General features: G+C 70.8%; 46 protein-coding genes, 1 tRNA gene and 1 riboswitch (1 of these 48 only partly in view). Of the genes, 33 read left to right on the top strand and 14 right to left on the bottom strand.

Annotation, left to right across the window (positions count from 1 at the left end; genetic code table 11):
- Both mfd and EOT10_RS31795 read left to right on the top strand, forming a co-directional pair.
- A protein-coding gene (mfd, locus tag EOT10_RS31800) for a transcription-repair coupling factor (RefSeq protein WP_127831840.1) crosses the window boundary here: on the top strand, window positions 1-3,486 show its 3' portion. Its footprint begins 45 nt before the window's first position; the window shows 3,486 of its 3,531 coding nt (coding positions 46-3,531); the start codon falls outside the window, past its left edge; the stop codon is at window positions 3,484-3,486.
- A gap of 95 nt (window positions 3,487-3,581) precedes the next feature.
- Window positions 3,582-4,295, top strand: coding sequence for an HNH endonuclease family protein (locus EOT10_RS31795; protein ID WP_127831839.1), 714 nt, complete (start codon window positions 3,582-3,584; stop codon window positions 4,293-4,295).
- An 18-nt stretch (window positions 4,296-4,313) separates the two neighbouring features.
- On the opposite strand, the gene EOT10_RS31790 is transcribed toward EOT10_RS31795, so the two are convergent.
- On the bottom strand, window positions 4,314-5,072 hold the full coding sequence (locus EOT10_RS31790; protein ID WP_127831838.1) for a hypothetical protein: 759 nt from the start codon (window positions 5,070-5,072) through the stop codon (window positions 4,314-4,316).
- A gap of 59 nt (window positions 5,073-5,131) precedes the next feature.
- Window positions 5,132-5,629: a hypothetical protein gene (locus tag EOT10_RS31785; protein ID WP_127831837.1), complete on the bottom strand. Its 498-nt coding sequence runs from the start codon at window positions 5,627-5,629 to the stop codon at window positions 5,132-5,134.
- A 221-nt stretch (window positions 5,630-5,850) separates the two neighbouring features.
- Between EOT10_RS31785 and EOT10_RS31780 the strand changes: the two genes are divergently transcribed.
- The 5 genes from EOT10_RS31780 to EOT10_RS31760 all read left to right on the top strand — a co-directional run bounded on the left by EOT10_RS31780 (window position 5,851) and on the right by EOT10_RS31760 (window position 12,220).
- Window positions 5,851-7,935 (top strand): N-6 DNA methylase, encoded by a 2,085-nt coding sequence (locus EOT10_RS31780; protein WP_127831836.1) that lies wholly within the window; start codon window positions 5,851-5,853, stop codon window positions 7,933-7,935.
- 170 nt (window positions 7,936-8,105) lie between these two features.
- Window positions 8,106-8,732, top strand: a complete 627-nt coding sequence (locus tag EOT10_RS31775) for a hypothetical protein (protein ID WP_127831835.1) — start codon at window positions 8,106-8,108, stop codon at window positions 8,730-8,732.
- A 50-nt stretch (window positions 8,733-8,782) separates the two neighbouring features.
- Window positions 8,783-10,273 (top strand): serine/threonine-protein kinase, encoded by a 1,491-nt coding sequence (locus tag EOT10_RS31770; protein ID WP_262985455.1) that lies wholly within the window; start codon window positions 8,783-8,785, stop codon window positions 10,271-10,273.
- A gap of 198 nt (window positions 10,274-10,471) precedes the next feature.
- A complete protein-coding gene (locus EOT10_RS31765; RefSeq protein WP_127831834.1) occupies window positions 10,472-11,161 on the top strand; it encodes a SurA N-terminal domain-containing protein in 690 nt (229 codons plus the stop codon).
- Between the two features lie 33 nt (window positions 11,162-11,194).
- Window positions 11,195-12,220 (top strand): nucleoside triphosphate pyrophosphohydrolase, encoded by a 1,026-nt coding sequence (locus EOT10_RS31760; protein ID WP_127831833.1) that lies wholly within the window; start codon window positions 11,195-11,197, stop codon window positions 12,218-12,220.
- Here EOT10_RS31760 and EOT10_RS31755 read toward each other — a convergent pair.
- Window positions 12,214-13,452, bottom strand: coding sequence for a cytochrome P450 family protein (locus EOT10_RS31755; RefSeq protein WP_127831832.1), 1,239 nt, complete (start codon window positions 13,450-13,452; stop codon window positions 12,214-12,216). The genes EOT10_RS31760 and EOT10_RS31755 overlap by 7 nt on opposite strands.
- 214 nt (window positions 13,453-13,666) lie before the next feature.
- Here EOT10_RS31755 and EOT10_RS31750 point away from each other — a divergent pair, with 214 nt between their 5' ends.
- The 9 genes from EOT10_RS31750 (at window position 13,667) to EOT10_RS31710 (ending at window position 25,006) form a co-directional block, all read left to right on the top strand.
- Entirely contained in the window at window positions 13,667-15,589 is a 1,923-nt protein-coding gene (locus EOT10_RS31750) for a recombinase family protein (RefSeq protein WP_127831831.1), read from the top strand.
- A gap of 215 nt (window positions 15,590-15,804) precedes the next feature.
- Window positions 15,805-16,806, top strand: coding sequence for a LysM peptidoglycan-binding domain-containing protein (locus EOT10_RS31745; RefSeq protein ID WP_127831830.1), 1,002 nt, complete (start codon window positions 15,805-15,807; stop codon window positions 16,804-16,806).
- Window positions 16,807-16,975: 169 nt separating this feature from the next.
- Window positions 16,976-17,148: riboswitch (cyclic di-AMP (ydaO/yuaA leader) on the top strand.
- A 4-nt stretch (window positions 17,149-17,152) separates the two neighbouring features.
- A complete protein-coding gene (locus EOT10_RS31740; RefSeq protein ID WP_127831829.1) occupies window positions 17,153-17,851 on the top strand; it encodes a LysM peptidoglycan-binding domain-containing protein in 699 nt (232 codons plus the stop codon).
- Window positions 17,852-18,142: 291 nt separating this feature from the next.
- Window positions 18,143-19,423, top strand: a complete 1,281-nt coding sequence (eno, locus tag EOT10_RS31735; RefSeq protein WP_127831828.1) for a phosphopyruvate hydratase — start codon at window positions 18,143-18,145, stop codon at window positions 19,421-19,423.
- Between the two features lie 91 nt (window positions 19,424-19,514).
- On the top strand, window positions 19,515-20,003 hold the full coding sequence (locus EOT10_RS31730) for an FtsB family cell division protein (protein ID WP_127831827.1): 489 nt from the start codon (window positions 19,515-19,517) through the stop codon (window positions 20,001-20,003).
- 91 nt (window positions 20,004-20,094) lie between these two features.
- On the top strand, window positions 20,095-20,625 hold the full coding sequence (locus EOT10_RS31725; protein ID WP_127831826.1) for a DUF501 domain-containing protein: 531 nt from the start codon (window positions 20,095-20,097) through the stop codon (window positions 20,623-20,625).
- Window positions 20,622-21,566, top strand: a complete 945-nt coding sequence (locus tag EOT10_RS31720) for a Ppx/GppA phosphatase family protein (protein WP_127831825.1) — start codon at window positions 20,622-20,624, stop codon at window positions 21,564-21,566. The genes EOT10_RS31725 and EOT10_RS31720 overlap by 4 nt, the downstream gene beginning before the upstream one ends.
- 513 nt (window positions 21,567-22,079) lie before the next feature.
- Complete coding sequence (locus tag EOT10_RS31715; protein ID WP_127831824.1) at window positions 22,080-23,471, top strand: NAD(P)/FAD-dependent oxidoreductase; 1,392 nt, start codon at window positions 22,080-22,082, stop codon at window positions 23,469-23,471.
- 236 nt (window positions 23,472-23,707) lie between these two features.
- Entirely contained in the window at window positions 23,708-25,006 is a 1,299-nt protein-coding gene (locus EOT10_RS31710; protein ID WP_127831823.1) for an SAM-dependent methyltransferase, read from the top strand.
- Between the two features lie 62 nt (window positions 25,007-25,068).
- Here EOT10_RS31710 and EOT10_RS31705 read toward each other — a convergent pair whose 3' ends face one another.
- Together EOT10_RS31705 and EOT10_RS31700 are read right to left on the bottom strand one after the other, a co-directional pair.
- On the bottom strand, window positions 25,069-27,600 hold the full coding sequence (locus EOT10_RS31705) for an ABC transporter permease (RefSeq protein WP_127831822.1): 2,532 nt from the start codon (window positions 27,598-27,600) through the stop codon (window positions 25,069-25,071).
- A gap of 115 nt (window positions 27,601-27,715) precedes the next feature.
- A complete protein-coding gene (locus EOT10_RS31700; RefSeq protein ID WP_127831821.1) occupies window positions 27,716-28,486 on the bottom strand; it encodes an ABC transporter ATP-binding protein in 771 nt (256 codons plus the stop codon).
- 440 nt (window positions 28,487-28,926) lie between these two features.
- Between EOT10_RS31700 and EOT10_RS31695 the strand changes: the two genes are divergently transcribed.
- From EOT10_RS31695 to EOT10_RS31685, 3 genes are all read left to right on the top strand, one after another.
- Window positions 28,927-29,010 (top strand) — tRNA-Leu (locus tag EOT10_RS31695).
- A 198-nt stretch (window positions 29,011-29,208) separates the two neighbouring features.
- On the top strand, window positions 29,209-30,384 hold the full coding sequence (locus EOT10_RS31690) for a 4-hydroxybenzoate 3-monooxygenase (protein ID WP_127831820.1): 1,176 nt from the start codon (window positions 29,209-29,211) through the stop codon (window positions 30,382-30,384).
- A 141-nt stretch (window positions 30,385-30,525) separates the two neighbouring features.
- The gene (locus EOT10_RS31685) at window positions 30,526-31,431 is read left to right on the top strand and encodes a Bax inhibitor-1/YccA family protein (protein WP_127831819.1); all 906 of its coding nucleotides are present in this window, start codon (window positions 30,526-30,528) and stop codon (window positions 31,429-31,431) included.
- Window positions 31,432-31,569: 138 nt separating this feature from the next.
- Here EOT10_RS31685 and EOT10_RS31680 read toward each other — a convergent pair whose 3' ends face one another.
- Window positions 31,570-31,800, bottom strand: a complete 231-nt coding sequence (locus EOT10_RS31680; RefSeq protein WP_127831818.1) for a DUF4287 domain-containing protein — start codon at window positions 31,798-31,800, stop codon at window positions 31,570-31,572.
- Window positions 31,801-31,902: 102 nt separating this feature from the next.
- Between EOT10_RS31680 and EOT10_RS31675 the strand changes: the two genes are divergently transcribed.
- Window positions 31,903-32,214: a hypothetical protein gene (locus EOT10_RS31675; RefSeq protein ID WP_127831817.1), complete on the top strand. Its 312-nt coding sequence runs from the start codon at window positions 31,903-31,905 to the stop codon at window positions 32,212-32,214.
- 61 nt (window positions 32,215-32,275) lie between these two features.
- On the opposite strand, the gene EOT10_RS31670 is transcribed toward EOT10_RS31675, so the two are convergent.
- The 3 genes from EOT10_RS31670 to EOT10_RS31660 all read right to left on the bottom strand — a co-directional run bounded on the left by EOT10_RS31670 (window position 32,276) and on the right by EOT10_RS31660 (window position 35,995).
- Complete coding sequence (locus EOT10_RS31670) at window positions 32,276-33,094, bottom strand: hypothetical protein (RefSeq protein WP_127831886.1); 819 nt, start codon at window positions 33,092-33,094, stop codon at window positions 32,276-32,278.
- Between the two features lie 474 nt (window positions 33,095-33,568).
- Window positions 33,569-34,789: an acetyl-CoA C-acetyltransferase gene (locus EOT10_RS31665; RefSeq protein ID WP_127831816.1), complete on the bottom strand. Its 1,221-nt coding sequence runs from the start codon at window positions 34,787-34,789 to the stop codon at window positions 33,569-33,571.
- Window positions 34,790-34,966: 177 nt separating this feature from the next.
- On the bottom strand, window positions 34,967-35,995 hold the full coding sequence (locus tag EOT10_RS31660) for an SGNH/GDSL hydrolase family protein (RefSeq protein WP_189492320.1): 1,029 nt from the start codon (window positions 35,993-35,995) through the stop codon (window positions 34,967-34,969).
- Between the two features lie 181 nt (window positions 35,996-36,176).
- On the opposite strand from EOT10_RS31660, the gene EOT10_RS31655 reads away from it, so the two are divergent.
- Entirely contained in the window at window positions 36,177-37,565 is a 1,389-nt protein-coding gene (locus EOT10_RS31655; protein WP_127831815.1) for a cystathionine beta-synthase, read from the top strand.
- A 298-nt stretch (window positions 37,566-37,863) separates the two neighbouring features.
- Here the strand turns inward: EOT10_RS31655 and EOT10_RS31650 are convergent, their stop codons facing one another.
- Window positions 37,864-38,724, bottom strand: coding sequence for a MurR/RpiR family transcriptional regulator (locus EOT10_RS31650; RefSeq protein WP_127831814.1), 861 nt, complete (start codon window positions 38,722-38,724; stop codon window positions 37,864-37,866).
- 241 nt (window positions 38,725-38,965) lie between these two features.
- On the opposite strand from EOT10_RS31650, the gene EOT10_RS31645 reads away from it, so the two are divergent.
- Complete coding sequence (locus tag EOT10_RS31645) at window positions 38,966-40,378, top strand: purine-cytosine permease family protein (RefSeq protein WP_127831813.1); 1,413 nt, start codon at window positions 38,966-38,968, stop codon at window positions 40,376-40,378.
- A 73-nt stretch (window positions 40,379-40,451) separates the two neighbouring features.
- Entirely contained in the window at window positions 40,452-40,874 is a 423-nt protein-coding gene (locus EOT10_RS31640; protein WP_127831812.1) for a hypothetical protein, read from the top strand.
- A 6-nt stretch (window positions 40,875-40,880) separates the two neighbouring features.
- Here EOT10_RS31640 and EOT10_RS31635 read toward each other — a convergent pair whose 3' ends face one another.
- The gene (locus EOT10_RS31635; protein ID WP_127831811.1) at window positions 40,881-42,233 is read right to left on the bottom strand and encodes a type III PLP-dependent enzyme domain-containing protein; all 1,353 of its coding nucleotides are present in this window, start codon (window positions 42,231-42,233) and stop codon (window positions 40,881-40,883) included.
- A gap of 124 nt (window positions 42,234-42,357) precedes the next feature.
- Between EOT10_RS31635 and hutU the strand changes: the two genes are divergently transcribed.
- From hutU to hutI, 4 genes are all read left to right on the top strand, one after another.
- Window positions 42,358-44,022 carry a urocanate hydratase gene (hutU, locus tag EOT10_RS31630; RefSeq protein WP_127831810.1) on the top strand — a complete coding sequence of 555 codons (1,665 nt, stop codon included), beginning with the start codon at window positions 42,358-42,360 and terminating at the stop codon, window positions 44,020-44,022.
- A 20-nt stretch (window positions 44,023-44,042) separates the two neighbouring features.
- A complete protein-coding gene (locus tag EOT10_RS31625) occupies window positions 44,043-45,245 on the top strand; it encodes an allantoate amidohydrolase (protein WP_127831884.1) in 1,203 nt (400 codons plus the stop codon).
- Entirely contained in the window at window positions 45,236-46,573 is a 1,338-nt protein-coding gene (locus EOT10_RS31620) for a formimidoylglutamate deiminase (protein WP_127831809.1), read from the top strand. Before EOT10_RS31625 ends, EOT10_RS31620 begins: the two co-directional genes overlap by 10 nt.
- A 105-nt stretch (window positions 46,574-46,678) precedes the next feature.
- Complete coding sequence (gene hutI / locus EOT10_RS31615; RefSeq protein WP_127831808.1) at window positions 46,679-47,848, top strand: imidazolonepropionase; 1,170 nt, start codon at window positions 46,679-46,681, stop codon at window positions 47,846-47,848.
- A gap of 48 nt (window positions 47,849-47,896) precedes the next feature.
- Here hutI and EOT10_RS31610 read toward each other — a convergent pair whose 3' ends face one another.
- Window positions 47,897-48,781 (bottom strand): RNA polymerase sigma factor SigF, encoded by an 885-nt coding sequence (locus EOT10_RS31610; RefSeq protein ID WP_127831807.1) that lies wholly within the window; start codon window positions 48,779-48,781, stop codon window positions 47,897-47,899.
- 263 nt (window positions 48,782-49,044) lie between these two features.
- On the opposite strand from EOT10_RS31610, the gene EOT10_RS31605 reads away from it, so the two are divergent.
- From EOT10_RS31605 to EOT10_RS31580, 6 genes are all read left to right on the top strand, one after another.
- Window positions 49,045-49,416, top strand: coding sequence for an STAS domain-containing protein (locus EOT10_RS31605; protein ID WP_127831806.1), 372 nt, complete (start codon window positions 49,045-49,047; stop codon window positions 49,414-49,416).
- A gap of 214 nt (window positions 49,417-49,630) precedes the next feature.
- Complete coding sequence (locus EOT10_RS31600) at window positions 49,631-50,152, top strand: ATP-binding protein (RefSeq protein ID WP_127831805.1); 522 nt, start codon at window positions 49,631-49,633, stop codon at window positions 50,150-50,152.
- A gap of 219 nt (window positions 50,153-50,371) precedes the next feature.
- Entirely contained in the window at window positions 50,372-51,061 is a 690-nt protein-coding gene (locus EOT10_RS31595; protein WP_127831804.1) for an LPXTG cell wall anchor domain-containing protein, read from the top strand.
- 52 nt (window positions 51,062-51,113) lie between these two features.
- On the top strand, window positions 51,114-52,043 hold the full coding sequence (locus EOT10_RS42215) for a COG1470 family protein (RefSeq protein ID WP_127831803.1): 930 nt from the start codon (window positions 51,114-51,116) through the stop codon (window positions 52,041-52,043).
- Entirely contained in the window at window positions 52,040-53,149 is a 1,110-nt protein-coding gene (locus tag EOT10_RS31585; RefSeq protein ID WP_127831802.1) for a hypothetical protein, read from the top strand. The genes EOT10_RS42215 and EOT10_RS31585 overlap by 4 nt, the downstream gene beginning before the upstream one ends.
- Before the next feature lie 38 nt (window positions 53,150-53,187).
- On the top strand, window positions 53,188-54,504 hold the full coding sequence (locus EOT10_RS31580) for a hypothetical protein (protein ID WP_189492331.1): 1,317 nt from the start codon (window positions 53,188-53,190) through the stop codon (window positions 54,502-54,504).
- Between the two features lie 66 nt (window positions 54,505-54,570).
- Here EOT10_RS31580 and EOT10_RS31575 read toward each other — a convergent pair whose 3' ends face one another.
- A complete protein-coding gene (locus EOT10_RS31575) occupies window positions 54,571-55,719 on the bottom strand; it encodes a 3-ketosteroid-9-alpha-monooxygenase, oxygenase component (RefSeq protein WP_431313343.1) in 1,149 nt (382 codons plus the stop codon).
- Window positions 55,716-57,368 (bottom strand): FAD-dependent oxidoreductase, encoded by a 1,653-nt coding sequence (locus tag EOT10_RS31570; protein ID WP_223281324.1) that lies wholly within the window; start codon window positions 57,366-57,368, stop codon window positions 55,716-55,718. Before EOT10_RS31570 ends, EOT10_RS31575 begins: the two co-directional genes overlap by 4 nt.
- Between the last annotated feature and the right edge of the window lie 303 nt (window positions 57,369-57,671).

The raw sequence follows: 57,671 nt of genomic DNA, 5'->3' as shown, positions 1-57,671 counted from the left end.
CTCGCCGAAGCGGTGAAGGCCGCCACCGACGGGCACCGCCCCCATGTCGACCTGGTCGGACCGCCCGCGGCGAGGCCCTTCGCGGTGGCGGCGCTCGCGCGGCGGACGGGACGGACCGTGCTCGCCGTGACGGCGACCGGACGTGAGGCCGAGGACCTGGCCGCGGCCCTGCGCTCCCTGCTCCCGCCGGACGGCGTCGTCGAGTACCCCTCCTGGGAGACGCTGCCCCACGAGCGGCTCTCGCCCCGTTCCGACACCGTGGGCCGCCGCCTCGCCGTCCTGCGCCGCCTCGCCCACCCCCGCACCGACGACCCCGAGACCGGCCCGGTGTCGGTGGTGGTCGCCCCGGTCAGGTCGGTGCTGCAGCCGCAGGTCAAGGGCCTGGGGGACCTGGAACCCGTAGCGCTCGCCGGCGGACAGACCGCCGATCTGAACGAGATCGTCGAGGCGCTCGCCGCCGCCGCGTACGCCCGGGTCGAACTCGTCGAGAAGCGCGGCGAGTTCGCCGTGCGCGGCGGCATCCTCGACGTCTTCCCGCCGACCGAGGAGCACCCGCTCCGCGTCGAGTTCTGGGGCGACGACGTCGAGGAGATCCGCTACTTCAAGGTCGCCGACCAGAGGTCGTTGGAGGTCGCCGAGCACGGGCTGTGGGCGCCGCCCTGCCGTGAGCTGCTGCTCACCGACTCCGTGCGTGAGCGGGCCGCCGCCCTCGCCGAGGAGCACCCGGAGCTGGGCGAACTCCTCGGCAAGATCGCCGAGGGTATTGCGGTGGAAGGCATGGAATCCCTCGCGCCTGTCCTTGTCGACGACATGGAACTGCTGATCGACGTGCTTCCGGCCGGGTCCATGGCCGTCGTGTGCGACCCGGAGCGGGTGCGGACGCGCGCCTCCGACCTCGTCGCCACGTCGCAGGAGTTCCTCCAGGCGTCGTGGGCGGCCACCGCCGGCGGCGGCGAGGCCCCGATCGACGTGGACGCCGCGTCCCTGTGGTCCATCGCCGACGTCCGGGACCGGGCGCGCGAGCTGGAGATGATGTGGTGGTCGGTCTCCCCGTTCGCCGCCGACGAGGAGCTCGGGTCCGACACCCTGAAGCTCGGCATGCACGCCCCCGAGACGTACCGCGGCGACACCGCACGCGCGCTCGCCGACACCAAGGGCTGGCTGTCCGACGGCTGGCGCACGGTCTACGTCACCGAGGCGCACGGCCCCGCCGCCCGCACCGTCGAGGTCCTCGGCGGCGAGGGCATCGCGGCCCGCCTCGACCAGGACCTCACCGAGATCACGCCGTCGGTCGTGCAGGTCTCCTGCGGCTCCATCGACTACGGCTTCGTGGACCCGGCCCTGAAGCTGGCGGTCCTCACGGAGACGGACCTGACCGGCCAGAAGGCCGCGGGCAAGGACGGCCAGCGCATGCCGGCCCGCCGCCGCAAGACCATCGACCCGCTCACCCTCGAATCCGGCGACTACATCGTCCACGAGCAGCACGGCGTGGGCCGCTACATCGAGATGGCGCAGCGCGTCGTGCAGGGCGCGACCCGCGAGTACCTCGTCGTCGAGTACGCCCCGGCCAAGCGTGGCCAGCCCGGCGACCGCCTGTACATCCCGACCGACCAGCTGGAGCAGATCACCAAGTACGTCGGCGGCGAGGCCCCGACGCTGCACCGGCTCGGCGGCGCGGACTGGACGAAGACGAAGGCCCGCGCGAAGAAGGCCGTCAAGGAGATCGCCGCCGACCTGATCAAGCTGTACTCGGCGCGCATGGCGGCCCCCGGCCACTCCTTCGGCCCGGACACCCCCTGGCAGCGCGAGCTGGAGGACGCGTTCCCGTACGCGGAGACCCCCGACCAGCTCACGACGATCGCCGAGGTCAAGGAGGACATGGAGAAGACGGTCCCGATGGACCGGCTGATCTGCGGCGACGTCGGCTACGGCAAGACCGAGATCGCGGTGCGCGCCGCCTTCAAGGCGGTCCAGGACGGCAAGCAGGTAGCCGTCCTCGTCCCGACCACCCTCCTTGTCCAGCAGCACTTCGGGACGTTCTCCGAGCGCTACTCGCAGTTCCCCGTGAAGGTACGGGCGCTGTCGCGCTTCCAGACGGACACCGAGTCGAAGGCCACCCTGGAGGGCCTGCGCGACGGGGCCGTGGACATCGTCATCGGCACGCACCGCCTCTTCTCGTCCGAGACGAAGTTCAAGGACCTGGGCCTCGTCATCGTCGACGAGGAGCAGCGCTTCGGCGTCGAGCACAAGGAACAGCTGAAGAAGCTGCGGGCCAACGTGGACGTCCTGACGATGTCCGCGACCCCCATCCCCCGTACGCTCGAAATGGCCGTGACCGGCATCCGCGAGATGTCGACGATCACCACGCCGCCGGAGGAGCGCCACCCGGTCCTGACCTTCGTCGGGCCGTACGAGGAGAAGCAGATCGGCGCGGCCGTCCGGCGTGAACTGCTGCGCGAGGGCCAGGTCTTCTACATCCACAACCGCGTCGAGTCCATCGACCGCGCGGCGGCCCGCCTGCGCGACATCATCCCCGAGGCGCGCATCGCGACGGCCCACGGCCAGATGTCCGAACAGGCCCTGGAGCAGGTCGTCGTGGACTTCTGGGAGAAGAAGTTCGACGTCCTCGTCTCGACGACGATCGTCGAGTCCGGCATCGACATCTCCAACGCCAACACCCTCATCGTCGAGCGCGGCGACAACTTCGGCCTCAGCCAGCTCCACCAGCTGCGCGGCCGCGTCGGCCGAGGGCGCGAGCGCGGCTACGCGTACTTCCTCTACCCCCCGGAGAAGCCCCTCACCGAGACCGCGCACGAACGCCTCGCCACCATCGCCCAGCACACGGAGATGGGCGCGGGCATGTACGTCGCGATGAAGGACCTGGAGATCCGAGGAGCCGGAAACCTGCTGGGCGGCGAGCAGTCGGGCCACATCGCGGGCGTCGGCTTCGACCTGTACGTACGGATGGTCGGCGAGGCGGTGGCGGACTACCGCGCCTCCCTCGAAGGCGGCGTCGAGGAGGAGCCGCCCCTGGAGGTCAAGATCGAGCTCCCGGTCGACGCGCACGTCCCGCACGACTACGCCCCCGGCGAGCGCCTCCGCCTCCAGGCCTACCGCGCCATCGCCTCCGCCAACACCGAGGCGGACGTCAAGGCGGTCCGGGAGGAACTCACCGACCGCTACGGCAAGTTGCCCGAACCGGTCGAGAACCTGCTGCTCGTCGCCGGCCTGCGCATGCTCGCCCGGGCGTGCGGAGTCGGCGAGATCGTCCTCCAGGGCAACAACATCCGCTTCGCCCCGGTGGAGCTGAGGGAGTCGCAGGAGCTGCGTCTCAAGCGCCTCTACCCGGGCACGGTCATCAAGGCGGCCGCGCACCAGGTCCTCGTCCCGCGCCCCAAGACCGCGAAGGTCGGCGGCAAGCCGCTCGTCGGACGTGAACTGCTGGGCTGGGTGGGGGAGTTCCTGGCGTCGATCCTGGGGTCGTAGCGACTGCTTCCACGGGCGCCCCCGTGCGCCCCGGTCGCCGGGGCGCACACCCGGTACGGTGACACCGGAACCGGAAGAGCAGGGGGAGTGTCGTGATGCGAGGCGCAGCGCGGGCCGCCGTCACCGTCGTCCTGGTGGCCGTTGCCGCCACCGGATGCGGTGTGGACCAGCACGGCGGGTCCGGGTCCGGGCCCGAGTACAAGGCGGGCGGCGCGCTGGACGCCGTGAACTCGCTGACCGTCAAGGGCCGCGCGCCCAAGACCGGTTATGCGAGGGAACGATTCGGCAGCGCCTGGGCCGACACCGACTCGAACGGCTGCGACACCCGGGACGACATCCTCAAGCGGGACCTGAAGGACGTGAGGTTCCGGGGCGGGAACTGCACGGTGGTGTCCGGGACGCTCGCCTCCGACCCCTACACCGGCAGCGAGATCGCCTTCGTGCGCGGCCGCAGCCAGGTCGACATCGACCATCTGGTGGCACTCTCCGACGCCTGGCAGAAGGGCGCGCAGCGGTGGGACGCGAGCAAGCGCATCGCCCTGGCCAACGACCCGCTCAACCTCCTCGCGGTCGACGCGGGCCCCAACCGCAGCAAGGGCGAGGGCGACACGGCGACGTGGCTGCCGCCCCGCAAGGCGTACCGCTGCACGTATGTCGCCGGGCAGGTCGCCGTGAAGAAGAAGTACGGCCTTTGGGTGACCGCGGGTGAGCGGGACGCCATGAAGCGGGTGCTGTCCGGCTGCCCCGGCCAGGCGCTGCCCGAGGGCGGCAACCCGACGTCGGCGCCGGCCCGCTTCCACGCGCGCTGACCCGGCAGCCGCAGCGGCTCAGCCGCCCATCTTGTCCAGGTCGACGACGTCCTTGTCGGCCGGTGCGGTGGCGTGGACCGGCTGGTCGTAGCCGCTGAAGGTGAGCGAGCTCGGGTTCTTGGCCGACTTGGTGACGAGCTTGAGCACGTACGGCTTGCCCTCGGCCGCCACGTAGATCGTGTAGTCGTCCTTGCCGTCGGACTCGGTGAGCGTGAACGCGGGAGTGCCGTCGACCGTCGTCTCCTTGCCCTTGCGGGCGACCGTGTCGTTGCTCTTGAAGTCCGCGAGCATCGTGTCGAGGTCGCAGAAGTCGGTCATCTCCTTGCTGTCGGGGCTGTCCGCCTTCGACTTCATCCAGCGCCCGGCGAGCATCTTCACGACGGCGTCGGTGTCTGCCTTGGACTCGCCCTTGGACTGGGCGCGCAGGAACGCCTCGTCGGACTTGAGGTAGAGGGTGGGGCCCGTCCTGACCAGGTCGACCCTGCCCTGCCCGGACATGCCCATCGAGCCGGTGCACTCGCCCTTCCGGTCGAGGGCGACGTCGAGCGCGATCTGCCCGCCCTCGCCGTCGGGGGCGTGGCCCTTGACGGTGAGCGACGAGGCGGCGCGGGTGGCCTTCATGGCCTTGTTGACGATCTGGGGGCCGGACAGGTCGGCGAAGGGAGCCTTCGGCTTGTCGTTCCCGGCGCCTTCGCCGGGCCCGCCGGGTCCGCAGGCGGTGAGCGAGAGGGCGGCGGTGGCGGTCAGGCAGAGGGCGGCAAGTGTGCTGCGGCGCATGGGAGTTCTCCCCCGGAAGTAATCGATCGTGGTGTGGGTGGTGCGGCGGTGGGCGGCCGTCAGAAGTTGCCGTTGGTGATGATTTCGCCGTCGGCGTCGTAGACCGAGACGAGGCCGTTCTTGCTGTCCTTCCAGTCCGCGAACGCGGAGGCGATCAGCTTGGCGGGGCCGGCGCCCTTGCCCATCAGGCCGCCGGTGAAGTCGGTGTAGACGTCGGCGCTGTCGAGGATGTCGTTCTGCTCGTCGGCGCCCTGGATCTTGGTGATGTGGGAGACGGCGTCCTTCTCCTTGGGCGTGCCGTTCTTGGCGACGAAGGCCTTGAACTGCTGGGCCTGGGTGCCCTTGTTCGCCGAGTCGGCCTTCTTCGCGGAGTCCGCCTTCCCGACCGCGCCTCCGGATCCGGCCGCGTCCCCGGACCCGCCCGCGTTCTTGTCCGCGGTGGCGGAGGGCTTGCGGTCGTTGCCGCCGTCCCCGTTGTCTCCCGAGTTCGCGGACACGACACCGATGACGACGATCCCGACGACGGCACCCAGCGCGACCTTGGTCTTCATGCCCATGGCAGATCCCCCCCCAAAGAAGGCGGCCTCCCGATTCCGGCGACCGCTCGTTTCGATGGGTCAATAAGAGCAGAGCCTGTGAACCGAGTCAACACGGTTCACAGGATCGAGTGTGTACACGTGCGTGAATGGGTCGCTTACGTGTACGCGGGTATGCTCGGCGCCACAGTCACGGGCGCCACAGTCAGTGGGGAAGCCGAGGGACGAGGGGAGCACGCCGGGTGCAGGACAACGCCACAGAAGTCACCGCGGCCGGGATCGCCCGGCTCGCCGGGGTCGGCCGCGCCGCCGTCAGCAACTGGCGCCGCCGCCACCCCGACTTCCCCAAACCCGTCGGCGGCACCGAGACCAGCCCCTCCTTCGCCCTCACCGACGTCGAGAACTGGCTGCGCGAGCAGGGCAAGCTCGCCGAGGTCCCGCTGCGCGAACGCGTCTGGCAGCAGCTCGCAGGACACCCCGCAGGACCCGGCGTCGCCCTCCTGCACACCGGCTGCGCCCTGCTCCTCGTCCACGACCGCCCCACCGACTGGCTCGACCTCGCCGCCGCCTCCGACACCCACCTCGCCGAGCGCCTCCCCGCCGCACTCGACGACGTCCTCACCCGCCGCTTCGGCCCCGAGGGCGACCGCGCGGTGAGCCTCACCGGCACCGGACTCGCGCCCTCCGTCCCCCTGCTGCGCGGCGCCGCCGAACTCGCCGCCGAACTCGGCGCCCGCCAGACCTACGAGTTCCTCCTCGGCCGCCATCTCGACGCCAACCCGCGCCAGTACACGCTCACCCCCGCCGGCCCCGCCGCCCTCATGGCCGCCCTCGCCGGACCCGCCCGCACCGTCCTCGACCCCGCCTGCGGCACCGGCGCCCTCCTGCGCGCCGTCCGTGACCTCACCCCGGGACCCGGCCGGCACCTCTACGGCCAGGACAGCGCCCCCGACCTCGCCGCCCTCACCGCGCTGCGCCTCGCCCTCGGCACCCCGGCCGCCGACGGCGCCACCGTGCGCACCGCGGCCGGCGACACCCTGCGCGCCGACGCGTTCCCCGACGTCCGCGCCGACGCCGTCCTCGCCCACCCCCCGTTCAACGAACGCAACTGGGGCCACGACGAACTCGCCTACGACGCCCGCTGGGAGTACGGCTTCCCGGCCCGCACCGAGTCCGAACTCGCCTGGATCCAGCACGCGCTCGCCCGCCTGCGCGACGGCGGCACCGCCGTCCTGCTGATGCCGCCCGCCGCCGCGTCGCGCCGCTCCGGCCGCCGTATCCGCGCCGACCTCCTGCGCCGCGGCGCCCTGCGCGCCGTGATCGCCCTGCCCGCCGGATCGGTCCCGCCCAACAACATCCCGCTGCACCTGTGGGTCCTGCGCAGGCCCGGCGCCGGCACCCCGCCCGCGCCCGAACTCCTCCTCGTCGAGACGACCGGCGGCACGCCCGCAGGCCCCGGCGACGGGCGCGACAGACTGCCGTGGGAGCAGGTACAGGAGGCCGTGCTCGACGCCTGGCGGACCTTCGACCGCGACGGCACCCTCGACGAGCGCCCCGGCATCGCCCGCTCGGTGCCCGTCATCGAACTCCTCGACGACGAGGTCGACCTCGCGCCCGCACGCCGCCTCCCGCCCCCGGCAGCGGGCGGCGGCGCCGAGGAACTCGCCGAGGTCCGCGCCCGCCTCGGCGACACCCTGCGGCTCACCGCCGACCGCGCCCCCGACACCCCGCCACCCGCCCCCGTCCCGGCCCGCTGGCCCCAGACGACGGTCGGTGAACTCGCCCGCGCGGGCGCCCTGTTGCTCCGGACCACCACGGCGGCCTCAGGGACCACCGGCGGCGCCACCTCGCGCGTCCCCGTCCTCACCGACCACGACGTCCTCGCCGGGACCGCGCCCTCCGGCTCACCCCTGGGCGGCGACGAGGAACCCGTACTCGTCGAGACCGGCGACGTCGTCGTCCCCCTCGCCGGCGGCGGCGCCGTCGTCCGCGTCGTCGACGAGGCCACCGCGGGCGCCGCACTCGGCCGCGGCCTGACCCTGCTGCGCCCCGACCGGGCCGCCCTCGACCCCTGGTTCCTCGCCGGCTTCCTGCGCGGCACCGCCAACAACCGGCAGGCCAGCAGCTACGCGTCCACCGCCACCCGCCTCGACGTCCGCCGCCTCCAACTGCCCCGCCTGCCGCTCGCCGACCAGCACCGCTACGGCGAACGCTTCCGCGCCCTCGCCGAGTTCGAGGACGCCCTGCGCCAGGCCGCCCGCCTCGGCGAACAGCTCGTACGGGGCCTGCACGACGGACTCACGGACGGCACACTCGGCCCCGAGTGAACCCCCGAGTGACGTCCCGGCGACGCCCCGAGTGAACCCCGTGTGGTTCCCGAGTGACGCAGTCGACATCGCTCCGACAACGGTTCCGTACAACCCGGGGCCGGTTGTCGGAGTCGGCCTATACGCTCGACACACAACGGACCCGTCAGCAGGATCAAGCAGGAGCGGCCATGCACGGCAACGGCTATATGCCACCGCCACAACGCCCGTCGGAGGGCGGGCAGATCGCGTTGCGTGTGCTGTTCGTGGCCCTGGCCGTGCTGAGCGTCGGCTTCCTCGCGTGGACGGTGCTCCTGCGTCTCGCCCTGACGACCCGCAGCAGGACGGACTGGATCGTCTTCGGGTCCGTCACCGCGCTCCAGGCCGGCACGCTCGCCCTGCTCACCACCGACCCCGGGGTCGACGAGTTCACCACCTGGCGGGGCGACGTCGGCATGACGATCATGATGCTCACGCTCCTCGGCGTCGTCACGTACTACCTCATCGCCGACATCCGCCACAGCCGCACGAGACGCCCCGCGTTCTACGGCGGCTACGCGATCGGCTACCAGCCGCAGCAGCCCCCGGTCGACCGGCCCGCGTACGGATACCCGCAGGCGCCGCACTACGCATCCGCACCCACCCCGCCGCCTGTGACCACCCCCGTCCACGCGCAGCCCACCCAGACTGCGGGCCCCGCCCCCACACCCGTACCCGCGCCCGCCCCCTACGCGCCCCAGGCCCACCGCATCGACCAGGTCCGCGCCGAGCTCGACGAACTCAGCGACTACCTGCGAAAGCAGGAAGGCGACCGGTGAGCAAGCCCCTGAGCGCGTCCGGCGGACAGCTCGTCGCCGGACGCTACGAGCTGTCCACCCTCATCGGCCAGGGCGGCATGGGCCAGGTCTGGACCGCGTACGACCAGCGGCTCGACCGCCGCGTCGCCGTGAAATTGCTGCGCCCCGACCGCGTCGCGGGCCAGGAGGCCGACGAGCTGCGCCGCCGCTTCGTCCGCGAGTGCCGCGTCACCGCCCAGGTCGACCACCCCGGCCTCGTCACCGTCCACGACGCCGGCACCCAGGGCGAGGACCTCTACCTCGTCATGCAGTACGTCGACGGCGCCGACCTCTCCGACCACCTCGCCGAACACGACCCCTACCCGTGGCAGTGGGCCGTCTCCGTCGCGGCCCAGCTGTGCGCCGTCCTGTGCGCGGTGCACGCCGTGCCGATCGTGCACCGCGACCTCAAGCCGCGGAACGTGATGGTCAAACAGGACGGCACCATCACCGTCCTCGACCTCGGCGTCGCCTCCGTCCTCGACACCGACACCACCCGCCTCACCCACACCGGATCCCCCATCGGCAGCCCCGCCTACATGGCCCCCGAACAGGCCATGGGCGGCGCCGTCGGCCCCTACACCGACCTGTACGCCCTCGGGGTCCTGCTCCACGAACTCCTCAGCGGAGACGTCCCCTTCGCGGGCTCCACCGCCCTCGGCGTCCTGCACCGCCACCTCTACGAACCCCCGCTCCCCGTCCGCCGCCTGCGCCCCGAAGTCCCCGAAGCCCTCGAAGCGCTCGTCCTGCGCCTCCTCGCCAAGGACCCGCAAGCCCGCCCCGCCTCCGCCCAGGAGACGTACGAGGCCCTGCTCCCCCTCCTTCCCGCGCGCGGCATCCCCACCGGCGGCCCCCTCGACCCCACCCGCCCCTTCCTGCGCCCGCACGCCCCCTGGCCCGACCGCGCCCGCACCCCCGCCCCGCAGGCCGCCGCCCCCACACCCCACACCGACCAGGGCACGACCGACGTCGCCGGCGCCGTCGACGAGGTCAAACGGCTCCTCGGCGAAGGCCGCATCACCCAGGCCGTCGACATCCTCGGCGCGATCCTGCCCACCGCCGCCGCCCAGCACGGCGAGCACTCACCCGTCGTCCGCACCCTGCGCAAGCAGTACGCCGCCACCCTCATGGACGACGGCCAGTACCGCCGCGCCCTCCCCGAGCTGCGCCGCCTCGCCGACGAGCGCGCCGCCGAAGCCGGCCAGGCCGACCCCCAGGCCCTCCGCTTCCGCTACGAGGCCGCACAATGCCTCGAACAACTCGGCGAACCGGCCGCCGCGCTGGCCGAATACCGCGCCCTGCTCCCGTACTACGAGAACCAGTACGCGACCACGGACCTCACCCTGCCCCTCGAAGTCCGGCGCCGCATCGGCCACCTGCTCCTCGCACTCGGCGACCGGGCCGCCGCCCACGACACCCTCGTACGCCTCCTGCACGACGCGGAACGACTCCAGGGACCCGGCCACCCCTTCCCGGCCGAAATCCGCCGCACCCTGCAGTGGCTGGGACAGGTCAGGGGCTGACCCGCGACCGGCCACCCTCGGGGGGAGTACCCCAACTCCCGGCGAATCGTTGGGTCGAATAGGTGGCCGAGAGCACGGCCACTGCCTAACATCGATCACCGCCGGACTTTGTGCGCCCGCCCGTCGCCCGACCACCACCCCTGGTCGAGGCGCTGCGCGCCGCAGAATGTCCACAAACTCCTCGCTGGGAGGCCCACCTTGCACCGCCGCCACAGCCGCAACAGCCGCCGCGCCGCGCTCGTCCTCTCCTCCGCCGCCGTAGCAGCGGTCCCCCTCCTCACCGCCTGCGGCAGCGACGCGCACCCCGGCGCCGCGGCCGTCGTGGGCAGCGAACGCATCACCGTCTCCCAGCTCCAGAACCGGGTGAACGAGGTACGCGACGCCCAGCAGGCCGCCACCAAGGACAGCGCCCAGTACGGACAGGCCATCGCCAAGTCCGGCGGCCTCACCCGCAGCACCCTCAGCTCCATGGTCTTCGACCGCGTCCTGCACCGCGCCGCCACCGACGCCGGGATCACCGTCACCCGCAAGCAGATCCAGGCCCACGAAGCCGGGATGGCACAGCAGACCGGCGGCGTCCGGCAGATGCGGCTCGCCCTGCTCGAGCAGTACAACATCGCCCCCCAGCGCATCGACGAGTTCGCCCGCACCGACATCGAGGTGATGGCACTCGCCCAGCACGTCGGCGCGAACATGCAGTCCCAGTCCGCGGCCGACCAGGCCCCCTTCTGGAAGGCCCTCGACCAGGCCTCCAAGGAGCTGAACGTCGACCTGAACCCGCGCTACGGCACCTGGGACATCACCAGGACCCACGGCCGCGCCGACCTGAAGACCCCCTGGGTGCGCGAGGTCACGGCCGCCGGGGCCGAGGGCCACCAGACGACGTAGGGCTCGGGGGGCGGCCTGGGTTACGTTCGACACGTGAACGCCGAGAACACCCCCGCCGCCGAGCCCGCCGAGCCCGCCGAGAAGGCCCCCACCGGCCGCATCGTCCTGCTCACCACCAGCCACCGCGTCGCCCCCGGCCTGCTGTCCTGGCAGGCCTGGCAGCTCCTGCACAGCGCCGACGAGGTGCTGTGCGCCGACGCCGCCCACCCGCAGCTCCCGTATCTGCGGGAGGCGGGCATCGCGGTGACGGAGGCGGCACCCACCGCCCGCGAGCTCGTCGACGCCTGCGCCGACGGCGGCCGCACCCTCGTCGTCCTCACCACCGCCGAGGGCGACCGGCGCCTCACCGACGGCCTCGCCACCCTCGCCGGCTCCGGCCGCGTCGCCATGCCCGACCTGGAACTGCTCCCCGCCTCCTACGACCTGCCCGGCGCCCGCCTCCTCGACCTCGTCCAGGTCATGGACCGCATCCGCCGCGAATGCCCCTGGTCCTCCCGCCAGACCCACAAGGGCCTCGCGAAGTACGCGATCGAGGAGGCGTACGAACTCGTCGAGGCGATCGAGGACGGCGACCGGGACGAGCTCCGCGAGGAGCTCGGGGACGTCCTCCTCCAGGTCGTCTTCCACGCGCGCATCGCGGAGGAGGCCTCCGGGGAGGAAGGGGAGGAGCCGTTCTCCATCGACGACGTCGCCGGCGGCATCGTCGAAAAACTCATCCACCGCCACCCCCACGTCTTCGGCGACGACACGGCCCTCACCCCGGAGGACGTGAAGGAGCACTGGCAGCGCACGAAGGCCGTCGAGAAGCAGCGCGAGTCGGTCACGGACGGCGTCCCGCTGACCCAGCCGGGCCTCGCCCTCGCCGCCAAACTCGGCTCCCGCGTCCGCACGGCCGGCCTCGACGTCCCCGCACCCCTCGGCGAGGGCATCGGCTACGACCTCCTCACCCTCGCCCTGCGCGCAGAGGCCGACGGAACAGACCCGGAAGCGGCCCTGCGAGCGGCGGCCCGCACGTACCGCGACGCGATCCGGGCGGCGGAGGGGCTGACGGCTCAGTGAGGAGTGAATTCCACCGGAAGGGTCCGCAGCCCGCGCATGATGAGCCCTCCGCGCCACCGCAGATCAGCGGGGTCGCCGGACAGCGAGAGATCCGGTAGGCGACGCAACAGAGTCTCGATGGCGGTGGTGCCTTCCAGACGGGCCAGCGGTGCGCCGAGGCAGTAGTGGATTCCGTGGCCGTAGCCGAGGTGCTGGTTGTCACGGCGGGAGAGGTCGAGCGTGTCCGGCTCAGCGAAACGGGCGGGGTCGCGGTCCGCGGCGGCCAGGACGACCAGCACCGGGTCGCCGGCGGCGATGCTCTGTCCGCCGATGGTGAGTGGCTCGGTGGCGAAACGCCACGTGGCGAGTTCTACGGGACCGTCGTAGCGGAGCAGCTCCTCGATGCCGGTGTCCAGCAGTTCCCGTTCGCCGCCCTCGATCGATGCCTGGAGCCGGGCTCGCTGCTCAGGGTTTCCCAGGAGCGCGTACACCCCGTTGCCGATCAGATTGATGGTGGTCTCAAAACCTGCGAACAACAGTACGAAACACATTGCGGCGGCCTCGTTCTCCGTGAGGTGCTCGCCGTGGTCGGAGGCGCGGATGAGGCCGGAGATGAGGTCGTCGCCGGGTTCATTGCGCTTGCGGTGGATGAGTTCGGCGAGGTAGCCGCGGATCTTCTTGACGGAGCGGGCGACACCGCCGCGCGGGCCTCCGCCGTGCCGGATCATCATCCCCGCCCAGTCGCGGAAGTCGTCCTGGTCCTCGGGCGGAACACCGAGCAGGTCGCAGATCGCGTAGATGGGGAGGGGGAAGGCGAAGTCGTGAATGAGGTCGGCCCGGCCCTGCGATGCAAACCCGTCGATGAGGTCGTCCGCCAGCTCCTGAACCCGCGGCGCGAATTCGGCCACGCGCCGAGGCGTGAACGCCTTGGAGACGAGTCGGCGAAGCCGGGTGTGGTCCGGCGGGTCGATGTTGAGCAGATGCGTCATCAGGTTGGCGCTGCGCTCGCCGGGGATGCCGGTCTTGCTCTTGCCCTGTGCGTCCTCGGCATGATGCTCGGGATTCTTCGACAGCCGGCTGTCCGCGAGGGCCTGGCGCGCGTCGGCGTAGCGGGTCACCAGCCATGCTTCGACGCCACTGGGCAGTTTCGTCCTGTGGACGGGGGAGTTTTCCCGCAGCCAGGCATAGGCGGGATACGGATCCGAGGCGAACTCCCAGGTGAAGAGTTCGGGTGCGGCGTTCGGGGCGTTCACGACTCGACCGTATAGGGAGCCGTGCGGTGCATCCGCGCCCGAGAGGCCTTGAGTTGCTTTGGCGCGATAGGGGACGCCCGAAGAATTATGCGGATTACGGCACGGCTTGGGCCGTAAATGGCTAGGTTCGCGGCAACGCAAAGGGCCCCGAAGCTGGCTAGAGCTCCGGGGCCGTACCAGCCGTGAAGGGGCTGATGTGTCCAAAGCTACAGCTATGCCCGCGCCCATGTCCGTGCCCGGTCGCCGGCCGGATTCCCCGCCGCCCGTCCGCGCGGCCCTGATGCTTCGCGTGTCCACGAAGGAACAGGTGAAGGGATACGGGCTCGACGTGCAGGAGGAGGCGGGGCGCGCCTACGTCGGGGGCAGGCCTGGATGGGTTCTTCCGCCCGACCTGATCTTCAAGGACAGGGGTGTGCCGGGAGCCGTCGTCGACCGCCCTGCCATGCGGGCCCTCGAACAGGCCGTCCGGCAGGGGCGCGTGGACGTGATCGTGGTCCACGACTTCGACCGTGTCGGCCGCACCGGTCAGGCGTTCTGGACGTGGATCTGGGCGATGGAGGACCTCGGTGTCGACTTCGTCTCCGTCACGCAGGACATCGACACCACCACGCCGCTCGGCCGCCGCCAGTTGCAGTTCCATGCCATGCGGGCTGAGGCCGAATGGAATCTCGTCCGTGACCGCACGCAGTCCGGCCGCCAGCGCAAGGCCCTGACCGGCGGCTGGCCCGGTGGCCCACCGCCGTGGGGATACGCCATCGAAGGCCTCGGCCGACGAAGGTCGGTGCTCGTCATCGACGACGACGAAGCGGCGGTCGTCCGCAAAGCGGTCAGTCTCGTCGTTGACGAGGGCAAGAACATCTCAGCCACGGCACGGGAGTTGAACCGGCTCGGGCTCCTGACGCGCAGCGGTCGGCCATGGAGCGCGGCCAACCTCTACCGCCGTCTCAGGAGCCCGTCGTTGCTCGGGGGCGAGATCGTCTTCCGGAATCCTCTGGGCAGCGGAAGGAATCGCACCAAATTGGATGAGGGAGGCCTTCCTCTGCACGGGGACAGCGTGACGATCCGGGTTCCCCGGCTCATCTCGGCCGACCGGGCCCGGGAACTCGGCGACGCCATGGCGCAGAACGGGCACCGCGTGCACTCGGCGGCCGGCGTGTATCCCCTCACGGGCCGGATCGTCGGGCGATGCGGACACCGCTATGTCGGCGCCTACCGGAACTGCGATGACACCCGGTACTACCGGTGCGGTGGCGGTAACAACGGCAAGGGGCGCGAGTCGGGCTGCGGCGACCCCTACCTGACGGCCATTGATGTCGAGGCCTCTGTCTGGCGGGAAATTGTGACGTTCCTCGCTGGGCCGGAGTGCATCGAGGGGGCGTTCACCCCTCCGGTCGGACTGTCTCCCGGTGACATCGATAAGCAGCCGGAGCGAGTCGCGGCCTTCGAGGCGGATCTTCAGGGGAAGCGGGACGTCGCTGCACGAGCTGTGGTCGACATGGCGCGCAGTCCCGGCTTCGACGAGTCGGTCAGGGACGCCGTCATGAGGCAGCTCGACGAGGATGTGCGGAGCGCATCGCTGCTGCTGTCCAGGGCGCGAGAGGTTCTCGCGGGACGGGTGCGGGTGGAGGCGGAGGCCGGGAAGGCCGTGGATCTCGTCGCGATCGCCCGAGCGGGTACTCGGGAGCTGACTCTGTCCGAAATGGGGGAAGTGATCGCCCTGTTGGATGTAGGAGTGCGGCCGCTCGGAGAAGTCCGGAAGAGGTCCGGGGTCAAGTGCAAGGTGACCGAATGGCACGAGCGGACGGGCGTGCCAGTGCCCGAAGAGGTGACGGAGGCGCGGTGGCCTGCCGTCGAGGAGGTCATGAAGTCCTTCTTCCGACGCCGTCAGTTCGCTCGGGGCACCGTGGACGTCAGGACCCAGGTGAACGGCATTCTCCACAGGCTGCGGACGGGATGCCTGTGGGACGAACTTCCTGACCGGTACGGCACGTGGGCACTCGCCAAGGACCGGCAGAACACCTGGTTCAAGAAGGGTTTCTGGCCACTGCTCGTCGAGCACTTGAATGCAGCCGGGGGAGGTGCTCCGGTGCGGCGAGAGCGTCAGGTCCCGCCGCTGGACATCACGTGGCGGAGCTGACGGGGCCCGGGCCGTCGTGGAGGTGGAGGGCCGGTTCGGAGGGAGTTCACGGCACGTCAGGAAGGGCTTGGTGGGGCGCGTGACTGACGGACCGTCAAAACTGTGACTTTCACGTGATCTCCGCTGCATCGACTTGTGACAAGCGTTCGAGTGCCGCTACGTTCACCAGTCATCGGGGCACCACCCGCCGCACGAGTCACGCGAAAGGCGTCTTCATGCTCTCCGGGAACGGTCGTCACCGGCGCCCCCGTCAGGCTCCCGCGCTCATCGTCGCGGCGGGAGTGGCCGGATCGGCCATCGCGATTCCGCTGCTCGGCGCGACGAGTGCGAGCGCCGCGTCGACGGCCACCTGGGACAAGCTCGCCGAGTGCGAGAGCGGCGGCTCGTGGAGCGCCGACCCGGGCAACGGCTATTACGGCGGGCTCCAGTTCTCGCAGGAGATGTGGGAGCAGTACGGCGGTCTCGACTTCGCGCCGCGGGCCGACCAGGCCAGCCGGTCGCAGCAGATAGCCGTTGCCGAGAAGGTTCTCGACGACCAGGGTCCGCGGGCGTGGCCGGTCTGTTCCGTCACGTCGGGCCTTACGCGTGACGCCGCGGCCGCCAAGGTCGACCCGGGGGCCGCGCTGCCGACCCCGTCGGCGTCCGCCGGTGACTCCGGGAGCGGCGACGCGGCGACGGGTGACGCGAGCCCCGCCCCCTCGGATGCCGGCCTCTTGGGCACCGCCCCCTCGGACGCCGCGTCCCCGGATGCGACGGACGGCTCCCGAGAGAAGAATCACGACACCTCGGGTGATACCGCAAGTAACACCCCGGACGACTCCAAGGGTGACAAGTCCGGCCGGAGCGATGCGACTTCGGCCCCGGCGACGCCCGCGCCCGAGACGTCCGCCGGCTCGGACTCCTCCGCTCCGCCCGTCTCCGGCCGGCACCGGGGCGACGCGGCCGGCGACGAGGCGGCCGGCTCCTCGCGCGCCGACGACAGCTCGGGCCGTCACGCCTCCCGTGGCGACGAAAGCGGTCGCAAGGACGCGAATACGGACGAACGCGCCTACACGGTGCGCCCCGGCGACAGCCTCTGGGGCATCGCCGACGCCCATGACGTGGACGGCGGATGGGCCGCGCTGTACGCCGAGAACAAGAAGACGGTCGGCGCCGACCCGGACCTCATCCTTCCTGGTCAGAGTCTGGATCTTGGGCTCGAATCGGGCGAAAAGTAGCGGCAGTTCGGGCTGAATGTCCGCTTTCGTGAGAGTGAGAGATGGGTCTCAAAGGCCCTGATCGTCTTTGAAATTCCGGCGATCCACTGCTTACGGTCAGGACCGCTCGCCACAGCGGGCCCCGTCGGATGTCACGCCGAATCCTGCCAATGTCCGTACGGGAACAGTCGTCGCGTAAGCGCCGTAGGCAGGAGCGGGGGACCCAAGGTAAGCGCCGGCCCCGGCCGTTGAGAGACGGCCGACCGACCGGCTTGGGGTGAAGTCGCACGCAACGTCGTGCGACCGGGCACTCATCCGGCCCGAACCCGACAGCTCACCTCGTAGGCGTCGGTGAGGGGATCTCTCGATGCTGTTTTCCAGCAAGGGCAAGCACCGCCGTCCGTCCAAGGCCGTTCGCGTCGCCACGCTCGCCGGTGTCGCCGGTGCCGCTGTCGCCGTTCCGCTGATGGGTGCCACGGGCGCCTCGGCCGCCACCGCCTCCGAGTGGGACGCGGTCGCGCAGTGCGAGTCCGGCGGCAACTGGTCGATCAACACGGGCAACGGCTACTACGGCGGCCTGCAGTTCTCGTCGTCGACCTGGGCCGCGTACGGCGGCACCGCCTACGCCTCCCGCGCCGACCTGGCCTCCAAGTCGCAGCAGATAGCCGTCGCCGAGAAGGTCCTGGCCAGCCAGGGCAAGGGTGCCTGGCCGAGCTGTGGTGTGGGCCTGTCCGCCGCCTCGACCGGCTCCGCCCCGGCCGCCCCCACGCAGCAGCCGGCCCAGCCGCAGCAGCAGGAGCGCACCCAGCAGCCGACCACCCGCAGCCAGGAGCGCGCGAAGCCCGCCGCTCCGAAGCAGGAGTCGAAGAAGACCGTCGAGACCCCGACCGGCAAGAAGGTCAAGAAGGGTGACGGCGAGTACAAGGTGAAGTCCGGCGACACCCTCAGCAAGATCGCCGAGGCGCACCACGTCAAGGGTGGCTGGGCGAAGCTCTTCAAGCTGAACAAGGACATCGTCGAGGACGCCAACCTCATCTACCCGGGCCAGCAGCTCCACCTCAAGTAAGAGGCACCGCCTCTTCAAGTAAGAGGCAACCCATAAGAGGGGTCCCCCCAAGAACTCCCCGCCCCGGTGCGCCTTCCCCCGTCGCGCCGGGGCGGGGATTTGGTGTCTGAGGGGTCCTGGACTTTCGTCCGTTGTCGGCCGGGGCTTTTTGTTCCGTTCGGAAACAATTCGCTCTCGGTTTTGTCCACGGGGCGGGCGGTCGGCTGGCCGATGCCCCGGAGCCGGTTAGGCTCGTGCTTGCCGGACCAAGCGGCCCGGCGTAGAAGCGTCACATCCCAGAAGGAGATGCTCGTGCCGTCCATCGACGTCGTCGTAGCCCGGGAAATCCTGGACTCCCGAGGCAACCCCACGGTCGAGGTCGAGGTCGGCCTCGACGACGGCAGCACCGGTCGTGCCGCTGTCCCGTCCGGTGCGTCCACCGGCGCCTTCGAGGCCATCGAACTGCGTGACGGTGACCCGAACCGTTACCAGGGCAAGGGTGTCGAGAAGGCCGTCCTCGCCGTCATCGAGCAGATCGGCCCGGAGCTCGTCGGCTACGACGCCACCGAGCAGCGCCTGATCGACCAGGCGATGTTCGACCTCGACGCCACGGACAACAAGGGCTCGCTCGGCGCCAACGCCATCCTCGGCGTCTCCCTCGCCGTCGCGCACGCCGCGTCCGAGGCCAGCGACCTGCCGCTGTTCCGCTACCTCGGCGGTCCGAACGCGCACCTGCTGCCCGTCCCGATGATGAACATCCTGAACGGTGGGTCGCACGCCGACTCCAACGTCGACATCCAGGAGTTCATGATCGCCCCGATCGGCGCGGAGTCCTTCTCCGAGGCGCTGCGCTGGGGCACCGAGGTCTACCACACCCTCAAGAAGGTCCTGAAGAGCAAGGGCCTGGCCACCGGCCTGGGCGACGAGGGCGGCTTCGCCCCGAACCTCGGCTCGAACCGTGAGGCCCTCGACCTGATCCTCGAGGCGATCAAGGAGGCCGGTTACGTTCCCGGCCAGCAGGTCGCCCTCGCGCTCGACGTCGCCGCCTCCGAGTTCTACAAGGACGGCAAGTACCTCTTCGAGGGCAAGGAGCGCTCCGCCGCCGAGATGACGGAGTACTACGAGGAGCTCGTCGCGGCCTACCCGCTCGTCTCCATCGAGGACCCGCTGTTCGAGGACGACTGGGCCGGCTGGCACGTCATCACCGAGAAGCTCGGTGACAAGGTCCAGCTCGTCGGCGACGACCTGTTCGTCACCAACCCCGAGCGCCTGGCCCGCGGCATCGAGGAGAACTCGGCCAACGCCCTGCTCGTCAAGGTCAACCAGATCGGTTCGCTGACCGAGACCCTGGACGCCGTCGAGATGGCCCAGCGCAACGGCTTCAAGTGCATGATGTCCCACCGCTCCGGTGAGACCGAGGACGTCACGATCGCCGACCTCGCCGTCGCCACCAACTGCGGCCAGATCAAGACCGGCGCCCCGGCCCGCTCCGAGCGCGTCGCCAAGTACAACCAGCTGCTGCGCATCGAGGAGATCCTGGACGACGCGGCGGTCTACGCCGGTCGCTCGGCCTTCCCCCGCTTCAAGGGCTGACCTGCTCTGACGCTGTAGTTACGTACGTCCCCGCACTCGGTCCCGTACCGTGTGCGGGGACGTACGTACGTATCGGGGAGGCGAGCACGCGATGGCCGGAAAGGTCCGCGACCGGGACAAGGACCGGTTCTCCACGGCCACCCGGCTCCGCGTACTCGGCGAGCAGACCGCCGAGCGTGTCTACCGCTCCCAGACCAGGCGTCAGGCCCGCCGCTCCCGCCTCACCGGCCGCGCGGCGCTCCTCGCCCTGGTCCTGTGCACACTGGTCGTCGCGCTCGCCTATCCCATAAGGCAGTACGTCTCCCAGCGCGGGGAGATCGCCGACCTGCGGCGCCAGCAGCAGGAGGCGCAGGCCAGGGTGGACCGGCTGCGCGACGAGAAGGCACGCTGGCAGGACGACTCGTACGCCGAGCAGCGGATCCGCGAGCGCCTGCACCTGGTGATGCCGGGCGAGACCGGCTACATCGCGCGTGACCCCGAAGCGGCGAAGCGCACGCGCTCCGACGGGAGTGCGGCGGGGCGGCCCTGGTACTTGAACGTCTGGGACGGCGTCGACAAGGCCGACCGCCCCGGCAACTGACCCACCCGAACCCCGAGTCCCCTGATATCCACCGAAGTTCACCGAAGTTCACCGAGCTCACCGAAGTTCACTGAAGGAAAGCCAGCCAGGCATGGACACGCCCCCGCCCCAGACCGAGCCGACGACGCCCACGGACGCCGACATCCACGCGTTCAAGGAGCAGCTCGGGCGCCCGCCGCGCGGCCTGCGGGCCATCGCGCACCGCTGCCCGTGCGGCAACCCGGACGTGGTCGAGACGGCCCCGCGGCTCGAGGACGGCACGCCGTTCCCGACGACGTACTACCTCACGTGCCCGCGCGCGGCCTCCGCGATCGGCACGCTGGAGGCGAACGGCGTCATGAAGGAGATGACGGAGCGTCTGCAGACCGACCCGGAGCTCGCGGCCGCGTACCGGGCGGCGCACGAGGACTACATCGCGCGCCGTGACGCGATCGAGGTCCTGGAGGGCTTCCCGAGCGCGGGCGGTATGCCGGACCGGGTGAAGTGTCTGCACGTCCTGGTCGGTCACTCGCTGGCCGCGGGCCCGGGTGTGAACCCGCTGGGCGACGAGGCGATCGCGATGCTGCCGGAGTGGTGGGCGAAGGGCCCGTGCGTGTCGGCCGCGCCCGAGGAGGGCGAGTGACCCGGGTCGCCGCGATCGACTGCGGTACGAACTCGATCCGCCTGCTCGTCGCCGACGCTGACCCGGAGACCGGTGAACTCGTCGACCTGGACCGCCGCATGAAGATCGTGCGGCTCGGCCAGGGCGTCGACCGCACCGGACGACTCGCGCCCGAGGCCCTGGAGCGCACGTTCGCGGCCTGTCGCGAGTACGCGGCCGTCATAAAGGAGCACGGCGCCGAGAAGCTCCGCTTCGTGGCTACCTCCGCGTCCCGCGACGCGGAGAACAGGGACGACTTCGTGCGCGGCGTCGTGGAGATCCTGGGTGTCGAGCCCGAGGTCATCACCGGTGACCAGGAGGCGCAGTTCTCCTTCACGGGCGCGACGAAGGAGCTGACGGGCCGGGCCGACCTGGACCAGCCGTACCTGGTCGTGGACATCGGCGGCGGTTCGACGGAGTTCGTCGTGGGTGACGACACGGTCGCCGCCGCGCGTTCCGTGGACATCGGCTGCGTGCGCATGACGGAGCGCCACCTCGTGGGGGAGGACGGCAAGGTCACCGACCCGCCGGCCGCCGCGCAGATCGAGGCGATCCGCGAGGACGTCGTCGCGGCGCTCGACCTGGTGACGCAGACCGTCCCGCTGACCGCGGCCCGTACGCTCGTCGGCCTGGCCGGCTCGGTGACGACGGTCGCCGCGCTCGCGCTGGGTCTGAAGGAGTACGACTCGGTGGCCATCCACCACTCCCGTATCTCCTACGAGCGGGTCGCCGAGCTGACGGACTGGCTGCTGATGTCGACGCACGACCAGCGCTCCCTGAACCCGGTGATCCACCCGGGCCGGGTCGACGTGATCGCCTCCGGCGCGCTGGTGCTGCGCCTGATCATGGAGTGGACGGGTGCGAAGGAGGTCGTGGTGAGCGAGCACGACATCCTTGACGGCATTGCGTGGTCGATCGCGTAGGAGCTCCCCCGGTCCTCCCTCGGTCCTCCTTCGGTCGGCCTCCCGGTCCGTAGCGGACCTTCCTTCAACCTCCTTCCGATCGATTGCCGGACCCCCGGAACTGCCTTCGTTTGAGCGGCGGGGAGGGTGTTTGAGCGCGGTGAAAGTGGGTTTTGGGGCCCCTGCACGACACGCCGCCGAGAAAGTTCGTGAAGTTCTTCACAAGGAATTCGCGCCTGTTGGGCGCGGTTCGGGGCCTTCTGGTCCGGTGAAGGGGGTCCGAGGGCTCTGGCGGGGGTCGCGCGGAGGGGTGCGGGATCCGTAGTCCGGAGCTCGGCCGGGGGAGTGGTCCAGGGCGGTGCCAGGCCCGGAGCGGCAGCTCAAGAGGGGTGTGCAACGAGTGGAGTGACGCCGCGGTTCCCTTTGAGGGCCATGACCTGGGTCACGTGGGCGGCGCAGTGTAGCAGAGGCACTGCATAAGCTTGTGAAGGGGCGCACGAGCGACCCCCTCCAGACAGGTGGATACTCGATGGCATGAGCACCACGGAGCGTCCCAGGATCCTCGTAGTAGGCGGTGGGTACGTAGGCCTGTACGCAGCACGACGCATTCTCAAGAAGATGCGTTATGCGGAAGCGACCGTCACGGTCGTGGACCCGCGCTCGTACATGACCTACCAGCCCTTCCTCCCCGAAACCGCCGCCGGCAGCATCTCGCCGCGCAACGTCGTCGTGCCCCTGCGACGCGCTGTGCCCGGAGCCGAGATTCTCACCGGCCGGGTCACCACCATCGACCAGGACCGCAAGGTCGCCACGGTCGCCCCGCTCGTCGGCGAGGCGTACGAGGTTCCCTTCGACTTCCTGGTGATCGCGCTCGGCGCGGTCTCCCGCACCTTCCCGACCCCCGGCCTGGCCGAGGTGGGCATCGGTATGAAGGGTGTCGAGGAGGCCATCGGCCTGCGCAACCACGTGCTCGAGCAGCTCGACAAGGCCGAGTCCACGACGGACGAGGAGATCCGCCGCAAGGCGCTCACCTTCGTCTTCGTCGGCGGTGGCTTCGCGGGCGCCGAGACGATCGGTGAGGTCGAGGACCTGGCGCGCGACGCGGCCAAGTTCTACAAGAACGTGAAGCGCGAGGACATGCGCTTCGTGCTCGTCGACGCCGCCGACAAGGTGCTGCCCGAGGTCGGGCCCGAGCTCGGCCAGTACGGCAAGAAGCACCTGGAGTCCCGCGGTATCGAGATCTACCTCGGCACCACGATGCCCTCCTGCGTCGACGGTCACGTCGTGCTCAGCAACGGCCTCGAGGTCGACTCCAACACGGTCGTGTGGACCGCCGGCGTCAAGCCGAACCCGGCCCTCGCGCGCTTCGGTCTCCCGCTCGGCCCGCGCGGCCACGTGGACACCTCCGCCACCCTCCAGGTGCAGGGCACCGACTACATCTGGGCCGCGGGCGACAACGCCCAGGTTCCGGACCTGGTCGGCCGCAAGGCCGGCAACCCGAACGCCTGGTGCCCGCCGAACGCGCAGCACGCCATGCGTCAGGCCAAGGTCCTCGGCGACAACGTGGTCTCCGGCATGCGGGGCTTCCCGCAGAAGGAGTACAGCCACGCCAACAAGGGCGCGGTCGCGGGTCTCGGCCTGCACAAGGGCGTCGCGATGATCGTCATGGGCAAGATGAAGATCAAGCTCAAGGGCCGTCTCGCCTGGTACATGCACCGTGGCTACCACGGCATGGCGATGCCGACGTACAACCGCAAGATCCGTGTGATCGCCGAGTGGACGATCAACATGTTCCAGAAGCGCGACATCACCGCGCTCGGCGCCCTGGAGACTCCGCGCGAGGAGTTCTACGAGGCCGCCAAGCCGGCGCCGGCCCCGCCCGCCGCCGACAAGCCGAAGGTCGAGGAGAAGGCCAAGGCCTCCTGACCTCAGGTCCCGCATCACCCCGAAGGGGCGCTCGCCATCCGTGGTGCGAGCGCCCCTTCGGCGTTCTCGGAAGCGCCCCCTTCGGCGTCCCGGAAGGCACCCGGCACCCCGACATACGTGGCGGCTGCATGCATTTTTGCCGATCCGTAACGCAGTAACGGGACTGCGCGAGCGCCCTGTTGGTGTTTACGTGGTGTTGGACCGTTCCGGGATCCGTCCTCACGGAGGTGTGCGCCATGTCGAACGCCGCACTGCGGCTGAAGAACCTCGCCGAACAGCTACTCGGAGCACCGCTGCCCGTACGCCTGCGTGCCTGGGACGGTTCGGAGGCCGGTCCGCCGGGCGGGCCCGTCCTCGTCGTACGCAACCGCCGAGCCCTGCGCCGCCTGCTGTGGAAGCCGGGGGAACTCGGCCTCGCCCGCGCCTGGGTGGCCGGTGACCTGGACGTCGAGGGCGACCTGTACGACGCTCTCGACCGGATGGCCGGGCTGATCTGGGAGCGCCCCGAGGACGAGACCAGAAGCCTCGTCGAGGCGCTGAAGGAACCGAGGGTCAGGGCCGCCGTCCGCCAGCTGTTCCGGCTCGCCGGGCCCTTCCCGCCGCCGGCCCCGCCGGGTGAGGAGATGCGCCGCCACGGCCGCCTCCACCGCCACACCAAGGGCAGCGACCGACGGGCCATCAGCCACCACTACGACGTCGGCAACGACTTCTACGAGCTGGTCCTCGGCACCTCGATGGTCTACTCGTGCGCGTACTGGGACTCCCCGGACGGCACCCTGGAGGACGCCCAGCGCGACAAGCTCGAACTCGTCTGCCGCAAGCTCGGCCTGGCACCCGGTCAGCGCCTGCTCGACGTCGGCTGCGGCTGGGGCTCCATGGCCATCCACGCCGCCCGCGAGTACGGCGTCAGTGTCGTCGGCATCACGCTCTCCCAGGAGCAGGCCGCGTACGCCCGCAAGCGGGTGGCCGAGGAGGGGCTGACCGACCGGGTCGAGATCCGGGTCCAGGACTACCGCGACGTCCGCGACGGCCCCTTCGACGCGATCTCGTCCATCGGCATGGCCGAACACGTCGGCTCGGCACGGTACCTGGAGTACGCCGAGGTGCTGTACGGCCTCCTCAAGCCGGGCGGCCGGCTCCTCAACCACCAGATCGGTCGGCGCCCGCAGAAGGACGAGTCGACGTACGAGGTCGACGAGTTCATCGACGCGTACGTCTTCCCGGACGGGGAGCTCGCGCCGGTCGGTACGACGACCGGGCTCCTGGAGCGGGCCGGGTTCGAGGTCAGGGACCTGGAGGCGATCCGCGAGCACTACGCGCTCACGCTGCGCCGCTGGGTCGCCAACCTGGAGTCCGACTGGGCGGTCGCCGTACAGCTCACCAGCCCGGGCAGGGCCCGCATCTGGCGCCTGTACATGGCGGCGTGCGCGCTGAGCTTCGAGCGCAACAAGATCGGCGTGAACCAGATCCTCGCCGTGAAGACACCCGTCTCGGGCGAGCCCGGTATGCCCCTGCGGGCGCGTACCTGGAACTGACGGCCCGGACACACAGGTGGGGCGCCCCGGCATCGTGCCGGGGCGCCCCACCTGTCGTGCCGCTACTCCGACTTGATGGCCGCCAGCATGTTCAGGCGGGCCGCGCGACGGGCCGGCCACAGCGCCGCCAGGATGCCCACGACAGCGGCGAGCGCGAGGAACACCCCGATCCGGCCCCAGGGCAGGACCAGCTCGTACGTCGACAGGGACGTCGCGAGCAGCCGGCCGGCCGCCCAGCCGAAGAACACGCCGAGGCCGACGCCGAGCACCCCGCCGAACAGCGAGATCACCAGCGACTCCAGACGCACCATCCGCTTGACGCCCTTGCGGTCGAGGCCGATCGCCCGCAGCATGCCGATCTCCTGCGAGCGCTCGAAGACCGACATGGCCAGGGTGTTGATGACGCCGAGGACCGCGACGATCACCGCCATGGCGAGCAGGCCGTAGAGCATGTTCAGCATCAGGGTGAACATCTTCGAGATGGCGTTGGAGATGTCCTGCTTGTCCTGGACGAGGACCGCCGGGTTGTCGCCGAGCGCCTTCTCGATCCGGTCCTTGGCGGCGCCGGACGTGCCGCCGTCGGTCTTCACCATCACCTGAAGGTCGGCGGGGTGCGCGACGTGCGGGGTGAGGACGGCGGAGTCCAGCATGATGCCGCGCATCATGTCGTTGCCCTCGTAGACCCCGGCGACGGTCAGCCGCTGCCTCTTGCCGTCCTCGAAGTGCGTGGTGAACGCCGAACCGGTGTGCCAGCCGTGGTCCTTGGCCGTCTTGTCGTCGACGACCACGTCACGGCCGCCGACCCTGAACGCGCCGCTCTCGACCCTGAGGTCGGTGAGCGCGCCGATCGTCGCGCCGTCGACGCCCGTCAGGAACTCGGTCTTCCCGTCGACGCGGGACGGCTCGCTGCTCAGGCCGCTGGTGGCGGTGACCCCGTCGACCTTCGCGAGCTTGCCGGCGACCTCGGGGGAGAGGGGGTTCCGGTTCGCCATCGAGACCACGTAGTCGGCCTTGAGGGCGGACGACGCCATCTTGTCGATGGCCTGCTGGGCGCTGCCCGCGACGACAGTCATGCCGGTGATCAGGGTGAGGCCGATCATCAGGGCGGAGGCGGTCGCGGCGGTGCGGCGCGGGTTGCGGACCGCGTTCTGACGGGCCAGCTTCCCGGAGATCCCGAAGACGCGCAGGACGGGTCCCGCGGCCGCGATGACCGGGCGGGACAGGAGCGGGGTGAGGACGAAGACGCCGATCACCAGGAGGCCCGCGCCCAGGCCCAGGGGGGTCTGCGCCGAGGTGCCGTCGCTCATCGTCGTCGCGTACAGCGAGCAGGCGACGCCGGCCGCCGAGAACAGGGCGCCGATCGTGTTCCGTACGACGAGGGAGCGGGTGGTCGCCGTGGCGTGCACGCTGCTCATCGCCGCGACCGGCGGGATCTTCGCGGCCCGGCGGCCCGGCAGCCACGCGGCCAGCATCGTGATGACGACACCGACGACGAGCGAGGTGACGACCGTGCCGGGCGAGACGACCAGCGGCCCGTCGGGGATCTGCGCGTCGGTGGCGCCCATCAGGGAGCGCAGCCCGGCGCCGATCCCGACACCGGCCGCGAGCCCGGCGACGGCCGCGACCGCGCCGACCAGGAAGGCCTCGGCGAGGACGGAGCGCGTGACCTGCCGCCGCGAGGCGCCGACGGCCCGCATCAGCGCGAGTTCCTTGGTGCGCTGGGCGACGAGCATCGTGAACGTGTTGGTGATGATGAAGACGCCGACGAACAGCGCGATCCCGGCGAACACCAGCAGGGTCGACTTCATCGAGCTCATGCTGGACGAGATCTGCTCGGCCTGGTCGTCGGCGAGCTGCTTGCCGGTCGTGGTCTCGGCCTGACCCTTCGGCAGAACCTTGTCGAGCGCGCTGCGCAGGGCGCCCTGGCCGGTGCCGGCCGCGGCCTTCACATCGATCTCGTCGTACGAGCCCTGCTTGTGCAGGAGTCGCTGCGCGGTCGCCGTGTCGAACAGGGCGAGGCTGCCGCCGGCCGCGACGTTGCCGTCGTCGGTGCTGAAGATGCCGGTGACGGTGGGCGTCAGGACGGGCCCGTCGATGGACATCCGTACGGTGTCGCCGACCTTGTAGCCGGCGCGCTTCGCGGTCTGCGCGTCGAGGACGACCTCGCCCGCACCGTGGGGCGCCCTGCCGCTCTCGAGGGGGTAGCGCGGGTCCTTGTCGCCCCAGTAGTTGGCGCCCTGGGTGGAGAAGCCGCTGCCGACGAGCTTGCCGTCCTTGTCGGCCACGGCCGCGAAGCCGCTGACGACGCCGATCGCGGAGGCGGCGCCGGGCGCCTGCGCGGCCCGGTCCAGGGTGGCCTGCGTGAGCTGGGCGTCCCGGCCGACCTGGTCGCCCCGGGACGTGCCGCTCTTCGGAGTGACGGCGACGTCGACCTGGTCGAAGCCCTTGGCGGAGCTTTTCTGGAAGGCGTCGGAGATGGTGTTCGTGAAGACCAGGGTGCCGGAGACGAAGGCGACGCCGAGCATGACGGCGAGGACGGTCATCAGGAGTCTCGCCTTGTGAGCGAGGACGCTGCGCATGGCTGTTCGGAACATGGGGGTACTCAGTCCAGGGTGCGGGCGCGGTTGCGCTTTGGCCGGTGCGGGATCGTGGGCGGGGTGCGGGTTCGTTGTGGTTGCTCGCGCAGTTCCCCGCGCCCCTTTCAGGGGCTTAGCTCGTCCGGACCTTCGCGTCGAACTGCTTCATGCGGTCCAGGACCGTGTCCGGGGTCGGGGCGTGGGCCTCGTCCACGATTCGGCCGTCGGCCAGGAAGATCACGCGGTCCGCGTAGGCCGCCGCGACCGGGTCGTGGGTGACCATGACCACGGTCTGGCCCAGCTCGCGTACGGAGTTGCGCAGGAAGCCGAGGACCTCGGCGCCCGAGCGCGAGTCCAGGTTTCCGGTCGGCTCGTCACCGAAGATGATCTCGGGCCGGGAGGCCAGCGCGCGGGCCACGGCCACGCGCTGCTGCTGGCCGCCGGAGAGCTGCGAGGGCCGGTGGCCGAGCCGGTCGGACAGGCCCACCATCGCGATCACGTTCTCCAGCCACTGCTTGTCCGGCTTACGGCCCGCGATGTCCATGGGGAGCGTGATGTTCTCCAGGGCCGTCAGGGTGGGCAGCAGGTTGAACGCCTGGAAGATGAAGCCGATCTTGTCCCGGCGCAGGTGGGTGAGCTGCTTGTCCTTCAGGGCGCCCAGCTCCGTGTCGCCGATGCGGACGGAGCCCGAGGAGAAGGTGTCGAGGCCGGCGACGCAGTGCATCAGGGTCGACTTGCCGGACCCCGAGGGGCCCATGATCGCCGTGAACTCGGCCTGCCGGAAGTCGACGGAGACCCGGTCGAGCGCGACCACCTGGGTCTCGCCCTGTCCGTAGACCTTGGACAGATCTGTGGCGCGCGCGGCCACGGCGGTGGCCTTGCCGGCGATGGGGGTGGTGGTCACGGAAGGGTGCTCCTGTCGGACGACGGATGGGGAGGGGGTCCCCTGGGCGGGTCCCGCTGACGGGCCCTTCGAAGGCCCCTTCGAAGGCCCCTTTGGCGGGACCTCTCCATCGTCGGGGCCGCCGTGCGCCGTGGAGTCAGCCGCAGTTCCGGTTCCCGGGGGCGACTTCGGGCGGACGGGAGTTGCCGGTGTCATACCTGGGGATGACCCGCGCCCCTGAGAGCGGAGATCACCGTGGGAGGTGAAATCCCGTCAATTCCACGGTGACGGCGACGAGCGAGCCGACAGGCTGGGAAGGGCCTGCGGCATGTGCGGATGGCGGCTACCGTGGTCTGATGCACCCTCAGACGTCAATAAAATAAGACAACATCGAGCTGGCGTTCCGCTGTTCGGGGGATCTGTCCCGATAGGCTCAGACCTCGTTGCGGAGCCCACGGCCTGCCCGGATGGTGGAATGCAGACACGGCGAGCTTAAACCTCGCTGCCCCTTCGCGGGCGTACCGGTTCAAGTCCGGTTCCGGGCACCTCCACCTTTCCCACCCCTGCCGCCTCCCCGTCGCCGCGTGCCGATCGAATCCGGTCGCCGCGGCGTTTTTCGTGTTCCCGGAAACATGTCCCCCCAGGACCGTTGACAGCGGTCGGGGCCGGGCGGAGACTCCGCTCAGCACTTTATGAACGAAAGTTCACCACGCGAACAAGGCTGAGCGAAGAAGAAGGTACCCATGCGCACCACCGTCGGCATCATCGGAGCAGGCCCCGCCGGACTGCTCCTCGCCCGGCTCCTGCACAACGCCGGAATCGACTCCGTCGTCCTGGAGAGCCGCGACCGGGCGTACGTCGAGCAGCGCCAGCGCGCCGGGATCCTGGAACAGGGCACCGTCGACGTGCTGCGCGAGGCGGGCGCGGCGGAGCGCATGGACCGCGAGGGCATCCCGCACGACGGCATCGAGCTGCGCTTCGACAAGCGCCGCCACCGCGTCGACTTCCCCGCCCTGACCGGCGGCCGGTCCGTGATGGTCTACGCGCAGACCGAGGTGTGCAAGGACCTCATCGCCCTCCAGCTCGCCGAGGGCGGCCCGCTCCTCTTCGAGGCGGAGGCGCTGGCCGTGGAGGACGCCGAGAGCGAGCACCCGCGGATCCGCTACCGGCACGAGGGCCGCGAGGACGTCCTCGACTGCGACTACGTCGTCGCCTGCGACGGCTTCTGGGGCGTGGGCCGCAAGGCCGTGCCCGCCGACGTCTCCCAGGTCTTCGAGCGCACATACCCCTTCGGCTGGCTCGGCATCCTCGCCGACGTCGCCCCCTCGCACGACGAGCTGGTCTACGCCCGCCACGACCGAGGCTTCGCCCTCCTGTCCATGCGCTCCCCGTCCGTCACGCGCGCGTACCTCCAGGTCCCCGAGGGCACGGACGCCGCCGACTGGAGCGACGAGGAGATCTGGGACGAGCTCGACCGCCGCCTGGAGACCGAGGACGGCTGGAAGCTGGAGCGCGGCCCGATCACCGCCAAGTCCGTGACCCCGATGAGGAGTTACGTCCACGAGCCGATGCGGCACGGACGGCTCTTCCTCGCCGGCGACGCCGCCCACATCGTCCCGCCGACCGGCGCCAAGGGCCTCAACCTCGCCGTCGGCGACGTCGTCACCTTCGCCCGCGCCCTGACCCACCGCCAGGAGACCGGCTCCACCGAGCTCCTCGACGCCTACTCCGAGACCTGCCTGCGCCGCGTCTGGCAGGCCGAGCGGTTCAGCTACGCGATGACGACGATGCTGCACACCGCCCCCGACGCGAGCCCCTTCGACGGCCGCATCCAGCGCGCCCTGCTCGACCGGATCACCACCTCCGGCGCCGCCGAGACCGACCTCGCCGAGGGCTACACGGGTTTCCCCCTCGACTGAGCCGGGCGGCGGAACACCGGGGTCCCGTCCTTCGTTGCGGGTAACAGCATGGGAAAGATCCTCCCTGAGCACTAGCCGAGGGTCTTTGCCAGCCCATTACCCTTGAGCCAAGGCCGCGCGAGGTGGCCATGGAGGAGTGAGATGAGGAGCAGTAACCCGGTCTTCTCGCGACGGGGGTTCAGCCGTGACAACGGCTACGCGGGCTTCAACGCGCAGCCGCAGGCCGGGGGACCCGCAGTCGGCACACAGGGCAACCCCTACGCCGGCAACAGCCCGTACGCGCAGAACCCCTACGGGCAGAACCCTTACGCACAGAACCCCTACGCGCAGCAGGACCTGCAGCACGGCGCCCCGCCGCAGGCCCCGGCCACCACCGGCCGCATGACGATGGACGACGTCGTCGTGCGCTCGGCCATGACCCTCGGCACCGTCGTCGTCGGCGCCGCCCTTGCCTGGGCGCTGCTCCCGGTGTCGCCCACGAGCTACGGCCTGGCCATCGGCGCGGCGCTGATCGCCTTCGTCCTCGCCATGGTCCAGTCGTTCAAGCGCAACGCCTCACCCGCGCTGATCCTGTCCTACGCGGCGTTCGAGGGTGTCTTCCTCGGCGTCATCAGCGAGATGTACAACACAGCCTGGTCGGGCGCACCCTTCCAGGCGGTGCTCGGCACGATGGCGGTCTCCGGCGCGACGCTGCTCGTCTACAAGGCGGGCTGGATCCGCGTCACCGCCCGCTACGCCCGTATCGGCATGGCGATCGCGATCGCGTTCGTCGCCGTGATGGCGGTCAACCTCCTGCTGGTCGTCTTCGGCGTCGCCCCGGACGGCGGCCTGCGCAGCATGGGCCCGCTCGGCGCGATCGTCGGCATCATCGCGATCCTGCTCGGCGCGTTCTTCCTGACGCTGGACTTCAAGCAGATCGAGGACGGCATCGCGTACGGCGCTCCGCGCGAGGAGGCCTGGCTCGCCGCGTTCGGCCTGACCATGACGCTCGTCTGGATCTACGTCGAGATGCTGCGGCTCGTCGCCATCTTCAGCAGCAGCGACTGACCGGTTCAGCAACAGAGGCTGACCGGACCGGTTTCGGCCAGTGAAGGGCCCGCGCACCACGGTGCGCGGGCCCTTCGCCGTGCTGCCGCCGCGTTGTCTCGGCTTGTCGGGGGACGGATGGGTTCGTGGGCGGATCGCTCAGCCCAGGCGGCGGGCGGCCCGCCGCAGGTCGTACTCGTGGATGATCGCCTTCGCGTGTCCGTACGCGAGGTCGTGTTCCCCGCGCAGCCAGCTGACCGCTTCTTCGAAGCGGAGGAAGGCAGGGCCTTCCTCCACGGTGCGCAGCCAGTCGGAGATCTCTCGACCGGTGCAGTGGGGGATACGAGCCAGAAGATTCTCGTGAGTCTCCTGGGAGAACACTTGGGACATCGGCGCCTCCGGACGCTGTGCGATGTAGCCGGTCCTTCAAGCCACCGTGCCTGAGCGTTCGGTCGTTGGCAACAGTCCAGGAAAGGCGCATAGGGTCACGACATGCTCGATACGACGCCGTTGACGGACGCAGTGGACCGATTCGCCGACCGGCTCCGCGCAGCCCCGCAGAGCAGGCTCCAGCGCGGAGCCGCCGCCGAGGCACTCGCCCTGGCCCGCGAGCTCTCCGCCCGCGCGCAGCGCCTGGAGGACCCCGAAGGGCCCGTACGGGAGATGCCGGACGCCGGGATGTTCGCCGGGTGCGACCAGATCACCGTCGCCGCGCACGACCTGTCCGTGGTCCTGCGGGACGCCGACCAGCTCGCCGAGGCGCTCCTCCTCGTCGCGGAGGCACAGAAACGCGCCGGGGTGTGAGCCGTCCCCGGCGCGTTCGGAAGTATGGGGTGGGGGTGGAGAGAAGCCGGTCGGGCGTCCCTCAGACGGACGCTATGACCCGGTCGGCCAGGATGTACACGTTCTCGCTCCCGCAGGCGAACGTGAGCGCGTAGGCACCCGAGACACCCGAGCCGCCGAGCAGCACGGGGGCCTCGCCCTCGCGCAGGGCCGTGGCCAGCTGCTCCGCGGTCTCCCGGTGACCGGGGGTCATACAGAGCGTGGTGCCGTCCACGAAGACGTACACGTCGAGCGTGCCGAGCGGCCCCGGGCGGACGTCGGCCAGGGCGGTGCGGGCCTCGGCCAGCTCCTCCAGGCACGCCACCGTCCGCTCGTGGTCGCCGCCGCCGCCCGACACGGGCGACTGCACCGGCACGAAGTCGGGGTGCGAGGGGTGCCGGCGGCGGGCGGCCGCGAGCTCGGCGGACTCGCCCGCGAACTCGTCGGCGCCGGCGTCGGCCGGCTCGACCACGGGCTCGAGGCCCGCCGCGAGACCCGGCTCGAGGCCCGCGAAATCGGCCTGGCGCGGCATGAACAGATCGTCACCGAAGCCCAGCGCGCCACCGAGCACGGACGGCGCGTCCGAGGCGTCACGGGCTTCCTGCGCGGCCCAGAAGGCACGCGCCTCGGCGAGCTCGCGCTCCCGCTCCTCCGCGAGGGCGTCGGCGACGGCCGCGCGTATCTCCTCGGTGTCAGGCGTGGTGCGCGCGGCGGGCACGCCACGGCCGGCGCCGACGGCGCGGTCCGCGGCGAGCTCGTCTCGCAGTTCCGTGATCTGCCTGCGCAGTCCGTGGACGGTGTGCAGGGCAGCGGCGCCCACGGCCGTGGCGGCGGCCGTGGCGATGAGCAGGGCAAGAGGCATGGCGCTCACTGACGTACTCCCGGTTTCAAGTCGACCCCCGACTTCCTACATCAGCTTGAAGCCTGGACCATCCCGCTGTCAGTGCATTACGTCACGAAATGGACAGGTCTTTTGGCCGGGTGTTTAGGGGTGTTATGACCTGGGAACCCTGCTGACCTGCAAAAACCCTCTCCCCTGGGAGATACGTCACATCCTGGGGGAGATTGCATCACGATTCAGCAGAGGCGCAAGCCGACTACTGGGGCAGCAGGGGTCACTACGGAGAGCGTCCGACCTGGCTCAGTCGCTCGCATCTTTGGTCGCACTGAGCTTCGCCACCGCTGCGGGCAGGTGCCGCCTTCGTTCCTCAGGCGACCCCTACCCTCCGCTACGGCTCAGCTCAGTCGCTCGCATCTTTGGTCGCACCGAGCTTCGCCACCGCTGCGGGCAGGTGCCGCCTTCGTTCCTCAGGCGACCCCTACCCTCCGCTACGGCTCAGCTCAGTCGCTCGATGACCATGGCCATGCCCTGGCCGCCGCCGACGCACATGGTCTCCAGACCGAACTGCTTGTCGTGGAACTGGAGGCCGTTGATCAGGGTGCCGGTGATGCGGGCGCCCGTCATGCCGAAGGGGTGGCCGACCGCGATGGCGCCGCCGTTGACGTTCAGCTTGTCCTCGTCGATGCCGAGGTCACGCGCGGACGGGATGACCTGCGCGGCGAACGCCTCGTTGATCTCGAACAGGTCGATGTCGCCGACACCGAGACCCGCGCGCTTGAGCGCCTGCTTCGACGCCTCGACCGGGCCGAGACCCATGATCTCGGGGGACAGGCCCGAGACGCCCGTGGAGACGATGCGGGCGAGCGGGGTGAGGCCGAGCTCGCGGGCCTTCGTGTCCGACATGATCACGAGGGCGGCGGCGCCGTCGTTGAGCGGGCAGCAGTTGGCCGCCGTGACCAGACCGTCGGGGCGGAACACCGGCTTGAGACCGGAGACGCCCTCCAGGGTCACACCCGCGCGCGGGCCGTCGTCCTGCGAGACGACCGTGCCGTCGGGGGTGGTGACCGGGGTGATCTCCCGCTCCCAGAAGCCGTTCTTGATGGCCTGCTCGGCCAGGTTCTGCGAGCGCACACCGAACGCGTCCATGTCCGCGCGCGTCACGCCCTTGAGCCGGGCCAGGTTCTCGGCGGTCTGGCCCATCGCGATGTACGCGTCCGGGACCAGGCCGTCCTTGCGCGGGTCGTGCCAGCTCGCACCCTCGGACTCGGCGACGGCGGCCGTACGGGCCTCGGCCTCGGCGAAGAGCGGGTTGTGCGTGTCCGGCAGCGAGTCCGAGTTGCCCTTCACGAAGCGGGACACCATCTCGACACCGGCCGAGATGAAGACGTCGCCCTCGCCGGCCTTGATGGCGTGCAGCGCCATGCGGGACGTCTGCAGCGAGGAGGAGCAGTAACGGGTGACCGTACAGCCGGGCAGGTGGTCCATGCCCATCTGGACGGCCACGATGCGGCCCAGGTTGTTGCCCTGCTCGCCGCCGGGGAGGCCACAGCCGAGCATCAGGTCGTCGATGTCGTGCGGGTCGAGCTCGGGGACCTTGGCAAGCGCGGCCTGGATGATCGTGGCGGTCAGGTCGTCCGGGCGCAGGTCCTTGAGGGACCCCTTGAAAGCGCGGCCGATGGGGGAGCGGGCGGTCGAGACGATCACGGCTTCGGGCATCACGGGCTCCAAGGGGTCTATGCGTACGAGCTGTTCGCCTACGGGCTGAAGGCAGGACCGTGAGTGAAATTACCTGTGCGTACTGCCCGGGTCACCGGTGTGCGTGTGTGACTCCCGCCGCATTTTTCTAAGCGCTTGCTCAGCGCTCTGATGCCCTGGACCCCGCTCCTGAAACACTCACGTCACCGGCGTCGGATCCTGTGTCGTCACCCGGCGGCGCCGCCGCCTCTTCAGCAGAGCCCACGGACCCCTCGGGCCCGTCGGCATCGCGGCCGTGACCTCGGTGCCGCCCTCTCCCGCAGCCTCCGCCGCCGCCCTCGCCACCGGCAGGAAGCCCTCACGCCGCGACACGTCCGGACGCTCCTCCTCCGGCCAGAGCCCCAGTGACGCGCACAGCGTCGGAAGCACCGCCATCGCCGCCGTCGCGTACCCCTCGGCCGACGGGTGGTAGTTGTCCGGGCCGAACAGCTCCCGCGGGTTCGCCTGGAACTCCGGGCCCAGCAGGTCACCGAGCGACACCGTGCGCCCGCCCTGCTCCACCGTGCCGATCGTCTGCGCCGCCGCCAGCTGCCGCGAGGCCCGCCGGGCCAGATAGCGCAACGGCTGGTTCACCGGCTCGATCGTGCCCAGGTCAGGACACGTACCCACCACCACCTCCGCGCCGGCGGTACGCAGCCTGCGTACCGCCGCCGAGAGATGACGCACCGACCGCGTCGCCGGCATCCGGTGCGTCACGTCGTTCGCGCCGATCATCACCACGCACACGTCCGGCACCCAGTCCGGATCCGAGAGGACCACCGCCACCTGACGGTCCAGGTCGTCGGACCTGGCACCCGGCAGCGCCACGTTGCGCAGCTCCACCGGCCGCTCCGCCACCGCCGCGAGCCCCGACGCGAGAAGGGCCGCCGGGGTCTGCCGCGCCCGGTGCACGCCCTGGCCCGCCGCCGTCGAGTCCCCCAGCATCGCGAACCGCAGCGGCTCGGTGTCCGCCCCCTCGGAGGCCGGACGCTCGCCGAACACCCTGCCGTACAGACCGTCCGCGGACGGCACCTCCACGACGTGGCTGCCGTGGTTGCCCACCTGCCGCTTCGCCAGCTGGGCCTCCGCGATCAGCAGACCGACCGCCGCCGCGCCGATCAGACCGATACCGCCGCCGCCGTACGCGGCGCCCGCGGCGATGCGCCGCGCCACCCTCGCCCTCGACATGCGTCGCAGCCACCTGCCTCTGCGTAGTGCTTCACAGCCGTACAACCACTCATTGCCCCGTAAGTACGGTCGGCCAATCGCAACGGGCGATGAAGGAGCGGCACTCGGCTTACGCTGACCGCACATCACTTTGCAGAACCCACGCAGATCGCCCGCGATCCATCGCAGCCCGGAGACAACGGTGCAATTCCACGACTCGATGATCAGCCTCGTCGGCAACACCCCGCTCGTGAGGCTCAACAGCGTGACCGAAGGTATCCAGGCGACCGTCCTGGCCAAGGTCGAGTACTTCAACCCCGGCGGCTCCGTGAAGGACCGCATCGCCCTGCGCATGATCGAGGCGGCAGAGGAGAGCGGCGCCCTCAAGCCGGGCGGCACCATCGTGGAGCCGACCAGCGGCAACACGGGCGTCGGCCTGGCCATCGTGGCGCAGCAGAAGGGGTACAAGTGCATCTTCGTGTGCCCCGACAAGGTCTCCACGGACAAGATCAATGTTCTGCGGGCGTACGGCGCCGAGGTCGTCGTCTGCCCCACGGCCGTTGACCCGGAACACCCGGACTCGTACTACAACGTCTCCGACCGGCTCGTACGTGAGACGCCGGGGGCCTGGAAGCCGGACCAGTACAGCAACCCGAACAACCCCCTCTCCCACTACCACTCCACCGGCCCGGAGCTGTGGGAGCAGACCGACGGACGGATCACGCACTTCGTGGCCGGCGTCGGCACGGGCGGCACCATTTCCGGGACCGGCCGCTATCTGAAGGACGTGAGCGAGGGCCGCGTTCAGGTCGTCGGTGCCGACCCGGAGGGCTCCGTGTACTCGGGCGGCTCCGGTCGCCCGTACCTCGTCGAGGGCGTCGGCGAGGACTTCTGGCCGACCGCGTACGACCGCACGGTCGCCGACGAGATCGTCGCCGTGTCCGACAAGGACTCCTTCCAGATGACCCGCCGCCTCGCCAAGGAGGAGGGCCTGCTCGTGGGCGGCTCCTGCGGCATGGCGGTCGTCGCGGCACTACGGGTCGCGGAGCGCCTCGGCCCCGACGACGTGGTGGTCGTCCTGCTCCCGGACAGCGGACGCGGGTACCTGAGCAAGATCTTTAATGATGAGTGGATGGCCGACTACGGCTTCCTCGACGACGCGGGGCCGAGCGCGCGCGTCGGCGACGTGCTCGCGGACAAGGAGGGCGGCGCGCTGCCGTCCCTCGTCCACATGCACCCGGAGGAGACCGTCGGCGAGGCCATCGAGGTGCTGCGCGAGTACGGGGTTTCACAGATGCCGATCGTGAAGCCGGGCGCCGGGCACCCGGACGTGATGGCGGCCGAGGTCATCGGCTCCGTCGTCGAGCGGGAGCTGCTCGACGCGCTGTTCACGCAGCGCGCCTCCCTCGGGGACCCGCTGGAGAAGCACATGTCGTCGCCTCTGCCGCAGGTCGGCTCGGGTGAGCCGGTGGAGGACCTGATGGCGGTGCTCGGTACGGCGGACGCCGCGATCGTGCTGGTCGAGGGCAAGCCCAAGGGCGTGGTGAGTCGTCAGGACCTGCTGTCCTTCCTCGCGAAGAACGGGAAGTAGCAGGCCGGCCGGCAAGTCGCTGCGCGGGTTCGCGTGTTCGGTACGAGCGCGTCACGTCCGCGCAGCACCCGCTTAACACGGGTCCGGCACAGTAAGGGGTGTCGGCAGGGGCGGGATCGGCTCCCCGGTCAGGCCGGCACCCCAGCGGCGTCAAGGAACCTCCGGAGCGGCTCCCGGACCTCCATGGACGCTGCGGACGCGGTGGCCCGGCCCTGACCCGGCCCCGTGTCCCACGCGGGGACCGCCGTCGTCCCGCCCCCCGCTCACGGGGGTGCGGCGGTCCCCGCGCACCGCTTCCTTACTCGGCGAAGAGGCCCCGTTCCGCGGCGCGTACGTCGAACTCCTCCAGGCGGGCCTGCGCGTCCGGGAGGTTGTCGCACATCGCCTCCAGGAGGACGCGGCCCAGGAGCATCGGCGAGCACGCGGTGTCGAAGGCCAGGCCCTCGCCCACGGCCGCCGGCAGGAGCAGGTCCGAGTGCCGGGCGACGGGGGTGAACGCCGAATCGGCGACCGTGACGACGGTGAGGCCCGCCGACTTGGCGTAGGCGAGCGCGTCCACGACCTCTTTGGGGTGGCGGGGGAGCGCGAAGCACAGGAGTGCGGTGGCGCCCGAGTGGACGGCGGCGTCGACGCGGTCGGCGAGTGTGCTGCCGCCCTCGTCGAGGAGCCGTACGTCGGGGTGGACCTTCGAGGCGAAGTACGAGAACCCGTACGCCTGGGAGGCCGCCGCGCGCAGGCCGAGGACGAGCAGTGGGCGGGACCCGGCCAGCAGGCGTCCGGCGCGTTCGACGGGGGCGGGGTCGGCGAGGAGCTGGGCGAGGTGGCGGAGGTTCTCGATCTCGGCCTCGACGGCCTGCTGGTACTCGTTGAGGGAGCCCGCGTCGGCGGGTTCGGCGGGGGTGACCTCGCGCAGGTGCCGGCGCAGGGCGGGGTAGCCGTCGAAGCCGAGCGCCACGGCGAAGCGGGTGACGGAGGGCTGGCTGACACCGGCGAGTTCGGCGAGTTCGACGGACGACAGGAACGGCACGTCGGCGGCGCGGCGCACCATGCAGTGCGCGATGCGGCGCTGGGTGGGCGTCAGCCGGTGGTTCTCGAAGAGGTGCTGGAGGCGTGCGGCGGGGGTGTTCGCGCCCGTGTCGCTTTCCGTGCGGTTGCTCATGTCTCCCCGTCGGTCCATTCAGCGGTCTTCGTTTGTGTATGAGTTTATTCAGGGCGGGGGCGTGACGCCAGGGGTGTGGGCTGCGGGGATGCGCGGGGTCGGTCCCGCGCGTCCAGCATGTGAGACCGCAACCGTCGATACCCAGCAAAGTATTGACATTTTATTCACTGGCGAGAACTCTGCATGACGATATGCAGGCCGGCGTGTGGCGTCGGCAGGACCCGGAAAGGGGTGTCGCGTCATGGCGGAAACACTGGTGGAGCGGCGCTCCATCGACGTGGTCCCCGACAGCGAACGTCACGGCAGGGCGTTCTCGCAGTTCACGCTCTGGCTCGGGGCGAACCTCCAGATCACCGCCGTCGTGACCGGCGCGCTCGCCGTCGTCTTCGGTGGTGACGTGGTGTGGTCGCTCGTCGGCCTCGTTCTCGGCAACCTGCTGGGCGGCGCCGTCATGGCGCTGCACTCGGCGCAGGGCCCGAAGCTCGGCCTGCCGCAGATGATCCAGTCCCGCGCCCAGTTCGGCGTGCGCGGCGCGGTCGTCCCGCTGCTCCTGGTGATCCTGATGTACGTCGGGTTCTTCGCCAGCGGCAGCGTCCTCGCGGGCCAGGCCGTCGGCCAGCTCACGCACACCGGCGACAGCACCGGCATCATCATCTTCGCCCTGGTCACCGGCGTGATGGCGATCGTCGGCTACCGCGTCATCCACGCGCTCGGCCGGGTCGCCAGCATCATCTGCGCCGTCGCCTTCGTCTACCTCGGCATCCGCCTCCTGGACCGCGTCGACCTCTCCGCGCTCCTGCACGACGCCCACTTCAGCGCCCCGATGTTCCTGCTCGCCGTCTCGCTCTCCGCGTCCTGGCAGCTCGCCTTCGGCCCGTACGTCGCGGACTACTCGCGCTATCTGCCCCGCACGACCTCGGCGAAGGCCACGTTCTGGTGGACGCTGTCGGGCTCGGCGCTCGGCTCGCAGTGGTCGATGACCTTCGGCGTCCTCGTCGCGGCGACCGCGGGCGAGAAGTTCCTCGCGGGCCAGGTCAGTTACGTCGTCGGGCTCGGCGGCGCCGGGCTCATCGCCTCGTTCCTGTACTTCGTGATCGCGCTCGGCAAGCTGACCATCAACGTGCTCAACACGTACGGCGGCTTCATGTCGATGGTGACGAGCGTCAGCGGCTTCCGGGGCCAGAAGGTCCTCTCGCAGCGCGCCCGCACCGCGTACATCGCGCTCATCATGATCGCGGGCACGGTCGTCGCGCTGCTCGGCAAGGACAGCTTCCTGGCGTCCTTCAAGGACTTCCTGCTGTTCCTGCTGACGTTCTTCACGCCGTGGTCGGCGATCAACCTCGTCGACTACTACCTGATCTCCCGCGAACGCTACGACATCCCGGCCCTCTCCGACCCGGACGGCCGCTACGGCGCCTGGCGCTGGGACGCTCTCGGGGTGTACGCGCTCGGGCTCCTCGCCCAGCTCCCGTTCCTGTCCACGGCCTTCTACACGGGCCCGCTCGTCGCGCCCCTCGGCGGCGCCGACATCTCCTGGATCGTGGGCCTCGTGGTCCCGGCCGTCCTGTACTGGCTGGTGGCCCGCCGCAACACGGCCCACGTCCCCGAGGCGACGATCCTGCCCGAGCCGGAGCCCGAGTCCGTGACGTCGTAGGGGGGCCGGCCCGGCCCCAAGAGGGGGGCTAGCCCCACTGTCACGGGCCGGGCCGCTTTGTACGGTTGGCCGTATGGAAGCCCGTGACGCCGAACTCAAGAAAGAACTCGACGCCACCCTGCACGCGCGCAGGGATCTCGGCGACGAGTACGAGTCCGCGCTCGTCGACTCGTTCCTGGAAAAGGTCGAGCAGCGCCTCGACGGCGCCGTGGAGCGCCGGGTGCGGCGGCAGCTCGCGGAGCAGCAGATGGCCGTCGCCCGGGACGCGCGCTCACCGCGCACCGACGGCGACAACTGGGGTGAGCGCTTCGGCTTCGGCATCGTCTCCCTCGTCCTCGCCATCCCGCTCTCCGCGATCGCGGCCGTCAACGCCCATCTGCCGGGCCTGCTGATCGCCTGGACCGGCATCGTCGGCGTGAACGCGCTGCACGCGGCACGCCGGATGCCGCGCTTCGGGTCCCGCGGCGACGGGGAGAAGTCGGACTGGGAGGGCTAGGGCCTCTCACAGTCCGAGCAGGGCGTCGCTCTCCCCGCCGCCCGACTCCGCGACGATCTCCTCCACGGTCTGCGGCTTTCGTACCGTCGCGAGGGTGACCGGCTCGCCCGGGTGTGCGGTGAAGCCGTAGACGCCGGGGCGGGGGAGGGAGTTGTACGTGTAGTGCTGGGCGAAGTAGTAGGCGCCTGTGTCGAGGGCCGCGGCGTAGTCGCCCTGTTCGAGCAGGGGGAGTTCGCGGTTCTCGGCGAGCAGGTCGCCGGCGAAGCAGGCGGGGCCCGCCACGTCCTGGGCGACGGGCGGCCCGGACTTCGGGCGGCCCTTCGCGTCGTAGGCGGCGATGCGCAGCGGCCAGGACTCCGGCGCGTACACGGTGCGGGTCGCGGACTGGACGCCGGCGTGGGTGACGGCGATCGGCCGGCCGCCGGACGTCTTCGTGTACTCGACGAGCGCGAGGACCGTGCCGTGCTTGGCGAGCAGTGAGCGCCCGAACTCGGTGACGAGGCCGTAGCGGCCGTCGAGCAGGCCGGGGACGGTGGCGGCGAGGAGCCGCGCGTAGTCCGCGTAGGTCGGGGTCTCCTCGTCGGAGGTGAAGTTCACGGGCAGTCCGCCGCCGATGTCGACGGTGTCGATCTGCTGTCGTCCGGCCGCGCGGTTGATCTCCTCGGCGAGTTCGTACGCGGCGGAAACTCCCTGTGCCATCAGGTCGAGCGGTACGCCCTGCGAGCCGGTGTGCGTGTGCAGGCGGGTCAGCCAGGGCCGGTCCAGATACGCCTGGACGACCCAGGCGCGCGCGCCCTCGTCGCGCAGTGCGACGCCGAACTTGGAGGTCGCGGTCGCCGTCGACAGGGCGCCGATCGAGCCCGCGCCGATCTGCGCGTTCACGCGGATGCCGAGGGGTGAGGCGGTCGGCGCGGAGGCGACGAGGGCGTCGATCCGGGCGAGTTCCTGCGGGTTGTCCGCGTTGACGGCGATGCCGAGCGTGAGGGCTTCGCGCAGTTCGGCGGGGGTCTTGGCGGGGGAGTCGAGGACGGTGCGGGCGGGGGTCAGGCCGGCGGCGCGGGCGAGGGCGAGCTCGCCGGGGCTCGCCACCTCCGCGCCGATGCCCTCCTCGCGCAGCAGACGCAGGACGGGCACGAGTGGCGTGGCCTTCACGGCGAAGGCGTGCAGGACGGGTGTGCCGGGTGCGGTGACGGCCTCGAACGCGGCGCGCAGGGACGCGGCCGACGCGCGGATCCCGGCGACGTCGAGAAGGCCCGCGACGGGAGCGCCGGGGCCGACGAGCCCCTGGTCGACGGCGGCGCGAACGCCCTGGTCACGGCGGGTTGCGGCGTCGTACGTCAGCTGCTGGTCCTCAGTCATGGCACCAGGCAACCACTCGTGGGGTACCCGTCAACGGGGCAACCGGCCCACGAGACGTATTGACTAGTTCTATTCAGAGCGCCAGGATGTGAATAACCCAAGCAACAATCTGTAGGAGGAAGCCATGTCAGGACCCCGCCCCGTACGAGCTGCGCGCGGTACGGAACTGAGCGCCCTGGGATGGCAGCAGGAGGGTGCCCTCCGCATGCTGCAGAACAACCTTGACGCCGAGGTGGCCGAGCACCCCGACAAGCTCGTGGTCTACGGGGGCACCGGCAAGGCTGCCCGCTCGTGGGAGGCGTACGACGCGATCGTGCGCACGCTGAAGACGCTGAAGAACGACGAGACGCTCCTCGTCCAGTCCGGTAAGCCGGTCGGTGTGATGCGTACCAACGAGTGGGCGCCGCGTGTGCTGCTCGCGAACTCGAACCTGGTGGGTGACTGGGCGAACTGGGAGGAGTTCCGCAAGCTGGAGGCCGAGGGTCTGACGATGTACGGCCAGATGACGGCCGGTTCGTGGATCTACATCGGTTCGCAGGGCATCGTCCAGGGCACCTACGAGACCTTCGGCGCGGTGGCCCGCAAGAAGTTCAACGGCACCCTCGCCGGCACCATCACGCTGACCGCCGGTATGGGTGGCATGGGTGGTGCGCAGCCGCTGGCGGTGACGATGAACGAGGGCGTCGCGATCTGTGTCGACGTCGACGAGACCCGTATCGACCGTCGTATCGGCACCCGTTACCTGGACGTGAAGGCCGACAACCTGGACCACGCCCTGGAGCTGGCGGTCCAGGCCCGCGACGAGCGCCGTGGTCTGTCCATCGGTGTGGTCGGCAACGCGGCGGAGATCTTCCCGGAGCTGCTTGAGCGGGATGCGCCGATCGACATCGTGACCGACCAGACCTCGGCCCACGACCCGCTGGCCTACCTGCCGGTCGGGATCTCGGTGGCGGACTGGGACAAGGAGCGCGAGGCGGACCCGGCCGGTTTCACGGACAAGGCCCGTCACTCGATGCGCCTGCACGTCGAGGCGATGCTGGGCTTCCTCGACAAGGGCGCCGAGGTCTTCGACTACGGCAACTCGATCCGGGACGAGGCCCGCAAGGCCGGCTGCGAGCGGGCGTTCGACTTCCCCGGCTTCGTGCCGGCGCACATCCGTCCGCTGTTCGAGGAGGGCCTGGGCCCGTTCCGCTGGGCCGCCCTGTCGGGTGACCCGGAGGACATCGCCAAGACGGACAAGGCGATCAAGGAGCTGTTCCCGGAGAACAAGCACCTGCACCGCTGGATCGACATGGCTTCCGAGCGCATCGCGTTCGAGGGTCTGCCGGCGCGTATCTGCTGGCTGGGCTACGGCGAGCGTCACCTGGCGGGTCTGAAGTTCAACGAGATGGTCGCCTCCGGCGAGCTGTCGGCGCCGGTCGCCATCGGCCGTGACCACCTCGACTCGGGCTCGGTGGCTTCCCCGTACCGCGAGACGGAGGCCATGAAGGACGGCTCGGACGCGATCGCCGACTGGCCGCTGCTGAACGCCCTGGTCAACACGGCCTCGGGTGCCTCGTGGGTCTCGATCCACCACGGCGGCGGTGTCGGCATGGGCCGCTCCATCCACGCCGGTCAGGTCTGCGTCGCCGACGGCACCGACCTCGCCGCGCAGAAGATCGAGCGTGTCCTGACCAACGACCCCGGCATGGGCGTCATCCGTCACGTCGACGCCGGTTACGAGCACGCGGCCGAGGTCGCCGAGCAGCGCGGCGTCCGCATCCCCATGCGCGAGGGTGACGACGCGTGACGACCCCCTCTTTCGGCGAGATGTGGCGCGACCTCGCGCCCATCGGCCGTGACAAGGACAGCGGCGGTTACCGCCGCTACGCGTGGACGGCGGCGGACGCCGACTGCCGCGAGTGGTTCAAGGCGCAGGCCGAGTCCCGTGGCCTGACCTACGAGCTCGACCGCAACGGCAACCAGTGGGCCTGGCTCGGCGACCCGAACGCCGGTGACGCCGTCGTGACGGGCTCCCACCTGGACTCCGTGCCCGACGGCGGCGCCTTCGACGGCCCCCTCGGCGTCGTGTCGTCCTTCGCCGCGCTCGACGAACTCCGGGCCCGGGGCGTGGAGTTCACCAAGCCCCTCGCCCTCACCAACTTCGGTGACGAAGAGGGTGCCCGGTTCGGCCTCGCCTGCGTCGGCTCCCGCCTCACCTCGGGCAAGCTCACCCCGGCCCAGGCCGCCGAGCTGCGCGGCATGGACGGCGTGAGCCTGCCGAAGGCCATGGAGGCCGCGGGGTACGACCCCGAGGCCATCGGCGCGGACCCGGAGCGGCTTTCCCGCATCGGCGCGTTCATCGAGCTGCACGTGGAACAGGGCCGCGCCCTGGACCTGTCCGGCGACGCCGTGGGCATCGCGAGCGCCATCTGGCCGCACGGTCGCTGGCGCTTCGACTTCCGCGGCGAGGCCAACCACGCGGGCACCACCCGTCTCGTGGACCGCCGCGACCCGATGCTGCCGTACGCGGAGACCGTCCTCGCGGCCCGCCGTGAGGCGGAACTCGCGGGCGCCGTCGCCACCTTCGGCAAGATCTCCGTCGAGCCGAACGGCGTCAACGCCATCCCGTCGCTCGTACGCGGCTGGCTCGACTCGCGCGCCGCCGACCAGGACACCCTCGACCAGGTCGTCACCGGCGTCGAGAAGGCGGCCCGTGAGTACGCCGACAAGCACGGTCTCGACCTGACGACGGTCCGTGAGTCCTTCACGCCCGTCGTCGAGTTCGACCACGCACTGCGCGACGAGCTGGGCCGCATCCTCGGCACCGACGGCGAGATCACCGTCCCGGTGCTCGGCACGGGCGCGGGACACGACGCGGGAATCCTCGCGGACCGGATCCCGACCGCCATGCTGTTCGTGCGCAACCCCACGGGCGTCTCGCACTCGCCGGCCGAACACGCCGCCGAGGGCGACTGCCTCGCCGGGGTCAGCGCACTCGCGGACGTACTGGAGGGTCTGGCGTGCAGGTGACGTACTGGCTGGAACATGCCTGGATCGACCCGGCGGTCGAGTCGGGTGTCGTCGTGGAGGTCGCGGCCGACGGCCGTATCTCCGCCGTGCGGACCGGGGTCGAGGCTCCGCCGCCCGGCGCGACGGCCCTGCGCGGCCTGACCGTCCCCGGTCTCGCCAACGCGCACAGCCACGCCTTCCACCGTGCCCTGCGCTCCCACGTCCAGGTGGGCTCGGGCACGTTCTGGACGTGGCGCGACACCATGTACTCGTACGCGGACCGGCTCACCCCGGACACGTACCACGCCCTCGCCAGGGCCGTGTACGCGGAGATGGCGCTCACCGGCATCACCACCGTCGGCGAGTTCCACTACCTGCACCACGCGCCGGGCGGCACCCGTTACGCCGACCCGAACGCGATGGGCGAGGCGCTGATCGCGGCCGCGGCCGAGGCCGGTATCCGCATCACGCTGCTCGACACGGCGTACGTCTCGTCCGGCTTTGGTAAGGCGCCGGACGAGCACCAGCAGCGGTTCTCGGACGGCACCACCGAGGCGTGGGCCGAGCGGGCCTCGCTCCTCAAGGACCGGGACCACGCGAAGATCGGCGCGGCCGTGCACTCCGTGCGCGCCGTGCCCGCCGGCCAGCTCTCCACGGTCGCCGAGTGGGCGCAGAGCCGTGACGCGGCGCTGCACGTCCACCTCTCCGAGCAGGTCGCGGAGAACGAGGCGTGCCTGGCCGCGCACGGCTGCACGCCGACGCAGCTCCTCGCGGAGCACGGCGTGCTCGGCGAGCGCACCGTGGGCGTGCACAACACGCACATGACCGACGAGGACATCGCCCTCCTGGGCAACTCCCGTACGGGTACGTGCATGTGTCCCACCACGGAGCGCGACCTGGCCGACGGCATCGGCCCGGCCGTGGCCCTGCAGAAGGCGGGCTCCCCGCTCTCGCTGGGCTCGGACAGCCACGCCGTCATCGACCTCTTCGAAGAGGCGCGGGCGATGGAGCTGAACGAGCGGCTGCGCACGCAGACGCGCGGTCACTGGACGGCGGCGGCCCTGCTGCGCGCCGCCACGGCCGACGGCCACGCGGCGCTCGGCTGGGACGACGCCGGACGGATCGAGACCGGCAATTTCGCCGACCTCGTGACGGTGGCGCTCGATTCTGTCCGCACCGCCGGACCGGTGGCGGGCCTCGGCGCGGAGATCGCGGTGTTCGCCGCGAGCGGCGCCGATGTGAAGCACACGGTCGTGGGCGGCAAGCACGTCGTCCGTGACGGCCGGCACGAGCTGGTCGGGGACGTCGCCGAGGCGCTGGCCGCGTCGATCGGGGCGCTCCGGGCCTGACATCCCTTCAGGGCCCGTCCCTTCCCCAAGTCCTCGAACGCCGGACGGGCTGATGATTCAGCCGGTCCGGCGTTCGAGGTACCCCCCACCCCAAGGAGAGGAACCATGACCACCACCCTCATCACCAACATCGGCTCCCTGGTCACCAACGACCCGGCCCACGGCGACACCCCCCTCGGCCTCGTCGAGAACGCCGCCGTGGTCATAGAGGGCGACCGGATCGCCTGGGTGGGGCCGCAGGAGAAGGCGCCCGCCGCCGACGCCGTCCACGACGCGCAGGGCCGCGCCGTCATCCCCGGCTTCGTGGACTCGCACTCCCACCTGGTCTTCGCGGGCGACCGCACCCAGGAGTTCAACGCCCGCATGTCGGGCCGCAGTTACACCGCCGGCGGCATCCGTACGACCGTCGCCGCCACCCGCGCGGCCACGGACGAGGAGCTGGAGGCGAACCTCGTCCACCACCTCGACGAGGCGCTGCGCCAGGGCACCACGACCTTCGAGACGAAGTCGGGCTACGGCCTGACCGTCGAGGACGAGGCGAGGGCGCTGCGCATCGCGGCGCGCCACACCGACGAGGTCACCTACCTCGGCGCCCACATCGTGTCGCCGGACTACGCGGACGACCCGGCCGCCTACGTCGCGCTCGTCACCGGCGAGATGCTGGACGCCTGTGCCCCGCACGCCCGTTGGGTGGACGTCTTCTGCGAGAAGGGCGCCTTCGACGGCGACCAGGCCCGCGCGATCCTCACGGCCGGCAAGGCCAAGGGCCTGCTCCCTCGCGTGCACGCCAACCAGCTCGGCTACGGCCCCGGCGTCCAGCTCGCGGTGGAGCTGGAGGCGGCGAGCGCCGACCACTGCACGCACCTCACGGACGAGGACGTCGACGCGCTCGCGAACAGCTCGACGGTCGCGACGCTGCTGCCGGGCGCGGAGTTCTCGACGCGCGCGCAGTGGCCCGACGCCCGCAGGCTCCTCGACGCGGGCGTCACGGTCGCCCTCTCCACGGACTGCAACCCGGGCTCGTCGTTCACGTCCTCGGTGCCGTTCTGCATCGCCCTGGCCGTACGGGACATGGGGATGACCCCCGACGAGGCCATGTGGGCGGCGACGGCGGGCGGCGCGCAGGCGCTGCGCCGCGAGGACGTGGGGCGCCTGGCGCCGGGCGCGTACGCGGACCTGGCGCTGCTCGACGCCCCGAGCCATGTGCACCTGGCGTACCGGCCGGGCGTGCCGCTGGTGTCGGCGGTCTGGCGGCGCGGGGTACGCGCCGCCTGACCGACGGACAGTTCTCTCAAGGGCCTCATGCGGGCGGGGTAGCGGTTGCTACTCCTCCAGCGTGAGGCCCTTGCGCAGTCGCACCAGCGTGCGCGAGAGCAGACGGGACACGTGCATCTGGGAGATGCCGAGCTCGTCGCCGATCTCCGACTGCGTCATGTTGGCGACGAAGCGCAGAGAGAGGATCTTCCGGTCGCGGGACGGCAGCTCCGCGATCAGGGGCTTGAGGGACTCGACGTACTCGATGCCCTCGAGGCCGTGGTCCTCGTACCCGATGCGGTCCGCGAGCGCGCCCTCGGAGTCGTCCTCCTCGGGCTGTGCGTCCAGGGAGCTGGCCGTGTAGGCGTTGGACGCGGCCATGCCCTCGACGACCTCGTCGTTCGAGATGCCCAGGCGCTCGGCGAGCTCGCCCACCGTCGGTGCGCGGTCGAACTGCTGGGCGAGTTCGTCGCCCGCCTTGGCAAGGTCGAGGCGAAGCTCCTGGAGGCGCCGCGGGACGCGGACCGACCAGGACGTGTCGCGGAAGAAGCGCTTGATCTCGCCGACGATGGTCGGCATCGCGAACGTGGGGAACTCGACCCCACGGCTCAGCTCGAAGCGGTCGATCGCCTTGATCAGGCCGATGGTGCCGACCTGGATGATGTCCTCCATCGGCTCGCTGCGGGAGCGAAACCGGGACGCCGCGAACTTCACCAGTGCGAGGTTGAGTTCAACCAGCGTGTTGCGGACATAGGAGTATTCGTGAGTGCCCTCTTCGAGGGACTCGAGCCGCTCGAAGAGCGTTTTGGACAGCGCCCGGGCGTCCTGGGGAGCCACCTCGTCGAAAGGCGGGATCTCCGGCAGGCCGGCCAGGATGTCGAAGGCCTCGTGTTCCGGTGGGGGTGTCGACGTCGACGCCTGGTCAGTACGCGATTCGTCGAGCCGGGGTGACATGATGTCCTCCATCGTTCTCGGCATATGGCTGCCGATGCCCATACGTGCACTTGCGATGTGCGGCGCCTCCAAAGCCGGCCGTGGCGAAAAGTTGTCCTTACTAGGCCTACCCGCTTTTACACTCCGCTCGCAAGTGCGTTCTGTGCGTAAATGTCCGATTCCTGGGGGTTGTTCGGGTGTCGGGGGGCGGGGTGAGGGCGTAGTGTTCGAGGGCGTCAATCAACAGCCACGACGGTCGAGCAGACTCGGAAGAGAGAGACGTCATGGACCGCGGGACAGTCGGCAGCGCACATCGGGGCCGGCTTCAGGTCGAAGTGCGGGAAGAGGGCGCCAGCGCCGTCGTGACCCCGGTGGGTGAGTTGGATCACCACACCGCCGACCTATTGCGAGAACCCCTGGAGAGCTGTCTCGCCGCCGGATTCTCACGGCTGGTGATCGACTGCTCACGCCTGGAGTTCTGTGACTCCACCGGACTCAACGTGCTGCTCGGTGCCCGCCTCAAGGCGGAAGCCGCCGGGGGCGGGGTCCATCTGGCCGGGATGCTGCCCGTGGTGGCCCGGGTCTTCGAGATCACCGGCGCGGAGGCCGTCTTCACCGTCCACGAGTCGCTGAGCGCGGCTCTCGACGGCGAGTGACAGGGCGCGTACGCAGGTGGAGCACGGAAGTCGCGCGTCAGTTGTCTCTATGTGATCGAGGCGTTACGAGTGTCACACGGTCCATCCCGAACCCGTGGGTGTTCTCACGGTGCGGTCGGGCAGGAGACCTGCTGGGTCCCACCCGGGACCACACCGTCACGGCGGTTCGTTCCCACACATCACACGTCAAGAGTCTCGGTGAGGTGAAGTGCTGATGAGCACCACCCGGCCTTACTCGCCGGGCGACCGCGGCCCGGAGCCGGAGGCCGCCGGCCACGCCGGTGGCACGCCCAGCCAGTCCCCCGCCGACGTCGGGCGGACAGCCGGGCACCAGAGCCGCACCCTGAACCTCGTCGGGGCGGCCGGCATCGTCCCCCTGGCCCGCGACTTCACTCGCGAGGCGCTGCACGCCTGGGGCTGGATGCCGGCGGACACCGCCGACCGGCGCGCCGCGGCCGAGGACGTCCTGCTCGTCGTCTCCGAGCTGGTCACCAACGCCTGCCTGCACGCCGAGGGGCCCGACGAACTGCGGATCTCCTGCGACAGCAAGGTGCTGCGCATCGAGGTCTCCGACCAGGGCGCCGGCCAGCCCGCGCCCCGCACCCCGCACCGCGCGGGGCGCCCCGGCGGGCACGGGATGTTCATCGTGCAGCGCCTGTGCATGGACTGGGGCGTCGTCAGGAAACCCGGCGTCCCGGGTAAGACCGTCTGGGCGGAGGTCGGGGCGCCCGCCTGACGGGACCCCTTACGGGACCTCTTGCGGGACCCCTTGCGGCACTTGGGGTTACCCAGGGTTCGTACATCTCTTCGCACGCGCCGGATCCCGTCGGATCCGGCGCACGTCTATGTCTTCCCTCGACAAGGTCCCCGGCGTACCTTGAGCGCCTTATCTGATGCGCCGTCAGTAACTTGGCGGGTGCAACTCAGGACCAACCGGCATGAGGGGGAACTCGAGGTGTCGTACCGGACGTACCAGAAACGAACGGCAGCGCTCGCGCTCGCCGCGGCCCTGGCCGGCTCCGGGGTGCTCATGGCCGCCCCCGCAGCCCAGGCCGCCGTACAGGACGTCAACTACCAGTGCAAGACGCCGATCGGGAACAAGGGAGCCGTCTCTCCGATCGACATCAAGAGCGTCCCGAGCGGCAGCGGCTACAAGATCACCATGTCCTTCCAGAAGGGTGTCTCGTCCAGCCCGGTCGAGCTCGGCAAGGGCGCCATGAAGCCCAGCGCCGTCATCAAGCTGGGCGGCGCCGAGACCGGCAGCCTGCCGGTGTCCGGACCGCCGAACGCGGAGGCGATCCCCGCCAACACCCCCATCAAGATCAGCGACCTGTCGGGCACCTACACCCCGGCGAAGACCGGCAAGGTCACCTTCACCGCGGGTGTCCTCACCATCAAGGCGCTCGGCACCACGACCACGTGCACCCCCGCCAACAGCCCGAAGCCGTCCCTGACCCTGGACGTCAAGTCGGCCGGTGGCGGCGGCACTTCGGGCGGCTCGCAGAGCACACCGTCCGGCGGCGAACTGCCGCAGACCGGGCCCGAGGACTCCGCGATCGCGCTCGGCACCCTCGGCGGCACGGTGCTGCTCGCGGGCGCGGCCGGCGTGCTGTGGCTGACGCGGCGTCACCAGGCCGCGCGCTGACCACGGCGGCCGTGCCCGTCCGACGTCCGAACGCGATGACCTGGAGCCGCCGATGCCGTCCCGTCCCCGCGCCCGCCTGCGCGCACTGTGCGGGGCCGCCGTCCTGCTCGCCGTAGGCGCCGGGGCCCCGGCGGCCGCGGCCGGCACGGCGGCCCCCGCCTGGTCCGTCGCCCCGTCGGCCGGCGGCGGCACCCGCCCCGCGCAGGACGGACGCCCCTACTTCTACGCCGAGGGGGTCCCCGGCGCGGTGCTCCAGGACAAGGTCGCCGTCACCAACCCCGGCACCCGCCCCCTCACCGTGCGGCTGCGGGGCGCCGACGCCGACAACACTCACGCCGGCGCCCTCTCCGTGCGCGCGCGATCCACCGACACGGGCGCCTGGATCGCCTTCGCCCGGCGCACGGTGAAGATCCCCGCCCGCACCCGCGCCGAAGTGCCCTTCACCGTCACCGTCCCGGCCGACGCCGCACCCGGCGACCACCCCGGCGCCGTCGTCGCCAGCGCGGACGGGCGGGACTCCGGGGTCAGCGTCCATCTGCGGGTCAGCGGCCCCACCCTCTCGGCGCTCACCGTCGAGCGGGTCAAGGTCACGGGCGGCGGCCGGATCTCGTACGACCTCGTCAACCGCGGGAACACGATCCTTACGCCGCGGCTCGCCGTGCGCGCCGACGGGGTGTTCGGGCGGGCGCTCGACCGGCGCCCGCGCACCCTGCCCGTCGAACTGCTGCCCGGCCGCCGCGTCACGCTCAGCGAGCCGTGGCAGAGCGCCCCCGCCCTCGACTCGGTCCGGGTGCGGCTCACCGTCACGGCCGGGGGCGGCGCCCACGGCGAGGCGACGGCGACGAAGCGGTTCGTGCCGTGGGGAGCGGTCTCCGGGACCGGCGCCGCACTCGTGGCCGCCGGGGCCGCGGCCTTCTGGTGCGTACGCCGACGACGCCGCGCGAACAGCGGGAACCAAGAGACCCAAGGGAGTTGGTCATGAACCGCCGCCACCGCTGCGGGCCCCGGCTGTGGGCGGCAGCGCTCGTCCTGCTCGCCGCGTTCGCTCTCGCCGCGCCGCAGCAGGCCGCGTCAGCGGCCGAGGGCCCGGCCGTCACGCTCTCCAGGACCCAGGCGGGGGCGGGCGGTTCGATCACCGTCAAGGGGTCGGGCTGGCGGCCCGACGCGCTGCTGATGCTGCTGATCTGCGGCCAGTCCGCACCCGGCAAGGGAGTCGTCGGCGGCACCAACTCCTGCGCCAACGCCGACGGGCGCGCCGTCACCACCGGCGCCGACGGCACCTTCGGCAAGAAGCTCCCGGTCGCCGAGCCGCCCGTGCCCTGCCCGTGCGTCGTCCACGTGGCGACAGTCACCGGCGACAAGGCGCAGGCCGACGCCGTGCTCAAGGTGGCGGGCCACCCCGTGAAGCCGATTCCCGCGCAGGCGGGCGGCGGCAAGCTGTCCGTCCTCACCGACACCCGCCTCGACGGGTCGAGCGGCGTCCTGACCTGGTTCGGCGCCCCGCCCGCGCGAACCTTCGTCTTCACCGTCGGCAACGTCGGCTCGGCCCCCGTCAAGGATCCCGTCTTCCAGGTCGGCACCTCGCACGGCGTGTTCGCCCCCCAGTGGGAGGACCAGCAGTGGCGCGGCACGATCCCGCCCGGCCGCAAGGCCCAGATCAAGCTGCCCGTCGAACTGTCCTCGGGGGCCCACGGCAACTACCTGGTCTCCCTCAAGTTCGGCGGCAAGGTCCTCGCCGAACAGCCCTGGGGCGTGGGCCGCCCCTGGGGCGTCACCCTCTTCTGGATCCTGCTCTGCGTCGTCGTACCGGCCGCCGTCTTCCGGATCGGCATGGCCGTCGTCGACCGCGTACGGCCCCGGCGGCCGGGCGGCGCGGGACGGCACCGCGGCGCGCTCGGCCTGCCCGAACTGGCGTCCCGGCTGCCGAGGGCGAGCCGCCCGCGGCCGTCGCGCAGGGCGCCCGAACCACCCGGGACCACGACCACCACGGCCCTGCCCTGGTTCACCCCGGACACCGACCCCGGCACACCGGCCGGTCAGCTCTCCGCACCGTCAGACAACAGCCCGACAACGAAGGGAAACACGTGAGCACCCAACGGAGAGTGAGCGCGGCCGGCGTCGCCCTGATGCTGGGCGGCGCGGGCCTCCTGCTCGCCGCCACCCCCGCACAGGCCGCCGAGGTCGCGTACAAGACCGAGTGCATCCCGCCCGCGGTCTCCGGCATGGACCCCGTGGAAGGCACGACGAAGGTCGAGATCACCGCGCCCGCCGAGGCGAAGGTCGGGGACGAGGTGGAGGTCGTCTGGAAGACGACGCAGGCCGCGTCCCAGAACCCCGGCGTCATCGACCTGGAGAAGGACACGGTCAAGCCGACCGGCACCCTCAAGGTGAGCGGCGCGCAGACCGAGGACGTCCCGATGGACGGCCCGCGCTCCAACCCGCCCATCAAGAAGAACAGCCCGATGGTGCTGTCCGACATGAAGGGCAAGATCAAGCTGACGGCGCCCGGCGAGGTGACGCTGACCCCGGACAAGTACAACATCAACGTCAGCAAGCCGATCTCGACGGACACCAAGTGCTCGCCCAAGGAGACGGTCAAGCCCGGCGCGACCATCAAGGTCACGGGCGGCAGCGGCACGGGCGGCACGACGGGCGGTCTGCCCACCGGGCTTCCGACCGGCGCGCCCACGGGTCTGCCCACCGGGCTCCCCACTCTGCCGACGGGCGGCGGCGGCACCGGCGGTTCGGGCGGCTCCGGCTCGGGCGGCAGTGCCGGCGGCGGCGGGTCCGGCACCGGGGGCAGCAGTACCGGGGGCAAGAGCGACTTCACCGGCAAGGAAGTCCAGATCCCGTACCAGTGCAAGACGCCGATCGGTGACAAGAACGCCACCTCGCCCGTGCAGATCAACGCCAAGAAGGACGGCGGGAACTACGGCCTGACGGTCAAGTTCAAGAAGTCCGTCATGGACAGCCCGGCCGACATCCCGAAGGACTCCGTCAAGCCGTCGATGGAGGTCAAGCTGGGCGGCGCCGACAAGGGCACCGTGCACGTGGAGGGCCCGACGAACAAGGAGCCCATCAAGTCCGGCGAGCCCATCAACATCCCCGACCTGACGGGCACCTACAAGCCGGGCGCGGACGGCAAGTCGAGCCTGTCGCCGGGCGTCCTCACGGTGAAGGCCCTCGGCACGACCACGACGTGCACCCCGGCGAAGACGGAGGTCTCCCTGGAGATCGACACCTCCGCCCAGCCGGGCGGCGCGGCGGGCGGCTCGGGTTCGGGCTCGGGCTCGGCGGGCGGCTCCGGCACAGCCGGCGGCCTCGCGCAGACGGGTGCGGAGAACGACGGCAGCCTGCGTGCCCTCGGCCTGGTCGCGGGCACGGTGATCCTGCTGGGCGGAGCGGTGTTCACGTTCCTGCCGGGCCGGCGCCGGGCGGGCTGACGGGACGTACCGAGTGTGGGGGGCCGGGGCGAGCAACTCGCCCCGGCCCCTGAGTCATTCAGGCGTTCAGGAGATGGTGCTCGTGTGGGAGACCACGCGGCCCGCGGCGAGGTTCTCCGCGACCTCCTCGCGCCAGACCTTGTCGGCGCGGCTGGTGTCGAGTTCGAACTCGAACCGGTTGGTCATCTCCGGGGTGATGTTCTCCACGTCGACGTAGAACTGCTGGTACCAGCGCCGGAGTTGGTAGATCGGGCCGTCCTCCTCGGTGAGGAGCGGGTTGTCGACGCGGGCCTTGTTCTGCCAGATCTCCGCGTCCTGGCGGAAGCCGATCTCGACACCGGCGCCGAACTGCTGGGCCGCCGCGTTGGCCGCGTCGTTGTCCATGCCCGGCAGCTTCTTGACGATGACGCCGAACTGCAGCATGAACGCGTCCTGCCGCACCGGGTAGTGGCTGTTGATGAGTACGGCTTCCAGCTCCTGGCCGCCGCCGACCGGACTCCACAGGTAGTCGATCATGTAGGAGGGGCCGTAGTACGCGGCGTCCGACCGGTTCACCGCGGGCTCCGTGCCGGCCGGGACCATGCCGAGGTCGTAGTCCTGGCGGTACTCGAAGTCCATCCGCTGGGCCGCGGTGTGGCCCTCCAGGACGTTCTGGAAGTACGTCGGGAACGAGTAGTGCACGTAGAAGAAGTGCGCCATGTCGGAGTTGTTGTCGACGATCTCGCGCGGGTGCGAGCCCTCGATCAGGATCTGGTTCCAGGTCCACTGGCTCCACTCGTCGCTGAACGCGCCCTCGATCCGCGGGATCGCCTGCTCCGGGATCGGCGGGTTGCCCTGCGGGTCGTGCCAGACGAACAGCTGCCGGTTCTCCTCGAGCGTCGCCCACGTACGGGTCTTCGCGGCCCGGGGGACGCGGCGCGCGTAGGGGATGCCGGAACAGGTGCCGTCGCCCGACCAGCGCCAGTCGTGGAACGGGCACGCGACGGCGTCGCCCTTGACCGTGCCCTGGCTCAGGTCGCCGCCCATGTGCGGGCAGTACGCGTTGAGGACGTGGAGCTCGCCGCTCTCGCCCTGGAACACCACGAGCTTGGTGCCGAAGGCCTCGATCTGGTGCGGCTTGCCGTCCTTGAAGGACTCCGCGAGGCCCAGGCAGTGCCAGCCACGGGCGAAGCGGTCGGGCATGGGGTCGGTCTTGATCGCGTGGTACGAGGTCACGAAGCGTCCTTCATGTGGGTGGCGGCGACGTAGCCGAAGGTCATCGAGGGCCCGATGGTGGATCCGGGGCCGGGGTAGGTGTCGCCCATCACGGCCGCCGAGCAGTTGCCGGTGGCGTACAGGCCGTCGACGGGCGTGCCGTCCTCGCGCAGCACACGCGCGTGTGCGTCGGTGAGCAACCCGCCCTTGGTGCCCAGGTCGCCGGGCTTGACGGGCAGGGCGTAGTACGGGCCCTGGGTGAGCGGGTGGAGGTTGGGGTTGGGCAGCGTCGGGTCGCCGTAGTAGCGGTCGTGGGCGCTGTCCCCGCGGCCGAAGTCGGCGTCGCGGCCCTGCTCGGCCAGGGTGTTGAAGCGCGCGATCGTCTGCTCGAGAGCGTCGGCCGGGACATCGATCTTCGCGGCGAGTTCCCGGACGGAACCGGCCGTCTTGAGGATGCCCTCGTCCTCGAACCCCTTCGGGAACTTCTGGCCCGGCACCAGGCCGACGAACGGGTAACGCTTGCGCGCGACCGAGTCGATGACGATCCAGGAGTTCTCGGGCGCGCTGGGGCTGGCGTACATCCGGTCGACGAACTCGTGGTACGGCGCCGCCTCGTTGACGAACCGCCGGCCCTCGCCGTTCACGATCACCATGCCGGGCACCGCGCGGTCCGCGACCAGGAAGAACAGGCCGCCGCCGGGCACCGGCGCGGACGGCGCGCCCCACACCTTGTCCATCAGGGCGAGGGCGGCGCCCGCGTCGACGCCGGCCGTCAGCACCTCGCCGATCTGGCCCGGCGAGGAGTGCGTCCAGCTCGCGGAGGTGGGCCGCGGCAGGTACTTCTCGCGCAGCTCCTGGCTGTGCGAGAAGCCGCCGGCGGCGAACAGGACGCCGCGCCGCGCCCTTACGTTGACCGTGCGGCCGTCCTTCTCGATGCGCAGGCCGACGACCTGGCCGTCCTCCAACACCAGCTCATGGAAGGGCGAGTTGAGCCACATGGCTCCGCCGGACCTGGCCAGGGCGAGGCGCAGCCGCCCGACGAGCGCGGCGCCGAGCGCGACCGGCTTTGCGCGGGTGAGCAGCGTCTTGACGGCGCCCGCCGCAAGCCTGGCGGCGGTCCGCCGGCCCTTCCACGTACGGGCCGCCATGTTGAGGAAGCGGAAGTCGTACTGGGTGATGGTGAGGCCGTACGTGGGCAGCTCGTTGGTCCGCAGATTCGCTGCCTCAGGGCCGAGCCTGCGCAGGTCGAAGGTCTCCGGCTCGATGGTGCGGCCGGCCGGCTTGCCGCCTTTGCGCTCGGGATAGTAGTCCGGGTAGTTCGGGACGTACTTGAAATGGACGTCCGTGCGCTCGTGCAGGAATTTCAGCATCTCCTGGCCGCGCGTGAGGTACGCGTGCTTGCGCTCCCGGCTGACCTGGTCGCCGACGGTGGCGTCCAGGTAGTCCATGGCGTTGTCGAACGAGTCGCTCTGCCCGGCCTGCTGGAGGTAGAGGTTGTCAGGTATCCACAGACCTCCGCCGGACAGCGCGGTGGAGCCGCCGTAACGGTCGGTCTTCTCCACCACCAGGGCGGACATCCCGTGCAGCTGCGCGGTGATCGCGGCGGTGAGGCCGCCTCCACCGGAGCCGACCACCACCACGTCGTACTCGTGATCCCAATCCCGGTCCACTGTGACTGTTCCCTTTCGCCGAAGCGGAAGCCGAGCCGAAGCCCAGGCCGAAGCCGAGGCCGAGGCCGAAGCCGAAGGTGGGCGTGGACCCGGTCCGGTCCGATCCGTGCCGGCGGCGTCGCCGGTCATGCGCCCTCTCCCGGGCCCCGCGGGAGTGAGAGCACGCTCTACCTGACGGCTTCGGCGGACAAGCGCCACTTCCCGCTCAGTGGGAGATCCTCGGTGTCTTCCTCGACATGTCTTCCCTATACATAGGCAGCCTGCTTGGCTGCCGGTCGACGAAGTACCGGCAGCGGCCCCGCT

Source organism: Streptomyces antnestii (assembly GCF_004005495.1).
GTDB lineage: Bacteria > Actinomycetota > Actinomycetes > Streptomycetales > Streptomycetaceae > Streptomyces > Streptomyces antnestii.
The sequence above is the reverse complement of the archived record's forward strand: the minus strand, read 5'-3'. Positions and strand labels throughout refer to the sequence as shown.

Coding starts and splice junctions, on each gene's coding strand:
- EOT10_RS31795 (WP_127831839.1), top strand. CDS start 3,582: ATGCGAGGCGCAGCGCGGGCCGCCGTCACCGTCGTCCTGGTGGCCGTT.
- EOT10_RS31790 (WP_127831838.1), bottom strand. CDS start 5,072: ATGCGCCGCAGCACACTTGCCGCCCTCTGCCTGACCGCCACCGCCGCC.
- EOT10_RS31785 (WP_127831837.1), bottom strand. CDS start 5,629: ATGGGCATGAAGACCAAGGTCGCGCTGGGTGCCGTCGTCGGGATCGTC.
- EOT10_RS31775 (WP_127831835.1), top strand. CDS start 8,106: ATGCACGGCAACGGCTATATGCCACCGCCACAACGCCCGTCGGAGGGC.
- EOT10_RS31750 (WP_127831831.1), top strand. CDS start 13,667: ATGCCCGCGCCCATGTCCGTGCCCGGTCGCCGGCCGGATTCCCCGCCG.
- EOT10_RS31745 (WP_127831830.1), top strand. CDS start 15,805: ATGCTCTCCGGGAACGGTCGTCACCGGCGCCCCCGTCAGGCTCCCGCG.
- EOT10_RS31740 (WP_127831829.1), top strand. CDS start 17,153: ATGCTGTTTTCCAGCAAGGGCAAGCACCGCCGTCCGTCCAAGGCCGTT.
- EOT10_RS31730 (WP_127831827.1), top strand. CDS start 19,515: ATGGCCGGAAAGGTCCGCGACCGGGACAAGGACCGGTTCTCCACGGCC.
- EOT10_RS31725 (WP_127831826.1), top strand. CDS start 20,095: ATGGACACGCCCCCGCCCCAGACCGAGCCGACGACGCCCACGGACGCC.
- EOT10_RS31715 (WP_127831824.1), top strand. CDS start 22,080: ATGAGCACCACGGAGCGTCCCAGGATCCTCGTAGTAGGCGGTGGGTAC.
- EOT10_RS31710 (WP_127831823.1), top strand. CDS start 23,708: ATGTCGAACGCCGCACTGCGGCTGAAGAACCTCGCCGAACAGCTACTC.
- EOT10_RS31705 (WP_127831822.1), bottom strand. CDS start 27,600: ATGTTCCGAACAGCCATGCGCAGCGTCCTCGCTCACAAGGCGAGACTC.
- EOT10_RS31690 (WP_127831820.1), top strand. CDS start 29,209: ATGCGCACCACCGTCGGCATCATCGGAGCAGGCCCCGCCGGACTGCTC.
- EOT10_RS31685 (WP_127831819.1), top strand. CDS start 30,526: ATGAGGAGCAGTAACCCGGTCTTCTCGCGACGGGGGTTCAGCCGTGAC.
- EOT10_RS31680 (WP_127831818.1), bottom strand. CDS start 31,800: ATGTCCCAAGTGTTCTCCCAGGAGACTCACGAGAATCTTCTGGCTCGT.
- EOT10_RS31675 (WP_127831817.1), top strand. CDS start 31,903: ATGCTCGATACGACGCCGTTGACGGACGCAGTGGACCGATTCGCCGAC.
- EOT10_RS31670 (WP_127831886.1), bottom strand. CDS start 33,094: ATGCCTCTTGCCCTGCTCATCGCCACGGCCGCCGCCACGGCCGTGGGC.
- EOT10_RS31665 (WP_127831816.1), bottom strand. CDS start 34,789: ATGCCCGAAGCCGTGATCGTCTCGACCGCCCGCTCCCCCATCGGCCGC.
- EOT10_RS31660 (WP_189492320.1), bottom strand. CDS start 35,995: ATGTCGAGGGCGAGGGTGGCGCGGCGCATCGCCGCGGGCGCCGCGTAC.
- EOT10_RS31650 (WP_127831814.1), bottom strand. CDS start 38,724: ATGAGCAACCGCACGGAAAGCGACACGGGCGCGAACACCCCCGCCGCA.
- EOT10_RS31645 (WP_127831813.1), top strand. CDS start 38,966: ATGGCGGAAACACTGGTGGAGCGGCGCTCCATCGACGTGGTCCCCGAC.
- EOT10_RS31640 (WP_127831812.1), top strand. CDS start 40,452: ATGGAAGCCCGTGACGCCGAACTCAAGAAAGAACTCGACGCCACCCTG.
- EOT10_RS31635 (WP_127831811.1), bottom strand. CDS start 42,233: ATGACTGAGGACCAGCAGCTGACGTACGACGCCGCAACCCGCCGTGAC.
- hutU (WP_127831810.1), top strand. CDS start 42,358: ATGTCAGGACCCCGCCCCGTACGAGCTGCGCGCGGTACGGAACTGAGC.
- EOT10_RS31625 (WP_127831884.1), top strand. CDS start 44,043: ATGTGGCGCGACCTCGCGCCCATCGGCCGTGACAAGGACAGCGGCGGT.
- hutI (WP_127831808.1), top strand. CDS start 46,679: ATGACCACCACCCTCATCACCAACATCGGCTCCCTGGTCACCAACGAC.
- EOT10_RS31610 (WP_127831807.1), bottom strand. CDS start 48,781: ATGTCACCCCGGCTCGACGAATCGCGTACTGACCAGGCGTCGACGTCG.
- EOT10_RS31605 (WP_127831806.1), top strand. CDS start 49,045: ATGGACCGCGGGACAGTCGGCAGCGCACATCGGGGCCGGCTTCAGGTC.
- EOT10_RS31600 (WP_127831805.1), top strand. CDS start 49,631: ATGAGCACCACCCGGCCTTACTCGCCGGGCGACCGCGGCCCGGAGCCG.
- EOT10_RS42215 (WP_127831803.1), top strand. CDS start 51,114: ATGCCGTCCCGTCCCCGCGCCCGCCTGCGCGCACTGTGCGGGGCCGCC.
- EOT10_RS31585 (WP_127831802.1), top strand. CDS start 52,040: ATGAACCGCCGCCACCGCTGCGGGCCCCGGCTGTGGGCGGCAGCGCTC.
- EOT10_RS31580 (WP_189492331.1), top strand. CDS start 53,188: ATGCTGGGCGGCGCGGGCCTCCTGCTCGCCGCCACCCCCGCACAGGCC.